Source organism: Cryobacterium sp. TMB3-10, from assembly GCF_004402305.1.
GTDB classification, from domain to species: Bacteria; Actinomycetota; Actinomycetes; order Actinomycetales; family Microbacteriaceae; genus Cryobacterium; species Cryobacterium zongtaii.
This window is the reverse complement of the sequence record NZ_SOGH01000022.1, coordinates 56,114-111,036: the sequence shown is the minus strand read 5'-3', so window position 1 is coordinate 111,036 and position 54,923 is coordinate 56,114. Positions and strand designations below refer to the sequence as shown.

The 54,923-nt window shown below is 62.1% G+C and carries 47 protein-coding genes and 1 pseudogene; 24 read left to right on the top strand and 24 right to left on the bottom strand.

All coding sequences use genetic code 11. The annotated features are described in order from the left end of the window. Positions 1–577: 577 nt before the first annotated feature. On the bottom strand, positions 578–1,378 hold the full coding sequence (locus tag E3T22_RS12720) for a CPBP family intramembrane glutamic endopeptidase (RefSeq protein ID WP_088458227.1): 801 nt from the start codon (positions 1,376–1,378) through the stop codon (positions 578–580). An 846-nt stretch (positions 1,379–2,224) separates the two neighbouring features. Further along, a complete protein-coding gene (locus E3T22_RS12715) occupies positions 2,225–3,070 on the bottom strand; it encodes a hypothetical protein (protein ID WP_134480678.1) in 846 nt (281 codons plus the stop codon). Between the two features lie 706 nt (positions 3,071–3,776). Here E3T22_RS12715 and E3T22_RS12710 point away from each other — a divergent pair. Continuing rightward, positions 3,777–4,046 carry a hypothetical protein gene (locus tag E3T22_RS12710; RefSeq protein WP_134480677.1) on the top strand — a complete coding sequence of 90 codons (270 nt, stop codon included), beginning with the start codon at positions 3,777–3,779 and terminating at the stop codon, positions 4,044–4,046. Between the two features lie 28 nt (positions 4,047–4,074). On the opposite strand, the gene E3T22_RS12705 is transcribed toward E3T22_RS12710, so the two are convergent. The 13 genes from E3T22_RS12705 to E3T22_RS12640 form a co-directional block, all read right to left on the bottom strand. Next, positions 4,075–4,707 (bottom strand): hypothetical protein, encoded by a 633-nt coding sequence (locus E3T22_RS12705; RefSeq protein ID WP_134480676.1) that lies wholly within the window; start codon positions 4,705–4,707, stop codon positions 4,075–4,077. A 15-nt stretch (positions 4,708–4,722) separates the two neighbouring features. Further along, positions 4,723–11,511 carry a PA14 domain-containing protein gene (locus E3T22_RS12700; protein WP_134480675.1) on the bottom strand — a complete coding sequence of 2,263 codons (6,789 nt, stop codon included), beginning with the start codon at positions 11,509–11,511 and terminating at the stop codon, positions 4,723–4,725. A gap of 570 nt (positions 11,512–12,081) precedes the next feature. Further along, on the bottom strand, positions 12,082–13,179 hold the full coding sequence (locus E3T22_RS12695; RefSeq protein WP_088458222.1) for a hypothetical protein: 1,098 nt from the start codon (positions 13,177–13,179) through the stop codon (positions 12,082–12,084). A gap of 315 nt (positions 13,180–13,494) precedes the next feature. Beyond that, positions 13,495–14,415 carry a nucleotidyl transferase AbiEii/AbiGii toxin family protein gene (locus E3T22_RS12690; protein ID WP_088458221.1) on the bottom strand — a complete coding sequence of 307 codons (921 nt, stop codon included), beginning with the start codon at positions 14,413–14,415 and terminating at the stop codon, positions 13,495–13,497. Next, a complete protein-coding gene (locus E3T22_RS12685) occupies positions 14,405–15,517 on the bottom strand; it encodes a type IV toxin-antitoxin system AbiEi family antitoxin domain-containing protein (protein WP_166789012.1) in 1,113 nt (370 codons plus the stop codon). The genes E3T22_RS12690 and E3T22_RS12685 overlap by 11 nt, the downstream gene beginning before the upstream one ends. Before the next feature lie 134 nt (positions 15,518–15,651). After that, entirely contained in the window at positions 15,652–16,080 is a 429-nt protein-coding gene (locus E3T22_RS12680) for a DUF4913 domain-containing protein (protein WP_088458219.1), read from the bottom strand. Further along, positions 16,077–17,879: a type IV secretory system conjugative DNA transfer family protein gene (locus E3T22_RS12675; RefSeq protein WP_240632535.1), complete on the bottom strand. Its 1,803-nt coding sequence runs from the start codon at positions 17,877–17,879 to the stop codon at positions 16,077–16,079. Before E3T22_RS12675 ends, E3T22_RS12680 begins: the two co-directional genes overlap by 4 nt. After that, a complete protein-coding gene (locus E3T22_RS19250; protein WP_240632534.1) occupies positions 17,876–19,459 on the bottom strand; it encodes an ATP/GTP-binding protein in 1,584 nt (527 codons plus the stop codon). The genes E3T22_RS12675 and E3T22_RS19250 overlap by 4 nt, the downstream gene beginning before the upstream one ends. Positions 19,460–19,599: 140 nt before the next feature. Then, a complete protein-coding gene (locus tag E3T22_RS12660; protein WP_198414958.1) occupies positions 19,600–21,102 on the bottom strand; it encodes an SCO6880 family protein in 1,503 nt (500 codons plus the stop codon). 3 nt (positions 21,103–21,105) lie between these two features. After that, entirely contained in the window at positions 21,106–22,545 is a 1,440-nt protein-coding gene (locus E3T22_RS12655; RefSeq protein WP_134480674.1) for a hypothetical protein, read from the bottom strand. Positions 22,546–22,658: 113 nt separating this feature from the next. Beyond that, on the bottom strand, positions 22,659–23,387 hold the full coding sequence (locus E3T22_RS12650; RefSeq protein ID WP_133160319.1) for a hypothetical protein: 729 nt from the start codon (positions 23,385–23,387) through the stop codon (positions 22,659–22,661). A gap of 47 nt (positions 23,388–23,434) precedes the next feature. Beyond that, positions 23,435–23,725, bottom strand: coding sequence for a hypothetical protein (locus E3T22_RS12645; protein ID WP_198414954.1), 291 nt, complete (start codon positions 23,723–23,725; stop codon positions 23,435–23,437). Positions 23,726–23,740: 15 nt separating this feature from the next. Beyond that, positions 23,741–24,340, bottom strand: a complete 600-nt coding sequence (locus tag E3T22_RS12640; protein ID WP_134480673.1) for a DUF6668 family protein — start codon at positions 24,338–24,340, stop codon at positions 23,741–23,743. A gap of 178 nt (positions 24,341–24,518) precedes the next feature. Here E3T22_RS12640 and E3T22_RS12635 point away from each other — a divergent pair, with 178 nt between their 5' ends. The 20 genes from E3T22_RS12635 to E3T22_RS12545 all read left to right on the top strand — a co-directional run bounded on the left by E3T22_RS12635 (position 24,519) and on the right by E3T22_RS12545 (position 40,355). Next, positions 24,519–24,761: a helix-turn-helix domain-containing protein gene (locus E3T22_RS12635; protein WP_088458214.1), complete on the top strand. Its 243-nt coding sequence runs from the start codon at positions 24,519–24,521 to the stop codon at positions 24,759–24,761. Between the two features lie 21 nt (positions 24,762–24,782). Further along, positions 24,783–26,132 carry an ATPase gene (locus E3T22_RS12630; RefSeq protein WP_088458213.1) on the top strand — a complete coding sequence of 450 codons (1,350 nt, stop codon included), beginning with the start codon at positions 24,783–24,785 and terminating at the stop codon, positions 26,130–26,132. Continuing rightward, the gene (locus E3T22_RS12625; RefSeq protein ID WP_134480672.1) at positions 26,129–26,623 is read left to right on the top strand and encodes a hypothetical protein; all 495 of its coding nucleotides are present in this window, start codon (positions 26,129–26,131) and stop codon (positions 26,621–26,623) included. Before E3T22_RS12630 ends, E3T22_RS12625 begins: the two co-directional genes overlap by 4 nt. Positions 26,624–26,629: 6 nt before the next feature. Then, entirely contained in the window at positions 26,630–27,742 is a 1,113-nt protein-coding gene (locus tag E3T22_RS12620; protein WP_240632532.1) for a M23 family metallopeptidase, read from the top strand. Further along, complete coding sequence (locus E3T22_RS19060; protein WP_166789014.1) at positions 27,739–28,182, top strand: hypothetical protein; 444 nt, start codon at positions 27,739–27,741, stop codon at positions 28,180–28,182. The genes E3T22_RS12620 and E3T22_RS19060 overlap by 4 nt, the downstream gene beginning before the upstream one ends. 57 nt (positions 28,183–28,239) lie before the next feature. Beyond that, entirely contained in the window at positions 28,240–28,470 is a 231-nt protein-coding gene (locus tag E3T22_RS12610; protein WP_088458210.1) for a hypothetical protein, read from the top strand. A 273-nt stretch (positions 28,471–28,743) separates the two neighbouring features. After that, positions 28,744–30,597, top strand: coding sequence for a hypothetical protein (locus E3T22_RS12605; RefSeq protein WP_241983677.1), 1,854 nt, complete (start codon positions 28,744–28,746; stop codon positions 30,595–30,597). Positions 30,598–30,838: 241 nt separating this feature from the next. Beyond that, positions 30,839–32,245: a ParB/RepB/Spo0J family partition protein gene (locus E3T22_RS12600; RefSeq protein WP_088458209.1), complete on the top strand. Its 1,407-nt coding sequence runs from the start codon at positions 30,839–30,841 to the stop codon at positions 32,243–32,245. A gap of 440 nt (positions 32,246–32,685) precedes the next feature. Next, on the top strand, positions 32,686–32,838 hold the full coding sequence (locus tag E3T22_RS19055; protein WP_166789015.1) for a hypothetical protein: 153 nt from the start codon (positions 32,686–32,688) through the stop codon (positions 32,836–32,838). 18 nt (positions 32,839–32,856) lie between these two features. After that, entirely contained in the window at positions 32,857–33,045 is a 189-nt protein-coding gene (locus tag E3T22_RS12595) for a hypothetical protein (protein WP_088458208.1), read from the top strand. Next, positions 33,045–33,980: a DUF3560 domain-containing protein gene (locus E3T22_RS12590; RefSeq protein WP_088458207.1), complete on the top strand. Its 936-nt coding sequence runs from the start codon at positions 33,045–33,047 to the stop codon at positions 33,978–33,980. The genes E3T22_RS12595 and E3T22_RS12590 overlap by 1 nt, the downstream gene beginning before the upstream one ends. 138 nt (positions 33,981–34,118) lie before the next feature. Then, a complete protein-coding gene (locus E3T22_RS12585) occupies positions 34,119–34,556 on the top strand; it encodes a hypothetical protein (protein WP_088458206.1) in 438 nt (145 codons plus the stop codon). A gap of 362 nt (positions 34,557–34,918) precedes the next feature. Then, entirely contained in the window at positions 34,919–35,338 is a 420-nt protein-coding gene (locus E3T22_RS12580; protein ID WP_166789299.1) for a DUF3846 domain-containing protein, read from the top strand. Between the two features lie 28 nt (positions 35,339–35,366). After that, positions 35,367–35,561, top strand: a complete 195-nt coding sequence (locus E3T22_RS12575) for a hypothetical protein (RefSeq protein WP_134480670.1) — start codon at positions 35,367–35,369, stop codon at positions 35,559–35,561. A gap of 374 nt (positions 35,562–35,935) precedes the next feature. Beyond that, a complete protein-coding gene (locus E3T22_RS12570; RefSeq protein WP_240632530.1) occupies positions 35,936–36,718 on the top strand; it encodes a ParA family protein in 783 nt (260 codons plus the stop codon). Then, positions 36,715–37,038 carry a hypothetical protein gene (locus E3T22_RS12565; RefSeq protein ID WP_088458203.1) on the top strand — a complete coding sequence of 108 codons (324 nt, stop codon included), beginning with the start codon at positions 36,715–36,717 and terminating at the stop codon, positions 37,036–37,038. The genes E3T22_RS12570 and E3T22_RS12565 overlap by 4 nt, the downstream gene beginning before the upstream one ends. 71 nt (positions 37,039–37,109) lie before the next feature. Continuing rightward, entirely contained in the window at positions 37,110–37,460 is a 351-nt protein-coding gene (locus E3T22_RS19690; RefSeq protein WP_088458202.1) for a glutaredoxin domain-containing protein, read from the top strand. A gap of 46 nt (positions 37,461–37,506) precedes the next feature. Beyond that, positions 37,507–37,875 carry a single-stranded DNA-binding protein gene (locus E3T22_RS12555; RefSeq protein ID WP_088458201.1) on the top strand — a complete coding sequence of 123 codons (369 nt, stop codon included), beginning with the start codon at positions 37,507–37,509 and terminating at the stop codon, positions 37,873–37,875. 366 nt (positions 37,876–38,241) lie between these two features. Beyond that, positions 38,242–39,537 (top strand): DNA cytosine methyltransferase, encoded by a 1,296-nt coding sequence (locus E3T22_RS12550; RefSeq protein ID WP_088458200.1) that lies wholly within the window; start codon positions 38,242–38,244, stop codon positions 39,535–39,537. A 2-nt stretch (positions 39,538–39,539) separates the two neighbouring features. Further along, positions 39,540–40,355 carry an endonuclease gene (locus tag E3T22_RS12545; protein ID WP_088458199.1) on the top strand — a complete coding sequence of 272 codons (816 nt, stop codon included), beginning with the start codon at positions 39,540–39,542 and terminating at the stop codon, positions 40,353–40,355. A gap of 47 nt (positions 40,356–40,402) precedes the next feature. Here E3T22_RS12545 and E3T22_RS12540 read toward each other — a convergent pair whose 3' ends face one another. The 3 genes from E3T22_RS12540 to E3T22_RS12530 all read right to left on the bottom strand — a co-directional run bounded on the left by E3T22_RS12540 (position 40,403) and on the right by E3T22_RS12530 (position 45,304). Then, entirely contained in the window at positions 40,403–40,591 is a 189-nt protein-coding gene (locus E3T22_RS12540) for a hypothetical protein (protein WP_088458198.1), read from the bottom strand. A 1,353-nt stretch (positions 40,592–41,944) separates the two neighbouring features. Beyond that, complete coding sequence (locus E3T22_RS12535) at positions 41,945–42,514, bottom strand: DUF4232 domain-containing protein (RefSeq protein WP_166789017.1); 570 nt, start codon at positions 42,512–42,514, stop codon at positions 41,945–41,947. A 522-nt stretch (positions 42,515–43,036) separates the two neighbouring features. Next, positions 43,037–45,304, bottom strand: coding sequence for a GH25 family lysozyme (locus E3T22_RS12530; protein ID WP_088458196.1), 2,268 nt, complete (start codon positions 45,302–45,304; stop codon positions 43,037–43,039). 220 nt (positions 45,305–45,524) lie between these two features. Here E3T22_RS12530 and E3T22_RS19685 point away from each other — a divergent pair, with 220 nt between their 5' ends. Next, positions 45,525–45,938, top strand: coding sequence for a leucine zipper domain-containing protein (locus tag E3T22_RS19685; RefSeq protein ID WP_088458195.1), 414 nt, complete (start codon positions 45,525–45,527; stop codon positions 45,936–45,938). A gap of 153 nt (positions 45,939–46,091) precedes the next feature. On the opposite strand, the gene E3T22_RS12520 is transcribed toward E3T22_RS19685, so the two are convergent. From E3T22_RS12520 to E3T22_RS12510, 3 genes and pseudogenes are all read right to left on the bottom strand, one after another. After that, positions 46,092–46,688, bottom strand: a complete 597-nt coding sequence (locus E3T22_RS12520; protein WP_088458194.1) for a recombinase family protein — start codon at positions 46,686–46,688, stop codon at positions 46,092–46,094. A 275-nt stretch (positions 46,689–46,963) separates the two neighbouring features. Then, positions 46,964–48,197 (bottom strand): annotated as a pseudogene (locus E3T22_RS12515) (IS256 family transposase). A gap of 211 nt (positions 48,198–48,408) precedes the next feature. Continuing rightward, positions 48,409–49,212: an aminoglycoside 6-adenylyltransferase gene (locus tag E3T22_RS12510; protein ID WP_088458193.1), complete on the bottom strand. Its 804-nt coding sequence runs from the start codon at positions 49,210–49,212 to the stop codon at positions 48,409–48,411. A 202-nt stretch (positions 49,213–49,414) separates the two neighbouring features. On the opposite strand from E3T22_RS12510, the gene E3T22_RS12505 reads away from it, so the two are divergent. Beyond that, positions 49,415–49,969 carry an AAA family ATPase gene (locus E3T22_RS12505; RefSeq protein ID WP_088458192.1) on the top strand — a complete coding sequence of 185 codons (555 nt, stop codon included), beginning with the start codon at positions 49,415–49,417 and terminating at the stop codon, positions 49,967–49,969. A gap of 222 nt (positions 49,970–50,191) precedes the next feature. Here the strand turns inward: E3T22_RS12505 and E3T22_RS12500 are convergent, their stop codons facing one another. The 3 genes from E3T22_RS12500 to E3T22_RS12490 form a co-directional block, all read right to left on the bottom strand. After that, the gene (locus E3T22_RS12500; RefSeq protein WP_088458191.1) at positions 50,192–50,824 is read right to left on the bottom strand and encodes a hypothetical protein; all 633 of its coding nucleotides are present in this window, start codon (positions 50,822–50,824) and stop codon (positions 50,192–50,194) included. Beyond that, the gene (locus tag E3T22_RS12495; RefSeq protein ID WP_198415057.1) at positions 50,814–51,284 is read right to left on the bottom strand and encodes a class F sortase; all 471 of its coding nucleotides are present in this window, start codon (positions 51,282–51,284) and stop codon (positions 50,814–50,816) included. Before E3T22_RS12495 ends, E3T22_RS12500 begins: the two co-directional genes overlap by 11 nt. 260 nt (positions 51,285–51,544) lie before the next feature. After that, positions 51,545–52,315, bottom strand: coding sequence for a hypothetical protein (locus E3T22_RS12490; RefSeq protein ID WP_088458189.1), 771 nt, complete (start codon positions 52,313–52,315; stop codon positions 51,545–51,547). Positions 52,316–54,134: 1,819 nt separating this feature from the next. Here E3T22_RS12490 and E3T22_RS12485 point away from each other — a divergent pair. Further along, positions 54,135–54,506: a hypothetical protein gene (locus E3T22_RS12485; protein ID WP_088458187.1), complete on the top strand. Its 372-nt coding sequence runs from the start codon at positions 54,135–54,137 to the stop codon at positions 54,504–54,506. Positions 54,507–54,923: the final 417 nt, after the last annotated feature.

The window sequence follows — 54,923 nt, the reverse complement described above, 5'->3', positions numbered from 1 at the left end:
CGGATTCGGTCGGTGACGTCGGTGAGTTTGAGTTCTCCCAGCAGGTCGAGCAGGGCAGACTGGTCTAGAGCCATCGTGTGGTGTCCTTTGTGAGTTCTTTGATCGGTACTCACTGACCATCCCACGGTGGCTCTTTACGTTGACGAAGCAACGCACAAGAGCCGGAAACCACACCGCTCACAGGGACGTAACCCCTAGCTCAACTCAAGTAGCCAGCAAAGCCAGCGTGATTGTGTCTGGTTGAACCAAGCCATTCCGTCACATTTTCGGTTTTCCGACGGTGCTGAGCCCGAATTGAATCGGGAGTGACTGCAGGAACTCGTCAAAGCGGCCAACTCGCCAAACGGATTGCATGTCGTTGCCGAGGACCCCGCCACAGCAGTGAGGACTGATATTCGCGGAGACTCGACAGGAGCCCTTTGACAGGTTGGCTCACCGCCACCGGCACGCTGTCCTCCTCACCGCTTGTACGTGAAGGAGGCTGAAGAGCGCCCAGGTTTCCCTCACGCCGGGAATAGTATCTGTCGAGTTTCAGAGAGGGGAGGGGGTGGCGCGTGCGTGCTGGACAGAATCGCGATCACAGGACGGTAGACCTCTGCTCGCGCCCCACACTCCACGTCCACATGGCAATCACACAGGTGGCCGTCCCGATGAAGACGAACAGGCCGGTGTCGCCCGCGAGGTACTCGTTGACGACGACGGGCTGGTCAGTAGTGATGAAGTAGGTCCCGATGACGGCGAAAGTCACGTTGTGGGCGAAGTGGGCGAGAACCGATGGCCACAGGCTGTTGGATCTGGCGCGCAGTTCACCGAACAGGAAGGCGAACGCGAGCACGCTTGCACCGAACAGTGGGAGCACCAGCGCTTGGTTGCCGGCCGAGTGGTAATAGGGCGTCAACAGAATATAGGGAAGGTGCCATGCGACCCAGACCAGGCCGACGATGAGCATCGATACTCGTCGGCCCATAAATGCGAGGCGTGGTTGAAGATAGCCACGCCAGCCGATCTCCTCGGCGAACGCCAGGATTGGACCGGTTATGCACAGCACGAGGACGGATTGAATCCAGTCGTCCGATGGCGCCCGCCAGTTCGCGATGCCCGAGGTCACCACAGCGACCATGGCCAACACGGAAATTCCTGCGGAGGCCCCGACGGCCCGTACCCAGCTCCGTAGCCCGAGGTGATTCATCCCCAGCCGCGCCCAGCCCGCCCGGCTGTATCCGTCACGGGTCGCGACGAGCATCATTACCAATACCGTGAGTAGTGGCGAGATCGCGAGCACGAGGCCCTCGGCGATGTTCGCGGTCACAAGCGACGCGCCGAGTACCAGCACGCTGAACGTCAGCGCAGCACGCTGGTCTGACAAATTTCTGAACATGCGGATCCTCGATCTTTTTGGGGGACGAGTGACAGCATGCGGTTCGGGATGATCCCACCGCGTCCGACGTCGGGCGGACTTCCCTTTCCCTGGCTCCGACTAGGGGACTACTCCGTCGCGTGTGCGCCATCCGCAGGCGACTCTTCTCGGAGGTGGCAGTGCGGATGCGTCTTGGACTTGGGGTAGTGGACACCAGCCGAACCTCGTCGTGATCAAGGATGTAGTCACCTCATCGGCAGTAACAGCATCTATGGGCGTTCCCAAACGCCAGGGCGACACTCGAATTTTAGCGCTCGACGAAGTCGTCAAAAGTCCGTGTGCTGAAGCGGTGCTGTGGTCGACTTATCGGTCAAAGCCGCGGCTTCAGTCCAACTTCTGATGGAGTCCAAATCTGCATTCAATGCAAAGATGTCGACTACTTGTTGACATAATCATTATTATCGGCGACATAAAACTGCTGATCAGAAGGAGTGCCCTGCAGAAACCGGCCGAGCGCAGCAATGTATTGCCGTACGCCCATTTTCGAAAGTGGCGATGCCGCCCGCGTGCTCAAAAAGTTTCTGGTGCTGGCCGAGCAACCAGTGGCCTGCGTCCGTCAAGGGAGGTTCGGTTGACGTCAACAGCCTGTGTCGCTTCGCTTGCAAACTTCAAGACCATGAAGGTTAGCCCTTCGGTTGCTCACAGGCCTTGCCATCATGTTGCGAGAATTTGCGCCTGTAGTTGTCCTTACCAGAGGAAACACAAAAGGTCATCGGAGGTGCGGGTGCCGGCCCCGTTTCTAGGTCGTTGGCAGCACGCTACCGACCAACGCCTGGCCTAAGGAGGCTCGTCATCGACGACGAGCCTCTAGCTCGAGAGGACGTCCAAAAGACCGACGAGGCCCGGCCGCCACGCACCCGACACCCAGAATGGAGTTGTGCCCAGAAGGTTGCGTGAGACTCCAGTGATATCGGCCGCCGCGACCTCCTCTGCTTGGCCGATCACGACCGCCTCGTGGATCGAGTTGAACTCCACCACGGCGCGTCGGGCGACGTCAGTATTTAGGGCACGTTCACGACCTCTGGGAGCGTGGCGACTCGCGAGCAAGGTGCCCAAACGACCAGACGTCTCAATCGGATCGCACGTGCCAGACGCGATCGCGTGGACTATCTCGAAGACGGCGAGGTCGCCAATGGAGAGCTGAGACGGCGATCGACTGAAATCCCAATTGGCTCGGGCCGTTCCCCAGAACGCCTTCTCGTCATGCACGTCGGTGAGCCTCCGTGTGGGCGAATAGTATTCGTGCTCGCGGATCGGTGTCGGCCACTGATCGATTGCCGAATCGAGCCGCTCCGCGACCCACCGCCCCGCGGAGCTCAGACGCCGCAGGCTCTCAGAGTCAAAGGAGGGCTGGTTGGCGATGAGCTGCGCAGAATCTGGCCACAGTTCATGAACGTTATCGAAGTCATCATTGAAAATGATCCATCTAACTTCGGCAGCGAGGTGCGAGGGGCATGATTGCCACCCGTTGATCCTGAATTCTTTGGGTGAATTCACGATGTCAATCCACATCATGTAGGCGTGCACGTACTCGTACGGCGAAAGCGAAAGGACGGGGCCTCCCTCCGTGAGGGGCACCCCTCCCCCTTCCGCCGGAAAGGGGGTGATGAACGCTGACTGGCCATCGACATTCGGGTTGAATGCAAGTTCCACGGGAGCGCTCAAATGCTCAGTCCTTACCAAGTCGGGATTAATCGTGGTACACGTGAAGGCCGCTAGGTTTGCCTTTCGCGCCGAATACTGAGTACGGCCGACCTTTATATACCTTGACCGTTCGATAATTCCTTGCGCCGTTTCGAGAAAATGCTTGGGCTTGCCGTCCGGCTCTTGTGACTCTACCGCCTCCTGCCCATGCTCTTCCTGCTACTTTTGTCGCGTCGAGAGAGGCACGAATTCCAGGGCGAGCTGCGGTGCCAGGCATCCGACCGGCTGCAAATCTGTTCGCCGAACTCACCACACCCATAACCTCCCTCGATTTCGAGATGCGGGCGCCGATTGCCAAGCCCTTGTATGCCTTATATCCAAGATAGGCGGCACGGGCTAGCCTGATAGATCCGCCAATGGCAGTCCCTATGCCTGGCACAAACATGATCGCGATAGAGGCGACGTCGACTGCTACTCCGACCGCTATCCAATCGATTTAATTTCCGTCGAGGTCGAACGCATTCACGGGGTCGTTCGGATACCCGTAGTCGTTATCTACTCCTCCCTCGACCGGATCTACCTCCAAGAAACGGCCTAGCGCTGCAACGTACTGCCTAGCATTGCCCACGGATGCTGGCACGTGGGGGACAACTCAAGAGGGGGGCTGACGGAGTTCAGAATTGCTAGTCGCTCAGACGGTGGCAACAGTCATCTGGTGCTGTGCACACGGGCTTTTCCGGCGCGCCATTTCCCGCACATTGACGACGGGTACAAGGTGGAGCACCCGGAGGCTGACGCGTACGACTTCGCGCGGCAGTGGATCGGCGGATTCAAGGGTCAGTACGATGACAGCGACTACGAAGCGGACGTTGCTGCTGTGAACATCGCCTGGCTGCTAGCGAACGGAGGCCAGGCCACTGTCGCAGGCGCCTTCCGGTCGCCGATGGACCGGCCTGAGCCTGGCTTGAACAGCTTTATCGTTTGAATGACTTGGTGGGCCGGTTCCTACACAACTAAGCGCCTTCGAACTCCTGCCATGGCCTTGAACGGTCCAAAACGATTCCGCCGGCATTGGTGGGTATAAGAACGACTTCATACCCAACAGAGTCGAGTAGACGACACAGGTCGTCGAACTCAACGAACGCTCCCCCCTCGACTCTCAGCTTGACGTTTGTATCGAGTCCCTCGCTCAGAAATGGCCACGCTTCCTTTGACGAGGGCAGCTTCATGATCGCGCGAAACGCGTCCCCGAGGGACGCTGCGGAGTTTACCCGGCCGTACCGAAATACCTCATCGGCACCCATGCCAGCTCCTTGACGAACCTCGAACAACCTGTGCAGCACACGGTTTTCAATCGCAGGCGGCGCAAGTTGAACCTCGAACTCTCGAAGAAACCGGCCTATGTCCGTTGCGTTCCTCTGGATAACGACGACCTCGGTACAGAGGCCGTGGGGGAGCTTGGCGTACTCAGGGTAGAACGTTACTTCAATAGCCAGTGCTGGTTCGTTGGATGCCGGTGATATGTCCTTCAGGTGAAAGAACCTTACGTAACTCCCCTCAGCTGTGCCCCCGGTGCAATATCCGACCGCATCGCCGCCGAGTAGTCTGCCAACAACATCAACATGCCCTTCAGTATTCGGTCCCATTTCAGTTGATCCGATCTATTTAATCCATACGTGAAAGTTGTGGGATATGCCCTTGCGGCCAAAGTTTACCTTTGGGACACCAGCCTTGGACTTGCCGATACCTCGGTACCAATTGCCATTCCTTCCGAACGTCATGGCTTGACCACTACTGGCGCGGTCCTGCTTCACCACTTTTCCGACCCACCTTCGGGAGGCCAATGTTGCTGCTCTTAGCGAGGCGGTCGTTGACCCCTTCCCAATTGCTGGCTGTCGCACGTAGCGTGACGCTCCGCGAACAATTCTTACCGCTTTCACTACATCGACGGTGAACTTCGTGGCTCGCACAGCCAGCGACGCGACTTTCAGTGCTGCCGAGATGAGGGCTCCGCCGGGAACGAACATGAGCGCAATCATCGCGATGTCAGCGACGAGCCACCAGTCGACCTTGAACTTGCCGCTGAGGTCGAACTCGTTGACAGGGTCGCTGGGGTACCCGTAGTCGTTTTCGACGCCGCCCTCGACCGGGTCAACTTCCAGGAACCGGCCCAGCGCAGGAACATACTGTCTGGCCCCCATTTCGATGGTGGCGATGCCGCCAGCGTGTTCGAAGAGCTTCTGGTGCTGGCCGAGCCACCCGTAGTCTGCGTCCGTCGCCGTCTGCGTGTTCGGGCCCGAGTCGTCCGCCGTGATCGTGCCGATGTCCCCCGTCGCCCGGTCTATCGTCTGTCCGAACGGGTCGTACAAGGCAATCGATGCGGCGCGGAGGCCGTTGCCGTCGGCCGTGACGACCGTGTCGCCGTGCACGTTCGGGTACGACCAGGTCTCGGCTCCCGTGGCGGGGAGCGACACGGTCACACCGCCCGGAAGCGAGAGCGTCCGTTCCACGACCGTGCTCGCGCTGTCGAGCAGAAGGTCGGGGCTGTCGCCATCCCCGCTGAAGGAGTACCGCACCGTCGACGCGGGACCCCCGGGCGGCGTCTGGGTGCGGGCGACGATCCGATCAGTCGCGTCCCGCGTGTACTTCACCAATGTGTCGTCCGTGAGCTTCGTCGTCAGGTGGCGATCGGCGACGTCGTAGGCGAGCGATTCGATACCCAGCGTGGTTGTGTTGCCATGCGCGTCGTATGCAAGTTCCGTAGCCGGGAGTCCGTCGGCAACGGAATTCGCACCCGCCACGGGGTTCGTGACCTGGGAGGAAAGCAACCGGTCGGCCTGGTCGTAACAGGAGACCGTGGTCGTCGTCGCACCCGCGGTCTTCGCGTCCGTAAGGGACGTGCGATTGCCGTTCAACCCAGCGTTGGCTATCGAGCCCGTCGCGCAACCGGCGACCGCGCCGAACCCATAGCTTTGTGTGTGGCCGGGGATGACCGCACGGATCAGGCGCCCGGCCGCGTCGTAGGAGTACGTCGACACGTCGATCGTTGCACCGGAGGTCAGCGTGTTGCGCAGGATCCGGCCCGACTGGGATCGCACCACGTCATCCGCCACGGACGCACCCGACACGAATGACCAGTTCAGGCCCGTCGTCGCGCCGACCGCGTTGCGGGTGATCGCCGACAGTGACGACCCGTTACCCGCGGCCTCAGGGTAGGTCACGGACGCGAGATTGCCCTTGGTCACATCGTTCGCGGTGCTGTAAACAGGGTCGGCAATCACGACGCCGTTGTGGAGGACTTTCTCGACGTTCCCGTCCGCGTCGTACTCAAAGGACTGCGTGCTCGTGGTCGTGCCGGACGTGGTCGACGTCGATGTCACCCGCCCGGCCAGGTCGTGGACACCGGTCGTGACCGTGCCCCACACGTCGGTGTATCCGATTGCACGGCCGAGGAGGTCCGTTGTTGTGGTGATCCGGGACTCGTTTGTCGAACCTTCCACGGACCCGTCTTTCACCCACGTAACGAGTGGGTTCCCGCCGGACGCGAAGTCGGAGGTCACCGTGCGGGCCAAGGCCGTGTCATTTGCCGCGAGGATTCGTGTCACGGCGCGTCCGCGGACGTCGAAGGTGGTGCAGGACCATCCCGTATCACCGCTGGACTTGCTGCCGACTATGCGTCCAAGCAGGTCGTAGACGACGCTGCCAACGATCGCGGCACCCCCTGCCGGGGCGGCCCCGGTCGTTGACCGCAGGAAACCGGATTGTGTTGTCGAGGCGGGCACCCCGCAGACGCTGCCGCCGTAGACGTCTTGCAGGGTCTCCTTGGCCCCGTAGTAGGCAGATGTCGTGCCGGCCGTCGACGCGCTCGCCCCGGAGGCAACCCCCGCCGGGAGCATCCGGGAGGTGCGGCGCAGGTACCCGGACCCGGGTGCTTCGTAGGCGGTGACAGTGCGCAGGTTCAACCCGGATGGGTCGACGATGGACGTCGTTGCCGCGCCGAGCCAGGGGGTGGCATATTCGGTTGCGGTACTCATGCTTGGCACCTGCACGTCGGTCAAACCAGCAACACCGACAGGCGCGGAGTCATCGACAGTGGAGCCGGTAGCCAACCCGTAATCAGGCGTGAGTGCTGAGCCGGGGACGGGCTGCTTGGTGCCGCCGGGTGGTGTCCAGTTCAGCACGAGAGTTGAGGGGCCAGTTTGGTTCATATACTGCACGCGAATGCGAGACTGTTGTCCGGCGGTGACGGTAACAGGCCCGTTGGGTGACCAGCGGGCGGCTCCGCCGCCCCAGGCGTCGGCTACGAGGACATCGTCGATCCATACTTGGGCGCCGTCGTCAGCGTAGGTCGCCATTGAGTAGGTGCCTGCGGCGGGGAAGGTGATAAGGCCGGTGAGACGAGCCGACCAGTAGGTCGCGTTCACGCCCGCTGTCGGCGATGCTGCATTCCAGTCCCGGTTTACCCTTCCGTCGGCAACGCCGATGCCAAGCCCATAGGCGACGGGCACCCCGGCAAGACGCTCGTTATTGTAGTACACCGCGTTGAGGCCCTTCAGGCCTTGGTCGTAGCTGGTGCTCGAGTGAGCGGGCACGATCGGGCAGGACGACAGGGGCCTACGGTCGGCCCCGAAGCAGGCAATCGGGGCAGGACCATACGTGTCGGTGAGGCGGTCCTGCTGGTTGTAGATGCTCGTCGACTTCAGTCCTTGCGCGGTTGTCGAGGACAGGGCCATGTCCTTCTCGTTCCACTCGCCTGAGCCGGTCAGTCCGCTCGCGCTGGACGAGGTGAGCTGCCGGTAGGCGCTGTCGAAGGTGACAGTCTTCGCGTGCCCGTTCGCCGGCGCGGCTTTGGGCACGGTGAGGCCTGCTATGTCTACGAAGCTGGTGCCGGCGCCGTAGGTGAAGGTTTCCATCGGTCGCGCAGACACTGTCACCCCGTCCGGGGCGGGGGACGTCACGGAGGCGGCGCGACCCTTCGAGTCGTAGTCGATCGTCGTCGATACTGGCCCGGATCCGTTGCGGGTGGCATCGGCGGCGAGCCAATCGTTCGCGAGGGAGTCGCGGACCTGGCTGAGTTTGCCTTGTACGTACGCGAAGTCGGTGATCTCTGATCCGGGGTCCTGGATGCGCACCAGATAGCCGGAGGCGTCGTAGAAGAGCTCAGTTGTGTCTGTCGCACCCGCGACATGCCCAGGGTAGATGATTCGGCAAACCATTCCCGGTGGTGCAGCGGTATACCCGGCGGGGACCCGACAGGCGGCGCCGCCGGGTCTCGCGTCTGAAGCGGAGAGCCCGACGCTGGTGGCCGTCTGGTCCGGGTAGGCGAAGCGCACCTCACGTGCGTAGGTTTGCGGGCTGGTCGCCGGGCTCGTCGCTGACAAGGGGTCAGAGATCCGGTCGATCTGGCCAGTATTCGGTCGATACGTGCTAACCGGGGCTGCGGGCTTCAGCGCATCTGTCGGGTTCGACGTCGATTCAACCCGGCCAGCGGCATTGAACACATAACTACTACCGTCCTCTTCAGAGAGAGTGACCAGTCCCGCAGCGTCCAGGGACAGCACCCCGTACTCGCCGACCGGGGACGAGTATCCACCCGCGGACTTCTTCGTGTAGGTGTGCGTGGTGCCTGTCGAGTCTGTAAGCACGACCGATCCCTCGGTCACCTGCGCGCTCGAATAGTCGCCGGCGTCTCCGGCCAAAGCTGTGGACGATGACCAACCCTGCGGGAGAGTCTCGGTAGACCGAGTGAACCATGACGGCGGAACCACGAACTCCTCGCCGGTCGGGGTGCGCGCGAGGAGCTTCATATGGGCCCCGCTGGTGACCTCGTAATAGTCCACCGAAATGGGTGTCGGAGACACGCCCATTGCTGCCGCAGTACCCCATGCGGCCGTGTTGCTCGCTCCGGATGTCCACCGGTCGAGAGTCTTCGTGCCGTTGACCGTCACGCGGGCGCCGTCGTCGGCGATGGCTCCGAAGGTGTAATTGCCTGCCGTCGGGACCGTGATGAAACCAGTCCACTGGGCCATGAACTTGTCCACCGGCAGCGCTGGCCCGGGAGACTGAACTCCCCAATCGAAGGAGATGCTACTGTCGGTGCGCACTAAGACTGGTGTGCGACCGGTGAAGTCCCAGTTCTGCGCCTGCCCGCCCGTGGGGGTCGCGTCATAGTACTTTCCGGTCAGGCCCGTCGAGCGGGTTTTCAATGAGTTGTAGCTGAACGAGAGCCCCATCGGCCCGCCGATCGTGTCCACAGTGGGAGACGAGAACCGCACACCGACGTTGCCGTTGGCTAGGTTCACCGTCGTTGGACCTGCACTCTCCGTTGGGGCCGGACCGGAGTCACCGATTCTCTGGTTCACGATCAATTTGTTCACCCATGCGGCTGCCGGCTTGTCATAGCCGTCGTCAGTGAGGACCACCCAGGTGTATGCGCCGCCATCTTGCAGAACCCCGTCGGGGACCTGCCAGGTTGTGCCGGTCTGCCAGTTCGACGAAACGACCGCACCGGTCGTGCCATCTGTGCCTGTCGCGAGCCGGAATTGGTATTTCACTGGGTCAGCATCGATATCTGTCACACCTGATGCCGTCAAAGTCGGCGTCAGAGATGTAATGACCTGCCCGTTACTTGGCGTGGCTGTGCCTTGCGGCGGGGTTGCGGCCGGTGTGTTTGTCAGGATCGAGAATGGACCTGCGGACCGCACGGTGGACGTTCCCAGGTGGCCGTCGTAGCCGTCCCAAATTGAGACCTTCCAGTAATACCTCTTCCCAGGCAGCAGCGAGTTCACTGGAACGGTGTAGCTGGGCCCGACGCCCTGCGCTCCGCTGTCAAGAACCGTCGACACCTCCGGATTCGGATTCTCACTGAACTTGAACCGGTAATTCACGCCGCCGCCGCCCGGGTCCGAGCCGGTCATCGTCAGTGTTGGCGTGACACTGCTGCGCCCGCCATTCGTCGGTGTCGGCGCAAGAGTCCCGGTAACCTGCGGAAAATCCTTCCAATCGATCAAAAGCTCTGTAGCCAAAGTTTTATAGGAATAGGCGGGCACCTCGTCCCCGCGAAGGACGAGGTAGTTGCCGCTGGATTGATCGCGCACCCACTGCGCGACCCGGTTCGCCAGCCCCGACTCGGCAGCGTACCCGTCAAAGGCGATCCCCCAAGAACTGAGAGGCTCGCCTACTCCGTTGTAGTTGAACGCGGTCGCGTGATGCACGGAACCCCAGAAGCCTTCCTGTGTGCCTCCGCCGTCGTACCGTCCGTACAACGCCGCCCCGAGGACCTGCTTTCCGAACAGCTGCTCGTAGTTGTAGTGCAGCACCGTTCGCCAATATCGGTCGGTGTTGTTCTCCCTGGTGTTCCCGATCCGGATGACACCGTTCAGGTTTGACCCATCTGATTTGTACGCGTGCACATCGTTCTGCACAATATTTGTCGTCGGGTCGACGGAGACTGGATACTCCCGGTCCGGGTCGGCCAACCACTCTCGGTCTGGTTGCAATGTGAACGCCCAGTCCGAGCCCCGCTTCACCAGGGTCGAGTCCACGACCTTCTCGGCCGGCTCCCGCACGTTCTTCACCCCGGATGAGTCCCACATTAATGGGGTCGGTATCACCAGCTTCACAGCCCCGGCCGCATCCAGGAACAGGATCTCGCCCGCTTCCGTCTTCTCGAGCTCCAGCCCCGGCGCCGAAATTAGCCAGGTCCACGAGTCCTCCGATGCCACCGGCAGGTCCTGCAACACAAGGGTCTCCTTAACCCCATCCGCATTGACCTCATATGCCAGGTCCACTCCTTCGAACACGTTTGGATACAAAACTTCATTCAGCGGCAACCGTTTTTGCGAGGACGCCTGAAGTTCCAACGAGCTGTCCGCCGCGTCCTCCAAAGTGAATCCGACCTCGTATTTGCCGGAACTGACCGTGAGAGCATCCGTTTCACTCGCCGTGTCCGCGAACTGCGGATCCAGAGGGTGATTCTCCACCTCGGCGACGCCCTCGTTGACTGGACCGACAGTCGTCTCGACTGGGGTCCACTTCCCATCTTCGGCTTTCACGTTCAGTGGAACCGGCGACAGCCGAGTCGTCTTCGACCCGTCCTCGTTGAGATACACCTGCTGGAACTCGCCACGCGAGACGACCTCGGAGGTGTCCTCGTCAAATCGGGACACATCAACGGGCTCGTCAAGCTCGGCCACCGGAGCAGGTGCCACTTCCGCTTTCATCGGCTCCGTCACCGCCGCTTCAAATCCCGACTCCTTCGTCGGGTCCGTTGTCGCCACGTCCTCCAAGGCAGGCGAAACCAATGGGGCCAGCACGGCCGGATCCAGACTTTGCGCCTGAGAGGCCTCCGCCTCGGCCGGTTCAACGGGTTGAAGAAACCCGCCGACCAAAGCCAGAGCCAGGACAATCCCCAATTGCAAACGAAAAGCAGACTGCATCGGCTTCAGCACGAAGTCCCCCAAAACACGGCGGGGCGACTACACGACGACCTCCGCACAGGAAACTCACGCAAACCTGCTAGGTGAAAGTTATAGGACCCTTGAATGGGGGTCTGCCCCCAGTTCGGGGGGTCGCGGAGTATGGCACAGAAGACGTCGCAGCGTTGCCGTGCGTGGGCGAGGAAGCTTGGGCGTGGCGTTGACCCTAGCAATGATTTGCTCGGGATCTCCTCGGCGCCCGACCTTGGCGATTTTGCTCCCGGTGGAGGCCCAGTTCACGTTCGCCGGGTCGTCGTAAACAGAGACACCTCCGCCGATGACACCGGGCGCCAGCGAGGCGAGCTATCCCGTAAACGTAGTGGAACCTGCGCCCCGAGACGGTGCGAGCAGCCCCGCTCGATCGAGCCCTTGAGAATAGGTCCAACATTGCTGGGGTGCGTGCCGACGAGATCACCCAGTTCAGTGCTGCCTATGCGTCCTCGACGAGCTGCGTATGAATCAGCAATTGACTCGCGACAATTACGGTTGTGGTGGAGTCGGTGGCCAAGCGCACGGTTGCTCCGGTCAGCGCAATGGCACCGATTAAGCGAGTGCCAATAGCGTGGCTAACTTTCGCTTGAGCCAGTTTGCAGATGGTTCGTCCGCAAGGCTCAAGAGCAGCGTGTCACGACGAGCGGAATCCGTGGCCTGCTGGTCAACTAGCCGTTTGTGCGCTGAGGCGGCGGCCAAACCGTTGACACTCCTGTTGAGCAGCCACTGGCCTTGCTGCTTGCGAGGAAAGAGCAGGACAAAGAGGCAACCCCCGCCAATCAAAAGGCTTCCAAACCCAGCCCAGAGCCCATGGTTGACGAACATCACGTTTACGATGAGCCCCGCGATGATGAGGTAGACGCCCAGTGCCGGAGCCCATGTCATGAATTGGGACTTCGTCGTATCGGTATATGTAGCGACAAGGATCAACCAACCGAACGAGAGAACAACCAGACTGGCTGCGAAACCCAATATCAACACGATGATGAAAATATCCAAAGATTTTTCGGTTCTCAGCGACACCGCAACACCTGCTGCTGTCAGTGCGATCGCGATCGCACTGGTCAGTATGGCAACCCACCACGGCCGCAACGAACGCTCTCCTAGAGTGCTCATCCGCTCCTTTCGGAGGAGCATTGCGGCGTCCAGTTCTGTGAGCTGTTCATCGTCGCTAAAAGCGACGTAACGCCCTATAAAAAGAGCGAGGAAGCCAATTAAGACCGTCGCTGGGATCAGCGCGAGAAACAAGGCCCAGTGAGGCGACGTGGCTGCGTAGATCCCGACGTATACCGCAATCAGAACGCCTGCCGTTCCCAGCAAAAGACCGGTCCCCCCGAGAACTCGTCGAAGCCTGTCCGCCTCGACGGCGTCAGAGTGGCCGTTGCCAGCCAGAGCGGCAGCGAGAAAACCGAGTAGCGCGGCGATGATTACCGGAATTATCCACCCGAGATGCTCGGCAAGAGTCTTGCCGCCCTGAACGAGCGTGACCAAGGCGTTCTGCTGATCAAGATTCAATTTAATCAGCACCGGCAAGCCGAGCCCAATCACCATGAGCGTTACGGCGGGCGCGATGGCAAACAGCGCGGTTTGCCGGTAGCTAAGCGGCTCAACCAAAAACCTTTTCGCTGGAGCGGATTGTTGGTTGGTCATTCGCCAATCAAAGCAGACCAAGCGTCAGGCCGGTGTTGCCGAGGCCTCAAGATCACGAATCAGGCGGAGCTCAGATCATGGTTATCTGTTTGATACGTCGGACATTCGCTGGCACCGCAGGACAATACCGATGGCCCCCGAAGGCAATACCCCGCGGCCCCCAATCCCGCGAATACTCACCCAAGCACCACAGACGCGCTCGTCGGGCGGATACTGTCTCACTAGGTCGAAATTTCCCAGCACGTTGCTGGGGAATTATCGCCAGCCTGAGGTGGTGGACGTTTGGGCACGATTCCAGACGACAGGTCCCGATCGCTATGTGCGGGCGACCCACTCCTGTTGGGTGGGATCCCAGCACCCTTCTTCAATCTCGCCACTAAGAGCAGGACGCAGTATCCTATTGACCAGCTCAATTGCATCGTCTGGATTGAGGAGATCGCTGAGGACTGCCACGTTCTTTGCTCCGTTGGGATACGGGTCAGTCATCGATCGGGGCACCGCGAGCGTCATGAATGCGGGCAAATGCCGGTGAGCCGATTCTGTGAAGACGCTGCTGCGGAGTTGACGGGCATCGATCCGCACTGTTCGGGCGAGGATGGCCAAGTCAATGAGGTCTTTCGATCGGGTCGAGGGAAGGCCCCCATAGATCGACATCGTGGCGCAGGCTTTATCCGCGATCTGGTCCTCAACGGCGATCGCTTGATAGGCATAGACAGTACCGAGGCGGGGCAGGTCGAGCCGGAACGCTGGGACGATCTTCTCCAGCGGCGCTGTCGGCGTGCGCTTGTGGATGGCCAGGTCGACCTTGATCGGGTTCCGGGTGCCTACACCTCGGACGGTGACGCTGTACGTGACCTCAGCAGCCTGCAGACCCGGCTGGTTGGGCCCGCCCGTATCGCGGTGATGAAGATATCGGAACTCGAGATGATCGCCTAGATCAACACCGGCGGACGCCGTGAGCTGGGTGATGGCCTCATCGATGCTCATCGCTGCTGTTTCGAGGTCGACGTCGGTTGTTCTCCGGGCTCCGGGCAGACGCGCGAGCATGCTCGTTCCGCCTTTCAGTGCGAACGGGCAATCGTCCACGGAGAAAACCCGGCAGAGAAAGCGGTCGAAGATGGCCAGATCCTGGAGGCTCTGGATCGAGGTCCCCAGTCCAGCGTGGTGCGCGGAGCGTGCCTTCTCTTTGAGAGCGGCGAGCATCGCCCGTCCGTCTGGGTAGGGGTCAGTTGCCATCGATCTGTTCCTCTGCACTGGACGGTGCCCCGTCAGCGTGTGCCTCTGTAGCACCCGGACGCTTGGGTGCGCTGACGCTAGATGTAGGCACCGCGGGTATCGTGATTGTTGGGTTCACAGCCCCACGGAACGTCCTGGCGGGAACTGAGATTTTGGGCATTGTGATACCAGACATCTGGGCCGCGATGCCCTTGGAAATCTGCTCCATCTGTTCGCGATGGTGTTCCAGAAATGGGGACAGAACGACGTCCGCGATTTCGGAAGCGAGGCGGCTCTGCGCTTGGATCATCGGTGCGATCATCTGTTCGAGCTGTTCACTGAACTGAGTGCTCCCTTGCAGGTTGAACTGAAGTCTCTCAGCGATGACCCTGAGCTGTTCCGCTACTTCCCGCGTGATGACCTGCTCGAGGGCGGCACCGACAGCAGGGCGCTGAATGAGCGCACGAGCTGCGGCGACATCGTCGATGCCGGCACTCCGGCGTATTTGTTCGAGAAGCGCTGTGCCGTCCCGTCGAGGATGCCCGTACTTTGTCGCGTACGGCGCCAGGAGGAGACTCAGATGATACAGGTCGACGGCGCGCTCTCCTCGGGTTGCGTCGGCCAGAACATCCCCAACCAGGGAGAGATCCCCCACCTCATCGACAAGATCAGCGACGGTGCGCTCAATGCTCGTCACCGGGAGGCCCTCGATTACGACGACGTCTCGCGGTTCCAGCTGGCGCCGTGAGTATGCGATGTCTGGTCGTTGGGTCTGGCGACGCTCGTTGGTGATCATCCGATACGGGGCTGGCTCGATATCGCCAGCCTCATGCACCGAGGCCGCAGCCGCACCGCCGATCACAACGTGCGGGTTCTCGAGCCGTTCCCAGGCCAGCAGTTCCGGAACAGTCGACATCCAGGCGGCATGGAGATCATCCAGCGGCGCCACCGGAACGCCGCCGAGCCGGTACACGCCGTGAGCGAGACGCTCCAGACGTCCATCCCGCTCCCGATGCGAGAGATTAGCTCGACTAACCCCGCGAGCCCTCGCCTGCGCGGCCGTGAACAGACCCCACTGGCCCGAGGCCAGTTCCTCCAAGATCGGCTCAACAATCACGCTCATACTTGAAAAGTATACATTATCTACACTTTCAAAGCGCGTCGGGTGTCTGGGCGGTCGCCGAGAGCTTTGCGTGGTAGCCGGAACCATCGGATATGGCCCACGCATCTCGATCGTGATCACAAAGAGTATTTTGTTCAGACTCGTACGTCGGGGAACATGCCAGCCGGCGGCGGCGCGTAGGGCAACGGCTCCCCCGGTTTGTTCTGATCTTCTGAGTCTGCGAAGGGCCCGTCAGCGCTCATCAGAATTGGCATGTGGTGGTCCAGGTGGTCGCGCCACCAGGTGCTCGATCCGGTGGCCCCGTCGAGCCGCAAATGTTCCCAAGAACGCCACAGCGCCTCGAGGCGGGCGATGGCTTCGGGTGACCTCCACCATTCCGCTGCCCAGCGCCTTGAGGCACGGTTTGACGGGCCCACCACCCGCCGGTAGGTCTGGCTCAGCTGTTCGCGCACGAACTCGTCGACGGACCCGAAGACCAGGGTGGGCGCCGGGGCTTCTTCCCCCGACTTGTCGTCGGAGACGGCATCGAGGTCGTCGTCCAGGTCGTCGAATGCGCCGCTCATCCTGGGTACCCAAATCTCTTATCGTCTCGATGCGGATATGCCGACGTCTCCGACGCCGGCAGAGGCGACGTGCTGCTAGGGTCATGGGCGGCAATCGAGGCCCGTACAGCTTCGGCTTGCTTGCCTGCCATCCACGGCACAGTGGCCACCAATGTGGCCGGGGCACCGGACGCAAAGACGACGGCGCGGCCGCGAGGCAGCGAGGTGAGCTCTGAGACCTCGAAGGTGTGCTCTCGGCGGTGGGCTAGCGACGTCGACCGCTGTCCCTTGCCCACTGACACGGACGATGTTCGGAGGGTGAAATCACCGATGAGCTGGGATAGTTCACCGAGGAATTCCGTTTCGGCTACGCCGCCGCCGTAGACCTTGATGTTTGAGGCTGACCAGAGCTTGCGCATTCCCTCGCGGCCCCAGACTTCGACGCCTTGTGACCAGGACTGCAGGATCGTCATGAGGACGATGCCGCGTGAACCGTAGTGCGAGTACAGGTCAGGCAAGTTGCGCCAGCGGCAGACGTTCGCGGCCTCATCGAGAACACCGAGCATCGGAACAACCAGGCGACCGCCGGGCTGGGTCGTGGCCAGCTCCTCAGCGGCCTCAACCGTGATCGCGGTCAACGCTGTCACAAGCGGGCCGGCACTGCCTTGACCTTCCTTGGAGAGACTGTAGAGAGTGTCTTGGCTGCGCACGAACGCGTCGGGGTCAAACTGCGGCCGCCGATCCGCTTGGGCGTTGCCGCCCAGCGGCGTCACCCAGCGGGCAATGCCGCTGATCTTCAAGCAGTCGACCATTTGCGCCGCGGTGCCGTACACGCTGTCGCGTCGTTTCGGCTCGCCATTCACTTCGCCGGCCACGGCGTCGGCCATGCCGTCGTATCCGTGATCTTCCAGGATCCGCACCGGTTCCTGATCGCCCGGCTTAGTCGTCCAAGTGAACACCTGAGTGATTGGCTTCTGGCCAAGGGCCGCGGCCAGGAGAAAACCCGCGAGAAGGTTCTCGCCGGCCCGGTTGAAGTACGACGAGTTTTCACTACCGCCGCCGCTCATCGTCGACGACGAAAAATGCGCGGCCATCTTCGCGGCACGCACATCGTCGGTCACATACGAGAGTGGGTTCCACCACCAGCGGGGTTCCTCACGGGCGATGGCTTGCGGGTCAAACGCCCACACCTTCGACCCGTTGGCCGATCGCACATCACGAGTCGCATCGAGGACGTCGCGCTTGTTCGACGTCGTGAGGACCGCACCAGGTGCGCTCAGAATCGCCGGGATCGCTCGGCTGGTCGACTTACCCGTACGAGGCCCCCAGATATCTACGTGCATGTCCTCAGGAGAGCCATAAAGCCACTGACGTCCCGCCACAGTGACTCCGATGGGAACACCTAACCAGTCCGTCACTCCGAGCCGCTGCGCCGTGGCGCGCGCGCCCTTCGTTGTGAGCGCCGCCAGGTCTTTCCCTCGACCCATGTAGCGAGCTGCGCTGTCGACTCGGCTGCGCTTGGACCGCCCCCGGTTCACCTGGACGGCCACGAGGATCACCAGGACCAACACGACCACAGCTGCGATGACAACGATCCACGTCGCGGCCAGGGGCCACGCGTACGTCCCTTTGAGCGTGCCGAAGACAATCTCGAAAGGATCGCTCGGAAGATCCGGGTTCACCCCGGCGATTTTCGACCCGAAAACCATCGCGCCCCAAATGCCGCCGACGAGCACGACGGCCAGGCCGATGAACACCCAAATGAGAACGCCGTCGCTGCCTCCGGCGTTCTGCTTGCGACGATCCGTTGCCTGGCTCACACCGTCACCTCGCGATCGACAACGCCTGTCCGAGACACGTCGTGCCAAAGCTGGTTGGTGTCGTTGGAGTGCAACTCTGCCTGCGTCAGTTCCACATTCAGAGGGATGCCGGGTCGGCCACCGACCTTGATCAGGAACTTGCCGCGCCCGGGCGGGTCGGTTTCCTTCCCGCTCACCGGATCCCACGCGGGCGGATCCTGCCAGCCCTGCAGCATGCTCTGCTCGGCCGCGCTCATGGTGATCGCGCTGTTGAGCAACGGCATTTCTGAGGCCGGGAGGCCGCCGCAAATGACCATCCCGGAACGCTCGACAAAGCCCTTGGCTTTCATCCGGTCTTCTTCATTACTCAGTGACATGAGGTCGCTCATGGTGTGAGAAATCATGGCCATGCCCACGCCCCGCGCCCGGTTCAGCCGCGTCAGAGCGTCCACCCGGTCGACCATGCCACGGCCGGCGCGCAGCGCCCGCCACAGCTCGTCGAGGATGACGAAGTAGTGTCGGCGCGGTTCTAGCTCGGCGTCGGCCAGGGCCGTCGCCACGTTGACCGTGCCGAAGCCCGCCGACCAGCACGCCAGCAGCACTGCGGCCTGCAGGTCCATCTCCGAGTCATCGATGCTTGACACGTCATAGACCACCGGGCGGTCACGCTTCATCCGTACAGTGGTCTGCTGGGAGAACAATTCACCCAAGCGACCGCCGGAGACGAGGCCTATGAGGGACGCTTCCAGGTTCTCCGTAATTTCCTGATAGCGGCCCATATCGCCACGGTCCAGGGCTACGGAACGTAGTTCAACAGGTGCCTTCCGGATCAGTTCGAGAAGATCGCTGAGGACCGGAATCCCGTCGTGATGCGCGTCCAGGTATTTGAGCGCCGCGTCGATAATCGTCTCTTCACGGTCAGTCGGCGGCTCTCGGCGCATGATCGTAAGCAGAGCGGACACCATCGTGAGGCGACGCCCGTGGGCGTCCTGCAGAACCTGTGTCGCAAGGCGCTCATTGCGCGTGATGTTCTCGGCGTGGACGGGCATCGAACCGACGAGCTGCGCGGAGCGCTCTCGGATCACCTGTGCAGCAATCTTGTCGTCGGGTACATCGGCGGCGCGGAGCTGGGCTAGCTCGGCTTCCTCTTCTGCGATCGCTTTGCGTTCGCGGTTGGCGGCATCGCGGAGCAGCTGCGCGGCCTCGCCGGCTTCGCCGGGATCCAGAATATTCAGGTACCCGCGGCCGCGGCCGAGGGTAATGACCTGCCCCTTCATCTCCTTGACGAGGTCCACGTAGTCGGGCTTCAAATCCCCGAGGATGAGGGGCTGCACGCCATAGCCGGCCAGCCCCGTCGCCATCCGGCGGATGAGCGTGGACTTGCCTAGGCCGGGCTTGCCGAGCACGAAGGCCGAAGGGTTTGAAATCAGGTTGGCACGCTGGAACCAGCTAATTGGATCACAGCAGACGGTGCCGCGATTGATCAGGTGCCGGCCGAGCGGCACACCGATCATCGGGGCACCCGTGCCTACGCCGAACGGCCAGAGGCCGCAGACCTGAACGGTGGTTCCGCGCCACTCAGGTGCGGGAGAAATCACCATCGTTTCGCCCCCTCCGCGTCCCGGCCACCCGCGAGCGGGCGGGCGGCGCGTGATGGGCTTGGCAGCCGCGGTCGCTGCGGCCTTTGCAGCCGCGCGGCCTGCTCCACTGAGGGGCGACGCGGGCTTTGTGAACCAGCTCATTAGATGTTCCCGCGCAGTTCGGCAGGCAGTTTCAGGTGCTTCGGCAGGACCAAGCCCAGCGGCAATGCGGCCGCGAACGCGGAATCCTGGCCGCCGGTGACGACGCGCAACCGGAGCCGCGCCGTCGACGACATGTTGTCCATCGCAGCGCGGGCGTCCGCGAGACGCTCAACGTCCATGACGGTCGCCGTGGCGAGCATGCCGAAGTTGACCAGTCCAGCGCCAGATGCCTCTTCCGCAGCGGTCGCCAGGGCTGCGCGGGTTCCCACGACTGCCCGGGCGGAGGGCCGATCGTTGGCTGACTCATTGAAGCTTGCCGCCCGCACGTCCGCCTGCACGATCGCAGCGGCCCGGCCGGCGTCGATGGGCCGGTAGAGCCAGGTGACTCGCTTGCGGGCAATGTCACGGTGAGGGGCGAGGAACCTGGTCAAGATGTTGGCCTGAACAATGCCGCGCGGAGCCTCCGTCATCTGCCACGTCACCGACACGGCACTGTCGTGCCGGTAGGAGTCCCAGTTGGACTGGTGACCGGACGGGCCAACATCGGGCCAACGCAGACCGGTGCTTTCGCCGTCCGCGTGTGCGTCGTCGATCAGCGTGGCCACTTCGGGGTCGTACGCAATTCGGATGACCTCGCAGAGTTCCTGCGCCGAGAGAGGGCGAGCTGCACCGGCCCCGGTGGCTGAGAGTCCCTGTGTGAGCCCGGGCAGGCGTGCTGCAAGCTCGCGCGCCATCTCATCGGCGTCACGACGTCGACCGTTCGCACGAGCGGCGGCACTGAACGTCACCGACACATACGCCCGAACGGACGCTGAACCGGACGGATACGTGGCCACAACCTCGTTGAGCATCGCCCGGGCGTACGCAGGTGCTTCCGGATCGATGTTGGTGGTGACCTCGCCGCGCAGCCTCGTGCCGGTGTCGGGAGCTGTCTCAATCGTCACCGCAGCGGCAACGATGCCAGCCTCGTCTCCGAGGTTGGCGAGCCAGTGTCCCCAGTCGGCCACCCAGCCGTCGACCTGTTCTTGATCGACGAGGGCGGCGCCGTCAGGCTCCGTCCCGATGATTACCGTGTAGTCGCCCGACGACGGAACGGACAGAAGGGCAAAGGGACGCTGGTAGGAGTCCAGGTGTTCGCTCAACCGCGATTGGGCCGCGAGTCCGGGGAGCTGGTTCGTACCCCATTTTGTGCGCCCCAGCGGGCCAGAACGGTACACGTTGGCTCCCGAGTTTCGGGCGCGCATGAAATTGAAGCGGTTGGTAGCCCGGACAATCACGCTCTGGCCGTGCTTGTCCTTGACTGCCACCGTGGACAGTGCGGCGACCATGACGAGAAAAACGCCGATCGCGTTCGTCAGGGTCGACGCCATCACGGTCATAATCGTGGCGATGAGCCCCAGGAGCAGCACACCCGTGCTGATCGATCCGAGGCCCAGTAGGCCCGGCGACGTTGGCTGACGCCAGTTACCGTACGTGCGGATAGTCGAGTTAGACAATGTGATCCCCTAGTTCCCCGTTGGGCCGCCACCGGCGGCATCCTCAGTCGCGCTCTTGGCTGCCGCAGCAGCTTTCTTGCCTGTCTCGCCGGCCTTCTGAGCGGCGGCCAAACCGATCCCCACTGGGCCGGCTGCGGCCGCTGCACCGCCACCTGCTGCAGCTGCGCCGCCGCCTGCGCCGCCCGTGGATGCGGCTTTGCCGGCCGCAGCGCCGCCGCCTGTTGGGCCGCCACCGCCGCCGCCACCCGTCGAGGATGGCGCAGGGGAAGGTGAGGCAGTTTTCTTAGAACCAGAGGCGTCATCCCCACCGCCACCACCGCCGCCGCTTGCGCTGGAACCGGTGCTCGAGCTGAGCTTCTTCATGGCTCCCGACGCGACCTCGCCGATCGCACCGGCTCCGGCTGCCGCCAGCGCCATCGCCGCACCCCCGCCACCACCAGTTTGGGAAACCATCGGCGCGACGAACTTCATCAGAGCTGGGAGGGCTACAAGTGCCATCGCCATCAGCGCAAGGCCGGTCAACATTTTGACCAGGCCGGTGCTGTCTTCCACGAAGAGGTTGCTGCCTGTGAGCTTGAACGCGGCCGCATAAACAATCGCGGCGGCCGGCTTGTAGAGGATGAAAGCGACGATCCACCCAATGGACTTTTTGAACCAGGCTCGGCCGGTTTCGGTGTTGGTGAAGGCCGCAGTGATCGGGAGGATTCCTGCCAGGATGACGAGCATGCCGCCCCGGATGACCATGAGGAAGACCTGCACGTAGCTCATCAGAATGGTTATGGTGCCGAGGATCAACATCGCAATGAGGCCGATTCCGCTCGACGAAGCGACGCCCAGTGTTGCCGTTATGTTCGCCTTGAAGTCCCCGTCAGCGGCGCCGTCGAGGATCCAGACGGAGAAGCCGTCCGCCGCAGCGACGGCAAGACCGACTGCCGTCAGGCCCGCCGAAGATACGACAACGAGAGTGAGCAAGGACTGCAGCAGTTCCTTGCCTGGCTGCATGCGCTGAGTCCAAGCCATTCTTAGACCGGCAACGATGACGGACAGGACCGCGAAGCCAGCGACGTACCACCAGAGGGAGTCTTGGAGATAGGCTACCGGACCGCTACCGCCAGACGTGCCTATGGCAGGGATGAGTCCGGCCACGATTGCGCTGGCAGCTGAGATAAGCATGACCGCGACGAGAACTATCCCGAGTCGACCCATGTGTGCGCTGCCCTCACCTCGACGGTGGTTCAACGCCAGCATCGCGCCTGCAGCGATAACGGACATGATGCAGATTGCCAGTGAGATCCACACGACGTATCCGAGGATGGTCGCAAACCCCTCGGAACCTGTAGCGGCTGAGGCCGAATTGCCGACCGTTGTCACCTCCCCCTCGCTCTGCGTCAGGTTAGGAGTGGGAATCATTACCCAAACCGTGGCCATGGCCTGTACGGCGGTGCCCACGGTTTCCACGATGCTGTCAACGAGGTTCTGCAGCTGGTCGTTGGCGAAGTCAGCGATAGCACCTCCGACGGCCTCTTTGCCCCCGCAAACGACGTCCCACCCGTTGCACATTCTTACGCGCCTGACCAGGGTGTGTAGCCACCAAGTCCATTGAGGGCGGCTGGAGCAATAGGCATGCTGCCGTCATCGGCTACAACGATCTTCCAGTCCCCCGCTGACCACACGAGTTTGATTGGCAAGCTCACCATCTGGCCGTCGTTGTAGTTCAGCGCTAGGTCAACTGTTGCGGCCTTCTCGTCAAAGGAGTTGATAGCAAACCCGGCGACCTGGGCGCGATCGCTGGACGCGCCGCTGTCGGCGCCCTCAGTCATCGCGATCAGTGCGTCACGTCCCGGGCCAGGTGCAACGAGAGCGCTCATCTTGTCGTACATGGTGGCATCGGTGCCGAGGGCGACGTAGTTGGCAGCCGCAAAGAGCGCACCCTCTGCTGTGTGTGCGTAGCAGCTACGGAAACCGGACGAGTCGGTCACGCCCGGCCCAGAACCTTCCGGGTCCGAGGGCGCCGCTACCGTTCCAACGAGAGTCCAAGTGGTATCGGGTGCGTCGGTGAGCGACGCAGTTGTTTCGTAACCCTCCAAGCCACACGAGCTTGGATCGCTGTCAACGGGAACCGCCGTCGTCGACGGGAGGGGGGAGGCTGTCGGTGCTGTCTCGTCTTTGCCTCCAAGGAGGTTGCTGACGAGAACGATCACCGCGAGAAGCGCGATGACTGCGACGATCACCATAGAAAGGACAAATCGTCGGCTGCGAAATGGGTTCTGCTGTTCTGACTGGTCGGACATAAGTCCCCCCTCTTATTGCTGTGTTGGTTGGGTGGTGCCGGCTGCTGTCAGCTGACGAAGAAGCCGACGAGTGAGGCGGCGGCAGAGATGACGATCACACCGGCCATCGCCGTTCCGAGCGACCCGAGGGCTGCTCCACCCTCACCGCGGCGGCTCTCGATGGCGAGCTTCGCGCCGATGATCATGACGCCGATGATGGCCACGCCCAGGGCGATCCACTTGACCCAGCCCATGACTTCCTGGAACTTTTCAGCTCCGGGGGGCGTGCCATCTCCCGGCTCGGGAATGGCGGCGACGACGTTGGTCAGCGTTTCAACTGCGATGTGCAGAACAGACATGGTGAGTCCTTTCGGTTAGGCGGTTGGTGCGATCAGGGCGGTGACCGAGGCGGCCAACGCACGGACTTCTTTGGGTGAGGAGTCGAGGTCGAACGGCTCTCCGAGCCGCCATTCCTCAACCCAGGGGACTTGCCAAACTTGCGGGACCCCGCCGGAGACGACCTGTGCCAGGTCGCGGAGGGGCTTGGGAAGCTTGCCGCGTGAGTCAGCGACGATGACGAGGCCCAGCAGACGGACCATCGGGAGCGAGCCAGACGCCCACTCTGTTGCGGCACGTTGTGCAGCAGCCAGCCCGTTCGCGTTGGACCGGGCGACCAGGATCACGTTGGACAGTGATCCGTCGTTTGCTGTTGGCCAGGCATGCCCGGCCGAGCGCGAGCCGGCGACAGTGGCCGCCAGAGTGCTTTCGCCCGCGCCCCCGTGAACGCCGAGCCACCAGAGAGTCGCGGGGCGGTTCACGTCGCGGCGTGGCAGGCGGTCGGCCATGTCTGGTGCAGGCACACCAGGCTGCGGCGTCTGTGGTCGCGGAAGCTCACGGGACTCTTCAACTACCGGGATGAGGGTGTCTTCGGGCTCGATTGGTTCTGTGAGCCAGGGGTGCTGGGTATCCGACACGGGTTCTCCTTCGCTATCGCGGGTTCAAGTATGACGAATTCCTGTGACGTTCCCACGCGATAATTAGTCTCACGTACCCGGCCCCCCTCTTTGAACGGAAGCGAACCTATGACCCCTATAGTAGCTCGTGAATATCGATACAGTTCCATACGTGTCGTTAAAGATCTAGACTGCCGATATGAATCAGCATGGAGCTTTTGACGTGACCGCACTTGACGACATGTTTGCGGACCTGCCAAAGACGCTCTCCCCAGAACAAGCGGCCGAATTGTTCGGCGTGACAGTCATCACGATCCGAAACCTCATCACCAAAGACAGTGACGACCCCTTGCCGGCCATCAAGATAGGCAAGGTTTGGGTCATCCTTCGCGATGACTTCAAAGCATGGCTGCTCCGCCGTAGCAACAACATCACCGACTAACCCAAAATCGAAAGGCCGACTATGGCTCAGCACGATCCAGACCAGCCCACCATCTACGCGACTGTTCGGGGCGACCTGACTGGCGTCCTCGACGTCGACGGCGTGAAGCACGACGTCACCGGGACGGACGATGCCGATGTGCGCACCCAGATCTTCTCTCAGGTGACGGGCCGCGCCCGCATGGCTGGACGTCCCGTGCTGTTGGTCACCGATGACGCGCTGGGCCAGGGTCGGCTGAACGTTCACCCTGACGGCAAGGTGGAGGCCGTGGGCGATTTCGTCTACAACGAAAAAGACGACACCACGCCCTCGCGGATCGTCACTGCACCACCCGCCGCCCAGAGCAAGGTTAAGGACGCGCCAGCAGTCGCACCCGCCGCGATGATCAGCCCGCCGCCGGCCACGACCAGGGCGGCAATCAAGGACGCAGCCGAGCCCGTCGTCACCAGTGAGCGCCGCGCTGCACGAGCATCCTTCCTCGTTCAGGAAACCCCGCAGGAGCCCGCGTCGAGAGGCTGGCGCGGAATGCTCAGCCGGGCCGGAATCCAGGTCGCCCCATCCGCTGAGGAAATGGCCGAACGTGCCGACGTGCACGCGGTTAGTCAGCACTGGGCAGGCCCGCGAACTATCTCCATCGTGAACGGCAAAGGCGGGGCCAACAAGACGCCCTCGACCGCGATCCTGGCGGCCGTGTTCGCCCGCTACGGCGGATCCGGGGTACTCGCATGGGATAACAACGAGACGCGCGGCACGCTCGGCTGGCGCACGGAACAAGGCGGCCACGACGCCACCGTGCAGGACTTGCTGCCCCAGACCAACCGCCTACTCTCGCCCGGCGCGCAATCGTCGGATCTGGCGCACTACGTGCACCACCAGACCGGCGACAAGTACGACGTGCTTCGCTCCAACCCCATCGTCTTGTCAGCCGAACAGAAGATCACCCGCGCAGAGTTCGACTCACTCCACCAGGTCGCCAGCAAATACTTCCGGCTCGTGTTCGTTGACTCCGGCAACGACGAGAGCGCCGAACGCTGGCAGCAGATGATCGAGCGGACAAACCAGCTCGTCATCGCCACGACCGCCCTCGACGAATCCGCCGAGGCCGGCGCCCTCCTGCTCGAAGCACTCGCGCAGCGCGACGAGCGTTCCGCGCAGCTCGCAGCCAACGCCGTCGTCATCGTCTCTCAGTCCGAAAAAACGGCCAGCGGCGCCCAGGCGATCGCGGACGGCTTCGCCGTTCTCGCCCGCCGCGCTGTCACCATCCCGTATGACGACGCGCTGCACGGCGGAAAGCTCCGCTACGACGCTCTGGCTCCCGCTACGAAGCGCGCATGGCTCGCAGCTGCAGCAGCCGTCGCAGAGGGCCTGTGAGGGCTGTAACGGCCATTCTGGCCGTCACGGTAACCGTCGCGGGACTCTCTGCCTGCTCCACGCAGGCCGACGTCACACCGGCGTCCACCTCGAGCGCGATTCCAACAGAGTCGGCACCAGTTGACGACCTGCACGACGGAATCGAGATTGCCACGCCGGCGCCGGCTGACGAGACGAGCGTTGCTGCCGCGGTGACCGTCGCAGAGAAACTAATGACTGCGTTCGCTCGCCCAGGCGTCGATGAAACGACGTGGATCAATGGCCTGTATCCATACCTCACCCAGGAAGCAGGCACGGCATACGCCGGTACCAACCCCGCCAAGGTGCCCGTGAACGAAGTCACGGGCGCAGGATCCGTCGTTGACGGAGCCACCGAATACGCGCTGCTCGTGAGCGTCCCGACGAACATCGGGCCCTACGTCGTTTCACTCACTCGCCAGGCTCCGACCGACGCGTGGCTGGCCGACCGACTCACACCCCCAGCCAGGTAGACAACCGTGGGGGAAAAGAACGGCTCTGGGGGCGCAATCGTCTTGTTGCTAGTACCCGTCCTAGTAATCGGCGGGATTTTCGGGATCTTTCTGATTCTCATGGGAGGTGGCAGTAGCGCCGCGGCCGCGTGCGGCGGCGGCACTGCCTCAACCGTCGACGTCTCCAAGGTCCCTTCGGGACCGATAGCCGGCTTCGACCACGACCAGCTTGTGGTCGCCGCGGGGATCATGAACGCGGCAAAGCAGCTCGGCCTAAACGCGCGGGCGCAGCAGCTCGGCGTCATGACGGCTATGGGTGAATCCAGCCTCCAATCGCTCACGTACGGTGACAACGCGATTAACCCAGACGGATCAATTGCCGATTCAATCGGTCCCTTCCAGCAGCAAAGCAGCTGGGGAACCACCGAAGAGCGTCTCGACCCGTTCACATCTGCCACCAAGTTCTATGAGCGACTTCCGGGCGTAGCGAACTGGGAATCGATTGAACCGACGCTCGCCGCACATGCCGTCCAGGGAAACGCCGATCCCTACTTCTACACAACGTATTGGGACGGTGCTGGACAGATCACCGCGGCCCTCAATGGCGACACCAGCCAAGAGGGAGCGGCCGCTGCGCCGGCATCGGGAGGCTGCGCTGACGGCCCCGTAGGGTTCCCGCTCACAAAGCCGTTCAACATGAGCGATAACTATGGCCCCCGGCCAGGTCGTGTCGCAGGTGCCAGCACTTACCACCCCGCAGACGACCTCTCAGGCGCTTGCGGGACGCCGGTCTACGCGATCGCCCCCGGCACGGTCACTCTTTCCGATCGGCTTACCCTCTCGGTCAAGAGCCCGGAGGGCTACATCGTCTCCTACCTCCACAGTCACGTGACGGATCGAGCCGTAGCGGTGGGTGACCAGGTGGCCATCGGTCAGCAAATCACGGCGATCGGAAATGAAGCACCTAGTACCGGTTGCCACCTTGATATCAGGGTCAGCGCCTTTGGAACTACCAACGCAGATGTTGCAGCACTCGCAAATGACTCGCTTGCTCCTAACTGGGTAGATCCCGAACAGTTCTATGCGCTGTTTGGCCAGACCTTGTGCGACGACACCTGTTCACGGAACTACGACGAATGAGCTTCATCCCTGCCTACCCCCGGATCGACGCGACGATCCGCGAGAACCTGACCGGCGAACTCACGATCAACGGAACCTCTCTCCCGCTGGTCGCCGTCGACCTGGCCCGGCTCCGTGCGGGCGTGATCGCCCGCTGCACGGCGACCGCCCGCCAGGTGCACCGGCCCGTCCGAGTCCACGTCATCGACGTAGCCGGCACCTACGCTCTGGCCATCCACCCGGACGCGTACGTGCAGATCCTCGACGCCTCCGGCAACACGGCTGACCTCGCCGCGGGCGCAGCGCGGCCGGTCAACAGCTCGCCCTGCCGCAGCTGTGGCATTAGCAGCCCGCTGTCCGCCACCGCTTGCCCGGCGTGCCAACTCAGCGACCCTCACGATGTGCAGGCCGCCCCAGCATCAGCGCGCGTTTGTGGACCGGCACGAAATGAGGGCGAATAAATGCGACACGCCCACACCGTTGGCGCGTTAACCATGGGGCTAGGGTTCAATTGATCTATGGCTACTCGACGTCGCGCACGCGGCACACTGAAAGACCCGATTTCCATCGGGTACGAGGTTGAGCGTGCGTCAAAAGAGCGGTTCGACTCGATCGCGGAGAGCGCAGGAGTTTCTTCTGCCGTGTTCTTTGAGCGCTTGGTTGCTCAGATCGAGGTTGACGAAAGTACGAACCTGCCCGTGTGGTGGCCCAAGCAGACCAACGAGGAGCTGCCCATCGACTCCGATTAACGCATAAGGCCCGTCGTTTTCACGACGGGCCTTGAAGCATTGGTGCTCAAACCCTCTCAGCTGCCAGGCACGAGGTTCGAGCTCTTCCAGTAAAGATCCGGTTGAACCGGGCCTTTGAAGTACCACCAACCGGAGGAAGGTGATGACCTGATAGTACCTGATAGCGCTGTTTTCGACCGCAAAACGCGCCAAGATATTTCCGGCGTGTCCTCCAAAACGTGGACAGCCTGGGATTTGACGCGACGAATCAGCCCCCGCGACCAGGTGCGCGTGATGAAACGGGACGCCTACGGCCGTCTCGACGAGAACGCCTATCCCAGCGTGCAACGCGTCGGGCCGCACTCCCCCACGACGCCGTGGGCGATGAACCTGGCCGACGAACGCGGATTCTTCCGGGTCCTCTGCTTCGACTTCGACGGCAAGATCAAGGGCGAGGTCGACGTCGACCTCATGGAACAGGCTCACGACGAGTGCGACGCACTCTCCCGCATCCTCGACAGCCTGTCGATCGCGCACGTCGTCTGCCAGTCCTCCGGCACCGGCGGCCGGCACATCTGGATTGCCCTCCGCGAGGGCGCGGCGGCCGGGCGCATGGTCACCCTCTCCGGCGCAGCACACGCCAACTTCGGCACCCTCGACCACGGCATGCTCAACAACCCGCGTACCGGCGCCGCCCGCCCGCCCCTGTCGCCGCACCGCGACGGCAGCAGCTCCACCGTGCTCTGGGGCGACCTCGACGCCCTCACCGCCGCCACAACGACGCTCGACGACCTCGACGCCCTCACCGCGGCTCTCGACACGCGCAAGCCGGCGCTGCGCGTAGCCGGCAGCGCCCCGGCCGGTCCGGTGAACGAGCACCACAGGGCGCACCGCACCCTCAGCCGCGCAGGCACCGCCCACATGGCCACGATCGGCGGCGGCAGCAACCCCAGCTGGACCGGGTTTGCGTGCCTGCTCTCCGCAGCCAACGCCGGATGGACGCTAGGCGACGTCGCGCACGCAGCGAAGAGCGCGCCGGGCATGGAGCACTACCGCACCAAGAACAACGGCCGAGGCAGCCGCCACAACCGAACCACGGGCGAAGCCCGCGCCCGACTGGAACGCCAGTGGGCCAAGGCCCTGCAGTTCGCGGCCGTACAACGCCCGCTGCCGGCTTCCCGTGAGCCCGCCGACCTCACGGAGCTGAACGCCCTCGTCACCGACGTAGACGTGCTCCTGAGCCGCCTGACGGCTTCCCCCGGCCGGTGGGGTCGCACCGAGAAGGCAATCTCGCAGCGCACAATCCTGCTCTCCCTGGCCTACCTGACCCTGCAGACCGGGAAACGGGTCGTAGCGGCCTCCACCCGCGACCTGGCACTCATGGGAGGGCTCGGCCGCACCACGGCCGCAGACGCCCTCACAGCCCTCGCACGGGATGGATTCATCGAACGAGTGACGCCCTGCGATGACGGCAACGCCGCCGAATGGCGCCTACTCCGCGAGTTTTCCACAACCCCCGGTACAGTCCGGCCACAACTACTCAATAACCCCCGCCCCCCCTCCGAACTCTTTAACCTCAGGGCCGCGTTGGTCACTGAGCTCGAGAACCAACTCACCGACCAGCGCCACGACCTGTTCACCCGTGCTGGCCTTGGACACCTCGCCGGGAAGGTCTACGCACTCCTACGCCAGATCCCCGCACTGACCGTTGAAACCGCTGCTCGTCTACTGGGTGTCTCGACTAGGCACACCGCTACCATCCTCAGCCGGCTCCGCCGTCACAAGCTCATCGTCAAACACTCCGAGGGCTGGGCCAGGTCCAAGAGGGATCTTCGGGACCATGCAGCTCGCACCGAGGGAGTAGCCGGCGCCCTGGCTGATCGAACCGAACGGTATCGAGCCGAACGTGAAGTGTGGGCATGGTGGCACGCAGAAATTGACCGGATGACCACAGCGCCTCGAGCCCGCATGCGCCGACTCCACGTCACGAGCCGCACTCTCGAATTCACCGACAGCCGGCCAGGTGAACGCAGCTGGCCGCTCTACCCCCGCGACCGCGACGGCCGGGGTGATCACCGCATGGCCCGCTATTGGGCCGTCAACGGAATGTTGGCCCCTGGTTCGCTCTGGTGGTCGAGCGCTGCCTAATCGGCAGAGAAACCACCTCCGGTGAGCCCTGTGGGCCTGGGACCGCTGCGCGGCCGCCTTGTTTCTTTTTTTCGTCTGTCTGGCCGGTCATCGTAGTTCGCTCCGTGCCTTCGTTTCGGGCTTTCGCGGCATATCCTCGCTGCGCTGCGGTATTCCACGACCCTGCACTACAGCACTCCCGCTCTCAATCGATTTCTCTTGCCAGACAGGCCAAAAAAACAGTTGATGGAGAGAGAACCCAATGACTAACACCACCGTAAATGTCGGCACCATCGAGCACATTGACCCGAATCTGATCGTTGTAGAAGCCAACGTGCGCACCGAAGCTCAGCTCGGCCGCGAGTTCGTGGCCAGCATCAAGGCAAACGGCGTCCTGACGCCGATCCTCGCCCGGCGAGACGACCAGGGCAACATCATCGTGCGAGCAGGTCAGCGCCGCACCCTCGCCGCTCGTGAGGCCGGACTAGCCACCATCCCCGCTTACATCGTTGCCGCCGACGAAACGACCGTCGAGCGCATCGTGCAGCAGATGGCCGAGAACGATCACCGCGAGGCCGTCACCGACGCCGACCGGGTTGCCGCATTCCAGCAGTTGGCTTTCGAGGGACTGACCCCCGCCGTGATCGCCAAGCGACTGGGCAGCAAGCCCGCCACAGTCAAGGCCGGAATCGCTGTCGCAGAGAACGCCGTCGCGGCATCCGCCATCGTCAGCCACTCACTCACCCTCGACCAGGCTGCCGCGCTGATCGAGTTCGAGGGCGACGACGAAACCGTGTCCGTACTCATCGACATTGCCACCACCAGCCCCGAGCAGTTCGACCACGCAGCGCAGCGCGCACGCGACGACAAGCGGGTAGCGACGATGAAGGCAGACGCGGCCGCCGACCTGATCGCGCGCGGCTTCGAGGTTCTGGACCGCGACCGTGGATCCTACGAAACCGACTACACGAGCATCACCTACCTGACCACCGCAGACGGCGAATCAGTCACCGCCGAGCACATCGCTACCAGCGAAGGCCGCGCCGCCTACGTGTACGCGTACAGCAACAGCGACACGGCCACCGTGCGCTACTTCCTGAAAGACCCCAAGACTGCCGGATTCCGCAAGTCCAGCGGCAGCGGGGCCACCAGCGGCCCGATGACCGAAGAGCAGAAGCACGAACGTAAGACCCTGATCGCCAACAACAAGGCGTGGGCCAGCGCTGAGGTCGTGCGCCGCGAATGGCTGGCAGAGTTCCTGAGCCGTAAGACGCTCCCGAAGGATGCCACCCAGGCCATCACCGTGGGCCTGACCGTGCACCACAGCATGGTCGGCAAAGCCATCCAGAACGGAAACGTGCTCGCGCACACTCTGCTCGGCATGAAGCGGGCGAACTACGGGGATGCCGACAAGCTCGCTGCACTGGTGGAAAAGACCCCCACCAAGGCGCAGCACGTCAGCCTCGCAATCGTCCTGGCCGGTATCGAGGACAGCACCAGCAAGGAAACATGGCGATACCCGAACGCCACTAGCGCCCGATACTTCGAGCAGCTGGCAGCATGGGGCTACGGCCTCAGCGACGTTGAGCAAATCGTGATCGACACCGTTGCGGAGAAGGCCGCGACCAAGGCAGTCGAAGCCGTAGCCGCTAAGGGCACTCAGGAGTAGCTTCTTCCCCGACCCGGCGCGACAGTACCCGAAACTGTCGCGCCGGGTTCTTCCGTCCCCGGCACCGGCACGGAGGCCGGAACCTGCACCCAGGCACACGCCCCTGACGGGCCGTGACAGAACAGCGGCGCGGCCGCTGTACCCATCCCCCAATTTGAGCCGTTGCGCGGCCGGGGGATATCAGAGTGATATCACTCTGAAACCACGACGGCGATGCCGTCGCAAGCAATTTGGAGCCGCTGCGCGGCACTGTCCCAAGGGCCTTTTTGTCCTTTCTGGCGTTTCACCGTAGCTCCCTCCCGTGCCTCCGTGCCCAAATTCTCGGACGCGCCCTGCGGGCTTATTTCGCCCGAGAATCCGTGCACTACGCACTCCCGGTCGCTATCGATTTCTCTTGCCAGATAGGGCAAAAAAACAGTTGTTCAAGAGGGAGAGAACCCATGGCTGAGTCAGATTACCCGTACGAGAACACCTATCCCCGGGAGCGCTACGCCGGTGGGTGCGCCTGCAGCGGTTGCCGGTCCGAAGGTGCCGCAGACACTCAGCCGGGCGAAACCTGCACCGCCAGCCGCTACGCCGACAGCTTCGCCTAGACCGAGGGAAAAAGACTCATGCTCACCACTCAGCTTCCGCCCCTGACTCCCGGAGTGCTCGGGGCCGAAAGCCTGCTCAGCAGCGCCGACATGTCGACCTACTGGAACAGCCAGAGCTACCCCAACCCCCGCAGCCGGTTCGTCATCGTCATGACCCCGAACGGCTCCCGCGTCAACGCCAGTGCAACCCCGAGAGGAACCCGCTAATGCTCACCATCACCCACACCCACGAAGCCGGAACGATGATCGACGGGACCAGCCGAGGCGACGGAACCGCCGAAGTCCTCAAGTCCACCGGATGGCGCTGGGGTCGCAGCATCAGCGCATGGTTCGTCCCCCAGTCCCGCGACCGCCTGCCCAAGCTGCACACCATCACCCGCACCAAGACGGCGCTTGAAGCCGCCGGGTTCGAGGTCACAACCGAAATCGACAGCAGCCACCGCGCAACCGCCGACGTCGAGGCCGGAAAGATCGAGCGCCAGGCCGACCGGGTCGACGCCCTGGCCGCGAAGGCAGAGCGCAAGACCGGCGCGGAAGATGCTGCCTACGACAAGGCCCGCGCGGCGCTGGACCGGCTGCCCGAGGGAGGCGAGCCGATCAAGGTTGGCCACCACTCCGAAGGCCGCCACCGTAACGCGATCGCCAAAGCAGATACCGCCATGCGTAAATCAGTCGAAGCCAGCGCAGAGGCCACCGTCGCCCAGGCCCGCGCCGACGCGGCCACCCACACCACAGACGCCCGTTACAACCCGGTCACCGTGGCCAACCGCATCGAAACGTTGGGCGCTGAGCTCCGCAAGCTCGAACGCCGCATAACCGCGCAGTGCTACGGCGACACACGCGGCTACATCGACGCCACCGCCGAGCAGATCCAGGCCCGGGCGACACGCCTCGCCCCGCACATCGACGAGAAGCGCGACCAGATCGCCTACTGGGAAGCCGTACGCGCCGCCCAGGTCGCCAGCGGCACGGCCACCGGCTACGACCGCTCCACCGTCAAGAAGGGCGACCGGGTGAAGATCCGCGGCCAGTGGCGCGACGTCGTGCGCGCCAACCTCAAAACGGTCAGCGTCACCACCGGCTACACCTGGACCGACACCGCCCCGTACGCCGAGATTCAGCAGCTCGTGCGGCCCGAGTAGTCCCGCCCCAGCGGCCGGCCCACCCAGGGCCGGCCGTGAGGGGACACCCCCTCACACTCCCCCACCAAGTACAGCCGGCCCAGCCCGGCACCCACCTTCGAGAACGGTCCCGACACAGGGACGACAAGAGATCCGGCCATGATCATCACCTACCAACGTCCCGCCACGCTCGAGGCGCACCAGCTCGACCAGGACGTCCCCGACGCCGACCTCAGTCCCACCGGGGCGAGATATGGAACGACGACCGTCGACGTTGTCGGGATCCAGTGGAGCTGCAGCAGAGCACCCCACCCCGGCCAGGACGAACACCGCGCCGGTATCACTCCCCAAGGCGACGGCCCGAGTGGCGCCGTTGCGATCGCGTGGACGTACCAATACGCCACCGACGCGCAGCACGGCGACGTCGACCAGGCTGCCCCCACCCAGAGCATCACCGTCACCCTGTCTTTTCCCGATCGAGCTGCACGCGGCATCAACGCGGCCGCGCTGATCCGCAGCATGGTCGACGCCGGACTAGGCCACTTCTGGGAAGGCGACCAAGACGACGTAACCGCCAGGTCAACTGCCACCACCTGACCGCCGGGCCGACCCTCACGAGGTCGGCCGTGAGGGGGACGGCGCCCCCTCACACTCCCCCAGGTGAATCCGGCACGGAGGCCGGATCCACGCGGAGCCGGCTGCGCCGGCCTGACCCTGACAGAACTTTTCTTCCCTTGGTGGCCGATCATCGTAGTTCGCTCCGTGCCTGCGTCACCCACAATCTGGAGCGCGGTCGCAAGCTCCCTTATTTCGCACCAGATTGCGTGCACTACGGCACTCCCGCTCTCAATCGATTTCTCTTGCCACCAAGGGCAGAGAAACGGTGGACGACAACACAACCACTGCCCATGAGAGCCCGGGACCCCGCTTATCTCACCATCCTTGGAGAGGGAAACACCATGACCACCACCATCCGCAGCGTCAAGATCGACCCGACCGAAACCATCACCACGCTCGACCTGGACAGCGCGAAGGGTGACAACGACATCGCGGCCGCCATCGGCTGCCGTATGTTCGCCGTCGTCGACGTGGCCGACAGCATCGACCTTTTCGTCGATGATGAGGGACTCATCAACGGGTCGACCCTGAACCTGCCCGCAACCGTGCTCGCCCATCGGCTCGGCAACCCGACCGTGATCTTTGGAACCGCCATCGCAGTCGGCACCAACCCCGAAGGCCAAACCGTAGGGCTCAGCGATAGCCAGTTCGCGCGGGTCCAGAAGGCTTTCGCCCAAAAGCCCGGCCCGGGAAGCGTCGACACGCTCATTGAGAACCTGTCGCCGTTCCCCACCATCGTCAGCATGCTCCGCAACATCTAGCAGCACGGGAGGAAGAGCAATGGTCACTATGAGCATCGAAACAATCCAGACGCGAGTCACCAAAGTCGACGACAACAGTTGGAGCCGTACCCGTCAGCTCGCCAAGCGTGGCGAGGATCTGCACAGCCACGCACAAGCCGGATACACGCTGGCGCACACAGCAACGATCGCCAGCGCCGGATACGTGACCTTCGTCGACACCCTCACCCGCGTAAACGACTAACGACCCGGAGGGGCGGCCAGGGCCGCCCCTCCCCCAGCCGGAAGGCAACACCATGACCGAACGATTCTGCGCATGCGCCGACCACCAGAGCTTGCACCGCATGGACGACTTCGACCGCGCCCTAGCAATCGCCAAGAGCTGCCCCCAGTGCCTTGTCGAGGCCGACTAGCCAGGACCAACTGCCGGCTGGCCCTCGCGGGCCGGCCGGTGAGGGGCGACCCCCTCACACTCCCCCGTAGGCGCGATAGCGAAGTGTTGCCCGTTCTTCGAGTCGAATAATTAATGCATGAAAGACAGAAAGACAGAAAGACAGAAAGACAGAAAGATAGAAAGACAGAATGCAGGAATGATTGACAGAAGGAATGCAAGCAGGAATGATTGAAAGCATGCAAACATTAATGGTCTACAGCGAATCGGGCGGCGTCTCGAAAACGACTACCGCCGTATCGATCGCAATGACCGCCGCCGACCAAGGCCGGCGGACGGTCCTGGTTGATCTTGACCCCCGTGCGGCAGCGACCAAATGGCTCGACGTCGCACCCTCCGGTGAAGGCCTCCACGTCGGCGCGATTCTCGGAGACGAAGACCCGCAAGGATGGGGCGAGGACTTGGCCGTGCAGTCCACCTGGTCAAAGAATCTCCGCGTGATTCCTTCCGCTCGCAACGTCTCCAACCGTGAGGCTGATCGAGCAGACCACGCCGAATTGAGACTACGAACGGCACTTGTCGGTATCTCCGCTGACCTGGTGGTTATCGACTGCCCCAACAGGCAGGGCGGCCCGCTCATCCTGTCAGCGTTGAATGCTGCCGACTCGATTGTTTATGCCGCCACGGCCTCCAGTGACGGCGTGGACGGCGTTGCAGGCGCACGGCGCACTGTCGAACAGTTCCGCCTCAGCAGGGAGCGCATCGGCGCACCCATCACGCTCTCAGAGGCCGGGATCGTCTGCGGCAGGGTCCAAGAGACAATCCCTTCCCGACCAGCCGTTGCCAGCACGGACGAGCTGCGCGACACCGGAATGCTTCTCATGCCCCTAGTGCCCGAAAGGGCAATCATTCAAGAAGTTCGCCTCACGGGGGAGTGGTACGGCAACTACAGGAAGGGCGCGCCCGTCGTGGCCGCCTACACCAAGATCGTGAACCAGGTGATTCGATGAGCGACCAGCAGCAAGATCGACCAGACCTCAGCCGCCGCCGCAAGCCGCAGGCGGCACCCGACGAACGCGTAGACCCGGTGGACTACCGCCAGAGCGCACCGACCCCCCAGGCCGCCCCTGTGGCCTTTCAGGCCCCCGTGGCTACGGCCGGCGCCGCACCGCGTCGCGGCCGCCCACGCCGCGAGGCCACGGTGCCGTTCAGTACCCGGCTGGCCCCCGATGTTCTCGAACTCATCGACGCAGCTTCGGCCGCGGAAGACGGCGCAACGATCCGTAGCGTTGTCGAGGCCGCCATACGCGAGAAGTACCAAACAAAATAGCCATTCAAGACGGTCACCGGCACGGAGGCCGGCACCGAGGGGAGCCGCTGTGCGGCACTGTAGAGCCTGTGATGGTTGCGTCTGTCTGGCCGTTCACCGTAGTTTGCTGCGTGCCTCTCGTTCCAGGCTTTCGCGGCATATCCTCACTCGCTGCGCCCGTTCCAGTGTTTCCACGACCCTGCACTGCGGCGTTCCCGCTCTCAATCGATTCCCTCTGCCAGACAGGCACGAAAAATTGTTGGTGGGGGAGGGGCGGAGTTATGAGTGAGTCAGTGGTCGTCTATACGTTGCCAGAGTGCCAGCCGTGTCGGATGACGAAGATGAAGCTTGACCAGGTGGGCGTCAGTTACACAGTCGTCGAGATGGAGTCCACCAGCTGGTCCGGGTTCCGGCCCGAAATCATCACCGCATTAGCCATCTAGTTCAGAACCGCACACAACCGCACAATCAACCGAAGAAACAGAGCACATGTCAACTCAGCGCACGATCATTGGGAACCTCGCCGCCGACGTCGACGTAGTGAAGGCCGGCAGTCTCAACATCACGAAGTTTAGAGTCATCGAGAACACGGGGGAGTATCGCGCCGGAAGGTACATGGAGCACGTGGACCCGACGACGCATTTCGTAGAAGCCAAGTTCGAGCTAGGCGAGAACGCAGCGGCGACGTTCCACAAGGGCGACGCGGTGATCGTCGTCGGTCGCGAGCACACCAACAGCTGGGGCGCCGAAGGATCCAAGACCTTTGGTCGAGTCATCGACGCCGACTACATCGGCGCCGACCTCAGTCGCGCCGTTGCGCAGATCCGCCGCAACAGGAAGCCAGACGACCAGGCGTAATCGACTCCGCGGCCGACGCCCCATCCAGGGGCGAGGGCTTCGCGCCGGTGACACGCACCATCGCAACGAACGCGCTGAAAGCGCTGACGAGCGTGATCGTCGAGCGGCACGCGCCACGACGAATAACGAAGCATAGCCACGCCCCATGAGCAACGCCCCTGGCCGTTCACTCTCCCGGCCGGGGGCGTTTTCACTGCCAGCGGGCTACACCGAAGACGCATTCAACAGTGCCAGCAGCCTCGAAACCTCAACCGCGTCTGACACTGGTTCAGGCGAGGAATCCCCACTGCCGGTGTGAGGCAGGCGACACGCGGCGCGGAGTCCTCGATTCGGCGAACATCGATCGACGAAGATAGTCTTTGACCCATGTTGATTGACGTTCGCCGGCCACTCGCAGTGGATCTCTTTGCAGGAGCCGGAGGCCTCTCGCTTGGCCTTGAACAGGCCGGGTACGAAATCGCGGCCGCCGTCGAGTACGATCCCATTCACGCCGCGGTACACGAGTTCAACTTCCCGCAAGGCAAGACGTTCTGCGCCGACGTGTCTAAGATATCTGGGGCTCAGATCCGCGAGGAATCCGAGATAGGTGACCGGGAGATCCATCTCGTAGCAGGCGGGCCGCCTTGCCAAGGCATCTCCATGATCGGTCGCCGCGCCATCGACGACCCCCGGAACTTGCTTCTGAAAGAGTTTGTTCGCGTTGTCCTCGAGCTGAAACCGCGCTACTTCCTGATGGAGAACGTGGCCGGACTCATGATCGGCGGGCATCGTCAGCTCATTGATGAGGTCGTGGAAACGGTTGAGGCCAGCGGCAACTACCGAGTCGTAACTCCGATTACGGTACTTCAGGCCGCGGAGTACGGCGCACCCCAGTCGCGGCGACGAGTCTTCCTCTTAGGAGCGCGTAACGACATCGAACTTCCTGAGTACCCCAAAGCGACTCACACCCCGCGCACCATCAAAGGGGACGTACCGAAAAGCTCGACGCTGCCACTCGGGCCGAGCGTGCTGGACGCACTGGGGGACCTCCCTGACGCCGACCTCTTCGACGAGCTGCTGCACGACGACAACATCGAATCTGTCGAATACGGAGCAGCAAGCCAGTACGCCTCCAGGCTGCGCGGCTCCAAGTCGGACCCCACTGATTTCTCCCGCCCTCGTCCGCGCATAGCCGACGAACTGACCTCATCCGCCCGTACCGTGCACACCAAAAAGTCAATCGACAGGTTCCGTGCCGCCGAGCCGGGCACGACTGAAAAAGTGAGTAGATTCTTGCGACTTCACCCCGACGGCCTCTGCAACACCCTTCGAGCTGGAACCGCATCGGACCGTGGAGCGTACACGGCGCCGCGGCCGATCCACCCGGTGCACTCGCGCGTCATAACTGTGCGAGAAGCGGCGCGCTTGCACGGCTACCCAGATTGGTTCAGGTTCCACGTCACAAAGTGGAACGGCTTCCGCCAAATTGGGAACTCTGTTCCTGCTCGACTAGGGCGTGCAGTTGGCGCCGCGATCCTCGCTGCTGACTGCGTGACGCCGACGAAGGGGAAGCCGGTCAAGCTCGGCTCGACCGACCTGCTGTATATGACTTCAGGCCAGGCCCATGAGCATTTTAAACTCACCGAACGAGTGATCCCGCAGCGTGATCGCAAGGTCGGCTGAGCGTGGCCGCGAAGGAACCACCCCGTTACGAGCAGATCCTCAACTGGGTTTTCAAACATCACTATCTCAAAGGCGATGTTCGCGTCGAGTGGGACAGGGAAGATCTCGACGTGGGTGCCGAGGCGCTGGGGCTGAAACGTGTCAAGAATTTGGGTGACATCCCCTACACATATCGCTTCAGGAAGGACATGCCCTCTGCAATCAACGCCACGGCTCTGAAGGGCATGGAATGGATCATCCGCGGCTCGGGAGATGGAAAGTACAGGTTCGACGCGATCCCCGCACAGATTCCGATCACGCCAAATCCGTCTCTGAGCGTGACGAAGATCCCCGACGCGACTCCGGAAATCATCGCTGCAGCAGCACTAAGTGACGAACAGGCGCTGCTGGCGAAGGTCCGCTATAACCGCCTCATCGATATCTTTCTGGGCGTGGCGTCGTACTCCTTGCAGAACCACCTTCGGACGAACGTCGCCGATATCGGACAGGTCGAAGTAGACGAGATCTACGCCGCCGTCGACCGGTATGGACGCCAGTTCATCCTGCCAGTACAGGCCAAAGGGGGATCGGACAGGCTCGGGATTACTCAAGTCGAGCAGGACATGGCGGCCTGCGCCGTGAAGTGGCCAGAAATGATTTGCCGCAACATCTCGGTGCAGTTCGCAGGTGACGGACTCATCGCGCTTTTCGACCTGACAGTGCAAGACGACCGAGTCGTCATCCGGCGAGAGGCTCACTACAAGCTCGTCTCGGCGAGTGATATCACCGCCGTAGACCTCCGGATCTACGACCTCGCTGCTGGTTACGAGGATGTGTAGGACCCCGTGTTTGATTCTCCGAGGTTCTTTATAGTGATGGACCTTTTCTAGTCCGTCTCGTACCCTGCCGGCAGATTGCCGAACCAGCCCGCTGCGAGCCGGTAGGCAATGAACCGGTGTTCGGGGTCAGCGTCCTCACGACGGATGTGCAGCTGCTGGCCATCCGGCTCAGTGACCACGACTCGGGAGCCGGGTTCACTGGGGTCGGCTGCGATCATGTACGGCTGATTCTCCATTCCACAAACGCTAGCGCTGATTCCTTTTGTCAGGTTCCGTGAAGCAGGAACCGGTGCGATTGCCAAGGAGTGTCGAGGCCCAAAGTTGTTGTTGTCGCTCACACCATTTACTCAGGTCTGGGACGCTTGCTGTTCAGGTGCGTCGAACTGCTCAACGAGCTCGTCTCGAAAACGGACATGGCTGCTGTCGCTTTCCGCCGCTTGAAGTCGCCCGTGGGATGCGACGTTGACACCCGCAATTCCAGGGCCGACCAAGCGCCACCAGCCGAGTGGAGACATGCTCAACGCTAAGGTTTGATCCAAGTCGCGTTGCGGATCCGCAGAATGGACGGCCGCCGATGGGTCGAAACGCTGGGCGAGCTTTCGGCGGAAGTGTGCGCACACGATTACCCGCTCGCCTTGCCAGGGTCCTCCAGTTTCGTGTGCAGATGAGGCTGGAGCTTCGGGCACCGAGCGACTCGGGCTTCGGGCACCGAGCGACTGGGGCTCCGGAGCGATCCGATCAGCAGCGTCCGGGAGCATGGTCTGGTCAAGGACGACGCTCGCTCGGCGATCATCGACCGATCCCCCCGAACCTCGGACGCTCGATATTCGGCCGAAATCGAGTTCCAAGGTGGACGATCTTGGCACGTCCGTTATGCCCACGGCTGAGGGGCCGCAGACGGCGACTGCATTCAATGTCGGTATCCATGGCCGGCCACGGCGGACAAAGATTAGGAGTCCCTCCTGATCGCCCACGGCAGCGAAGTGTTCAGACGTGGGGCCCAAGGGCTCAAGGCCAAAAGCTTCGCAGGCCTGTCCAGAAGTCTCAACCACATCAGCGACGGGCAGACCTACCTCACTCACGCAAAGAAGGTCGGAGCTGGAGAACGGCCCGTCGGTGGCATTTGCCAACGCCTTCCGAGCGATCAGCTCAAGGATAACGTCGTCAGGACCCTTGAAGTAGATCGACTCAGACTGCCATGGGGCAGGTTGGCTATATGTGTCAGCGCCCGATTTCTTGAGGGGCTGCACCCTTTCTGACAACCATCGGTGGGCTGCATGCACCTGGTTTTGCGGGATGGTGAAGGCTAGATGCATCGCGCCTTCTATGACTCGTCGGGGTACTAAGTTGATCACAGTGGTGCCGACCATCACTTGCGGAGGCACGCTCGATTCGGAGGCAGGCAATCCCAAAGTGTCACGGTAGAACCTCAAGGCCCCGATGGGATCTTGGCTGGGCAGATACACGCTTCGAATGCGCATGTCAACTGCCCACGACTACGTAGACGGTGGCGACGGGCCAGCCGCCTCGACGTGGATAAAGGGGGAGATTCCATCGATCCCCGAGGTCATCTCGGATCCATTGCCCAATTAGGAGATGACGTTGTCCTTCGTCGGCGCGATGCTGAACGTCAACCACCCCGCGGTGTCTTGGTCGCAAATTGCGAGATCCTTCACATCGGCCAGGACTTCCTGGCCGGTCTGAGGAATTCGAATCCGGATTGCATCCGCGCCTACGAGGTTGCAACTCGGGAAGTGGGCGCGGCCCCTGAAACCAATCAGCACGTAGGCTGCGCCCCCGGGTTCCACGGAGACTACCTGGTCCGGGATGTCGTTGAGTTGTGAAGCAGGTCCCCCCACGGTTTGACCGGACGAGTCGACCAAGGCAGCGTCCGGATACCCCGACAATTGGCAGCCCGTAGAGGCAGTGTTGGTCAGTTTTATGTAGAAGAGGCCGTCGTTCTCCGGATCCTCCGGATTGAAGATTTCCCTTGTCGACGTGAAATCGCAGCCCGCTGCGGGGACATCGGGCGTTGGTGAGGCGATTGCCGTGGGCGTCTCGCTTGATGTCGGCGACGCTGGGGAAGCTGAGTTCGTGGCGGCGGGCGCCGCGTTCGCGCAAGCCGTGAGTCCGACTGCCGCCAAAAGTAGAGTGGTCATCCCCATAATTTGGATTACCCCACGAGGTCGAACGTGCATTTAGTGCCCCCCATATTCGTCGTCGTTGTAGGTGCAGTATACGTTGGGCCGACGGGGCAGAAGCGGGCCCACCGGTGTGACGGCATGGGTGTCTGGTAGTGGCAGTCATTTTGGTTTATCCTTGCTTTTTCTCGTCTAGGCGCTTGCGCGGGCCAGGAGTGTTCGTGCCGTCGCGTTGCTGCCGCCACAGACGAAAGATTGGTGTGCTGATAATTTCGGCGATGATCTTGGTCAGAAGTGCTCCGATCAGGACGCCACCGTTCACGGTCGCGTAGACCCATCCCGGAATCACCCGGTCGACGCCGGGTTGAGCCAGCGTCGCCTGGACGCTTAGGAGAATTGCGTTTGCAGTGGGGATGAGAGCCCCCAGTACCCCTGCGATGTTCCGCCAAGACGCCGGCCGTTTGTTCTGTTGGGAAGAGCCCCGGGGCCCTTTCGAACCCCGGGGCGCTGTGGCGGACATGTTGTGTCGCTCTTGGTGGACTAACGAATCAGGTTCGAAAGTGCCGCGTACGTGCGTGGGCCGGGGATCCCGTCGAGGGGGCCAACGTAGCCGCCCACAGTTGCGAGCAACTGCAGCGTGGCGTATGTGTTTGTGCCCGGTACTCCATCGATGAGCCCCGTGTAGGAGCAGCCGGCGAAGATTGCCTGCAGAGCCTTCCATGAGAAGCTTCCAAGAGACCCGTCAGCTGGACCGGTGTATCCACCGATTCCCGCCATACGCTGGAGGGCGATGTAGGTATTCGTACCCGGCGCACCATCGATGGGACCTGTGTAGCCGAACCCCTGCAGAACGGTTTGGACGCCCTTCCACGAGTTCGTGCCCATCACGCCATCGATCACGCCCGTATAGCCGCCCTTCTGGGCCAGTCGCTGCAGCGCAGCGTAGGTTTTGCTGCCCGGGGCGCCATCACATGGGCCGGTGTAGCTGTAGCCGGTGAGTACGGTCTGCACACCCTTCCAGGAATTGACTCCGAGAGCACCATCCACGGCTCCGGTGTAGCCGCCGGCTTTGGCGATGCGCTGCAGGGTTTTCCCGTCAGCAGTCGAAATTGCACCGACGCCTCCTGCGACCGCGCTGAGGTAGCCTTCGAGGCCTATGTACGTGTTGGTGCCGGGCGCACCGTCGATGGGACCTGTGTATCCGTAGTCCTTCGCGAGCATCTGCAGGCCCTTGTAAGTGTTAGTCCCCGGGGCGCCGTCGATCGGGCCGTCGTAGTATCCACGGCTGTGGAGAAGGGTCTGAACCCCCTTCCAAGAGTTCGTGCCCATGACTCCGTCGACCGGGCCGGTGTAGCCGCCCTGCTTGGCAATCTTCTGCAGCGTTACTGCCTGAGCACTATTGATTGAACTCGGGGGTGTAGCCGGAGTGACCGCGCCGGTGGGCGGAATGGTTTCGCCATACGGCGGGGTCGCCCATCCGGTGAAAGCGCTGAGTTTTGCCATGTTGACATCCGTTTGGATGCCCCCGAGATAGCTCATTCCGTACTGGTGGATTGCCCAGTCCGGATAGTTCGGGTACTGAGGACTTCCGGCGGCATGATCGGGGTCGGCAATCCACAGCTTGGACCCCGTGGCTTGTGTGGTCGCCCAAGTCCTTGAGGCCGCGATGCTCCGCGTCGTGTAATGGAAAGCTGCCTTACCCGTAGCCGTCCTTACTGCGTTTACGAAAGCAGCAACGCGCGCGTCGTCCCAGACGACGCCGGAGTCGACGCCTTCATTGTCCAGCGCGAGAAGGTCACCGTCCCGGTAGTCATAGAGATGGTCCAGGAAGTACTTCGCGTCAGCCGCAGCCGTTCCAGTCCCGGCCACCCAGTAGTGACCCACGATCATGCCGGCGGTGCGTGCCGCATCCACGTTCTGGTGATACAAAGAATCCACGAAGATGGAAACATTCGACCCGCCGAGTCGCACGATCGCGAATTGAAATCCGGCATTTTTCACACCGGGGAAGTTCAGGCCGGTCTGATAGCGTGCCACGTCGATCCCGTACACTCCACGCTGCGTCGAGGGAATCGGAGTGCTTCCGGTGTGGTTGGTGACCCAGACTGCGACGCCTGCGTATGTCGCGGGACCTGGGGCGCCATCCAACGGACCCTTATAGCCACCCTCCTGCGCAAGCTTCTGCAGAGCCACGTACGTGTTCTGACCCGGGTTTCCGTCGATCGGGCCGGAGTAGCTGTAGCTGCGTAGAACAGACTGGACGCCTTTCCAGGTCGCGACACCGGGGATACCGTCGATTGGACCGGTATAACCCCCGATATGGGCGAGTCTCTGCAGGGTTTTTCCGTCTTCGGTTGCCACTGGTGCGACGGGCGGCTGGGGGCTGCTTCCCGCGTCGGAAAGTCTCTGACCAATTGAGTTATCGGTCCAACCGAGGTAATCCATTCCCGTTCGATTGTTGTAGAGCGGGATAGAGATAGTACCGGTGTGGTGGGTCCAATCGACCGTCATCGTTACGCTGCTCGCCATCATCACTCGTGAGCCCCCACCATCGAGGTCAAGTGCGACGTGCCCGTCACCGCCGCAGCAGTTCCACCAGTGGAAGGCGCCTCGCGGCGCACTGCTGTAGTTGGGGTTCACCTGCCCGCTGCTTCCACGGGCGTCGGAGGCGGAGGGGGCCGAGTCCATGAGCGTGGCATCCGAGATGAATGCCTGGCACAAGCCGGCCCAATCTCGGATGGAGCCGTTGTACCCGTTAACGGCCAGGCTTTGGCCGTTCGCTTCTGCTTGTGAAACTGTGATTGCCATTTGTTTGACTCGCTATTCTCTAAGAACCCCGACTCGCGATCGAGGCTCGCTTCGTTTTGAACAAGCCACAACGTATGTGGATATTTGCCAACGAAACCGACTCTTGCGGTTGCCTCAAAAACCTTGGTTTGGCCGAACAGATTGCCGACAATCGTGCTCCGCTGAACGCTGACAAGCGTGCTTGGGACATCGCTGACGTGTCCTTGGGGGGAACGTTTTCATGCTCGATGATTCAGAATTTTGGCTGTCCGTCTTCGGCGCAGTTGAGCGGCACGAGGGGACTCTGTCTTCGATTTGCACGCGATTCGGGATATCCCGACAGACCTATTACGTCTATCACCGACGCTTCGAGACTGAAGGAATGAAGGGCTTGAAACGTCGTTCGACTCGACCGCACAGCACGCCAGCGCGCATTCCGGAGGAGATCGAAATGGAGATAGTCCGCATCCGTGAGGAGAATCCTTGGTTAGGTGCTCGGGCGATCAGAACCGAAATGGAGTACGCCGACTCGTCACGTTCGTGGCCGCTGCCAGCGGTGTCCACAATCGCGCGTGTTCTCAAACGAAACGGATTCGACCACATTCAATATGCGGAGCCAGCCCTAAGAGGCGACGAGACGGAACGATGCCCGTGAGGGCGACGACTGCGGCGTCGGTTGTTACCGAATCACTACACGTAAGTGGCGCTTTGTCAGTGGGTTCAACTGTTGCTTCCGCGGGTTCGGCAGTTACGACCGGCTTGGCGGGGGCGCTTGGCCCTGGGGCGATCGCCCTCGTGCACAATTTCGCTAACTTGCGGCGATTTCGCTGGTAGTGAGGGCCTGCTGATGGCGGTAAAGAGTTGCTCGGCTCCAACCCACGAGGCGAGCTGCGTCTTCAGCGGTGCGCCCTTTCGCCCGGGCGTCGGTTGCAATCGCGAGTTTATCGGCGATCACGACCGGGTCTGAGAGCGGCCGGCCGAAGCGGGTGCCCGATTGGCGGGCTGCCGCGATGCCCGCGGTGACGCGTTCCACGATGAGTTCGCGTTCGTATTCGGCGAGGGTGGCCAGCATGTTCAGCATGAGCCGGCCGGTGGTGGTGGCCGGGTCGATGCCGTCCGAGATGGAGCGCACATTCACGCCGAGCTCCCGCAGCAGAGTGACTGTGTTCAGAACATCAATCAAAGAGCGTCCCAGGCGGTCTACCCGCCACACCACGACAGTGTCGCCTGGCTCGGCATGCTCGAGCAGCTTCCTCATCCCCGGCCGCTTGATCACGGTCTTACTCCCGGACGTAATGTCGGCGAACACGTCGCGCTTTTGCACCCCGTCGGCGACCAGCGCATCGTGCTGGAGTTGAGCGTCCTGGCTCGAAGTGCTGATGCGGGTGTAGCCAAGCAATCTCATACGCTCATTCTGCCTCGAAAAGCCCTATCCAGAGTCGTGAGACACAAACATCGGTGAGACGACTTTCCGAGACGCTCGGGCGCCACGAAATTGCGGGGGAGTGATGTGGTTTCTCGTACTCGTCTGCACGAATCTTCACATTCGTCTGCACGTCGCCACATGGTGCACAAATCGGATCATGCGAGTCACTAGTTCTGTTGCGCCGTCTCGTATCCAGGGTCACGTCCCGCTGAGTGGTGGAGTTTCTCAACACCGTGCGGGTCAGTTGTTCCAGCTTAGGCGGCGGCGAGTTCTGGGAGGATCACCGCCCCGTCGATGATCTCGATGGGGTTGTTCATGACGGCCAGCTCGAGCATGGATGCTTCGGAGAAGTAGCGTCTTTCGCCGGCTTCCCACTCGTCGTGCTGCTCGATCAAGACCGACCCGGCCAGGCGCAGCAGGGCCGCGGCGTTGGGGAACACGCCGACGATGTCGGTGCGTCGTTTGATCTCTTTGTTCACGCGTTCCAACGGGTTGGTGGACCAGATCTGGCGCCAGTGCCGCCTGGGGAACGCGGCGAAGGCGAGCAGGTCGGGTTGCGCGTCGACGAGCATCGTCGCGACCTTCGGGTGCGAGCGGCCGAGCATCGTGGTGACCTCGCGGAACTGCTTCTCGATGTGCTCCCGGTCGGGTTGGGCGAAGATGGTGCGGATGATCGAGGCGACCATCTCCTGCGATCCCTTCGGCACCACGGCCAAAACGTTGCGCATGAAGTGCACCCGGCAGCGTTGCCAGCCGGCGCCCTGGAACACGGTCCCGATGGCCTTCTTCAGCCCGGTGTGAGCGTCAGACATGACGAGCTTGACCCCGTCGAGGCCGCGGGTCTTCAACGACCGCAAGAAGCTGGTCCAGAAGCCCTCATTCTCGCTGTTACCAACGTCGAAGCCAAGCACTTCCCGGCGGCCGTCGGCGGCCACGCCGACCGCGACGACGATCGCCTGGGACACGATCCGGTGCCCGACCCGGGCCTTGCAGTAGGTCGCGTCAAGGAACACGTAGGGGAAGTCCTGGGCGGCGAGGGTGCGGTCACGAAACTCGGCCACCTCGGCGTCCAGTCCCGCGCAGATCCGGGATACCTCCGACTTGGAGATCCCGGTGTCAGCGCCGAGCGCCTTGACCAGGTCGTCGACTTTCCGGGTCGAGACACCGTGGACGTAGGCCTCCATCACGACCGCGAACAACGCCTGGTCCACCCGCCGGCACCGCTCCAGCAGGGCCGGGAAGAACGAGCCGGCGCGCAGCTTCGGGATCTTCAGCGGCGGTGGTGCTGAGGGTGCGAGACCGCGTCCCGTTGCGGTGGGTGGTGCGGTCGCTGGAGCGCTCGAACGGGGCGGCGCCGATGAACGCGCTCGCTTCGGCATCGATGAGTTCTTGGTAGAGGGTTTCGGTTGCGACGCGGATTCGGTCGGTGACGTCGGTGAGTTTGAGTTCTCCCAGCAGGTCGAGCAGGGCAGACTGGTCTAGAGCCATCGTGTGGTGTCCTTTGTGAGTTCTTTGATCGGTACGCACTGACCATCCCACGGTGGCTCTTTACGTTGACGAAGCAACGCACAAGAGCCGGAAACCACACCACTTACTGGGACGTAACCGAGCTGGGCGCCGAGGCGCCGGGTTGCCCGCGAGAAGATACCCAATCGCGTCCGAACACTGTTTGAGTTTCGTCAGAGGCGGGGACCTGGGGTCACCAAGTCATTTGTAGTTCGCGATTCAAAAGCTCTTTGGTGGCTTGTTCAAGCTCTGTCGGCCATGGTGCTTCGCACGTCTCGGACAGCTTGCGGGCCCTGCCTAGATATGCGCTTGCAATGCACTGTTGCGCATTTCTGAGGCTGAGCTCGCTGAGCCCAAAGGCCGGAATGGACGTCAGGCAGTGCATTTGTTCGACGCTCAGATGGCCGCCAATTCGCTTACTGATCATGTCGCTTCTAATCCCGTTCTCGGCGAGCAGCAAGTTGATTAGGAGGCGGTCGCGGAGCATCGAGGTGGCCTGCGATTGGGCGATGAGATCGCCCCGCCAAACCGACGCGACAGACTGGCCGAGGAAATACAGGAAGATCTGGACGTCCTGTGCGGGAAAGAACGGCTGACCGGGGCTGCTCGGTGCGAGTTCCGCGCTCTGGACCTGGTTGTCGCGGTCAAGGAGAACGCGGCGCGTTGCACCGAGCGGGAATTCACTTTGCGAGGAGTGAACATTCAGGTCGATATGAATCCAGTCGGAAGTGAGGCAGATGAAGGCTCCCGTCACACCCGGGATAGCGTCCGAGAGCACCAGGTGCATTTGGGACTCCAGCCAGCCAGTGGCGGCGAAGCTCTCCGGGTCCAGCACTGCCAGGTGGAGATCTAGATCGCTCCAGTCATCTGCTATTCCCCGTGCAAGCGAGCCTTCTAGCCAGACTGATCGGATGCGTTCGTCATCGGCACTACTTGTCAGCAGCGTTCGAAGTGTTGGCCTGAGCCGAGCCGGCACGTCCGCCAGTGTGGAATCCATAATCGGATTATTTCATCCGGATGATGGCCTCGGAATCTGGGATCAAGCAAACACGCCGAGAGCTCTCACGATGCGTTCTTGGATTGCTTCGTTCGATTAGTGATGAGAGCCGCCGTCTCGTAACGCATGGGATACGGTGCAGCGGGATTATGAGACATCGCGTGACGGCTTGGACAGCGATTAGCGTCGATAGTCTGGTCGTATGGGCCAAGTCGCGGTGTTTGTGAACGGTATTCCGGGGGCCGGCAAATCGACACTTGCGAAGGCCCTGGGCCCGGAACTAGGTTTCTCGGTCATTTCCAGGGACGCAATAAAAGAGGCACTTGCAGACCTCGTCACAGTAGACATGCCTACACAACGAATTGGGGCCCTAGCTGCGGATGCAATGTGGTCAATGGTCGGGATGATCGATGGCCCAACACTTGTCGAATCATTCTGGGCGACCGGTAGGGATGAAGAGTTTTTCAAGCGTGGCTTGCGAGCGTCTCAGGTTGAGCAGGGAATCGAACTGTGGTGCGAGGTGCCTCGGGAGCTTGCACGATCTCGATATATAGAACGCACCCGGCACAGAGTTCACACCGACATGGCTCGGCTTGATGAATGGGAACGCATGGTGAGGGTGGCGCATCCGATTTCAGATTTTCCGACACTGCAGGTGGACACCACGAGCGCCGTGGATGTGCCCCAATTGGCTGTCACCATTAGACGGATGCTGAACTTGCCGATGCGTGAGGCCCGTAGCCTTCATATCGACTAACGACTCGACTGCGTAACTCGAGTATCGACGTCGCCATCCCCTAAACGAGGTGTATTCGGCGTCGCGCAACCCATGGGATATGAGGCACAAGGGTTAAGAGTCACATCCCTATGGACGACGAGGATGAAAGTCGAACGGGGCGAACCCGCTGCGTGCGCTGGACACCGTAGTGGTGCCATTGGCCGCGGCCACATCGCGCGGGGCTGATGCAACGCGGCCGGATTAGTGTTCGGTCCAGCAGGCGAGGATGGTAGTAGCTATTTCATAGGAGAATGCGGTGCGGGTTATGCCATGCGGCCCGATCATATCCGTCAGCTTTCTGGCGTCAACTTGTAATGTCATGTTGTCTTTGAGGAAGACGACCACGCCGTCTGCGGTTTCGTACGCGGGGAATCCGAGATTCGCGAGTCCTTCAATGGGTTGGACTGAGGCAAGGTTTCCTTGCATCGTGTCGAAGTAGCTACGGGCAGACGCTGCGTCCGAGGATTCCTGCACCGAGATCACGAATTCTCCATCAGTCAGATGGTAAATGCAGGTGTATTGACGATTGATCCAGCTGTCGACGGAGTGTGGCGGTTCGGCGAGGGCCAGCGCACGTGTGATGTTGTCGCGTGTTTCGGTGCCACAAATCATCTGTGATGCTGCGGACGGCACTGCCGCCGCGCTGCCTGCCGAGCTCGACTGCGGAATCGGGGAGGCCGAGGTGCCTGGCATTGACATTCCGGGTGCCATTGCGTTCTCGGCACCGGAGGAGGTAGCGGCGCAGCCAGCTAGCAAAGCTGTGGAGGCCACCACGATCGCAAGCAGCAGCCAGTCGCTTCTATCGATACGCGTCTTCGTTCTGCTACGCCGCATGGTCGGACACCAAGCTGGCGTAGACAACTACGTTGTCTGGGTACGTACGAGTGGTTTCGTTGAACTCGCCACCGCAGGTGATCAGCCGTAGTCCCGCGTGGTCGGTGTTGCCGTAAACGGCGAACTGCGGAAAGCTATCCTTCGGATATTCTTCCACTCCATCGACCACGAATACAGCCACTGTTGCATCGGCTCGTGTAACCAAAATCTCATCGCCGGGACGCATATCGCCGAGTCGGTAGAACACCGCGCGCCCCTGCACTCTGGAGTCGACGTGACCCAAGATGATCGAGGGTCCGATCGTGCCGGGGGTGGGCGAACCGGTGTACCAGCCGGCAGGAGAAGCTTCGTCCAACGACGGCGTCTGCACCGTGCCGTCCGGATTCAGTCCCAATTGCATCAGGACAGAGTCCACGTCAATTGCGGGGATGTTGATCTGGGTGGGCTCGGAGGCGGTCATGATCGGGCCAACAACCGGGTCAACCTGCGGAGCCGGTGGCACGGGGATGGGCTCCGGTGAGGGCGTAACGGAGACGGGCTTCTGAGCGGGGGGCGCCACGGCAGCCGAGGCTGGTGGTCGTGGAGGAGGGGGGTTGCCCCATAGGGCGAAACCGGTCGCCGTGCAGCCGACGGCGACGCACAGAACCGCCGCCGCGGTAGCCAGACGGCTACCGCGACGACGCTTTTCAGCCGGAATAGTCACCGGGGATCGAACCGATCTCAGCCGCGTGCGGCGAGACGTCGACGAACCACAAGCGCGCCACCTGCCGCGGTCAGGAACCCGGCACCGAGGGCGAGAAGGCCAATGTCAGCACCGCTTGAAGTGCTGCCACCGCCGGTTTCCACGCCACCATTAGGCATATTCGATTGCGACGCACTCAGGGCGCCGCACAAAGCCGGTGACGTAGCCGCCAGGGGCAGACTCGGAACCAAATCGCTTGGCGCGTCCTGTGCTGCTTGAGACAACGTGGCCGGGTCGAGACCGTGGACCACCACGACTGCCGTGCCTGCCTCTAGTGAAGCCGCGGTGGCAGCATCCAACGTGAAGGTGCGGTTGTAAGTGAAGCTTGCACCCATCCCGGCAACCGTCAGATCAGTTCCGGCCGCCGGACTCGTGTCACCGCTGGTGGACAACGTCGTACCAATCTCTCCGTAGGACGGTTGACCTTCGGTCGTGCTGATCACACCATCTCCGTCGGTGTCAGCTGCCGTGGTAGGGCATACCCCCTGCGCTCCGATGTGGATGTGCTGCACGTGCGGATACGGCTTACCGTCGAAGGTCTCGGCCAGTCCGCTGACGGTCTCGGTAACCGTTGCTTGGTCACCGGAAACCTGGATGGAAATCGTACCGCTGCCATTACTTCCGTTAATCGAATCGAGCGTTCCCTGGTAGGACGCGTCGCCTGTGGCCGCAACGGCGGGGCCACTCGTCAATACGGCCACGCCCAAAGCCAACGCTGGCACAAACAAAAGTGCTGCTTTCTTATTCATCAAAATCCCTTACTAGGAGGTAGTTTCGAAAACATACTCGGAGTGAAAAAATGAACGGGTATTCTGCCGCTGATCCTTTGCGCGAACAGCCTCTTTGTCAAGAGCTACTGGGCGTTCGTCAGCCGACCCGCTAGTCTGCAAGCCCTGCATGCACAGCTCCTTTCGCTGATTCGGCGGCAATGAAGTCAGTTGCATGGTTTGAATCCATCAACGGACCGTCCGCGAACCGTCGCAACTCTCGGACACTCCTCGACGCCTGCTGTCTTGAAACCCTAAGGATGCGAGGCATGTCCGGATACGAGACACGTCCCCCGCCGCGCGTCGCCTGAAAAGGCGATCTCCCGACGTCTCGTATCCCATGGCTTGTGAGGCAGTTGGGTTAGGAGACACCCGACCCTTCCATGACGTCCGTCTGTCAGGCTGCTACTCCGGTTGAGGATCCGGAACCTGCGCTCTGGGGTGTGTGGTGTGTGGTGGCCGTCCCCGGGCTCATTCGGAGGGGGCATAGTGTGTACGGTATGACTGGCGAGGACTCCTTGAGCTTTGTCCACACAACAGTGGAGGCCTTGTCGCGGAGGAGGGCAACCACCGTGCCGGCGAGTCAAATCGCCATAAACGGTGTGCTACTTGATCGGCTCCTGGTGTCGCTGAACTTAGATGACGGCGCAGCGCCACCTGACACGCTCGACATGATGTGCGCGCCCCTTCAGATGGACCTTTCAGTCGAGCATCGTGTGGCGTTCCTTAAGGCACTGCGGGGTGACAGGTGGTCCACCGACGACCTTCAACCCGGTCGGGTCCCAGTCGCCTTTTGTGCGGTTTGCGGGAACTCAAGCTGCGGACACATTTGGTCCGTAGCTCTGACGATGTCACCTTCCACCGTCGTGTGAAAGGGTGTTGGGTGGGAAATTGAGACGTCCAAGAGATTGGCTCCGCCGAGACGGCAATTCTTGAGGCGGACAGTCACGCAGGAGTTCGTTGGCTGGGTGCTCGCCCCTTTCATCCCCGAAGTCACTTTCATGTTCGCTCGGGAGAGTACGAAGGGGCGATCCTGCGCGAGATCGAATACCAAACGAAGGACTCCTCGAACCACTAGGTAAGCGAGGCATCATTCTCGGTGCAGCGAGACCTGAACGAGCAGGGCCGCCGTGTCGAAACACACGTAGGACCATTTTCGTATCCTCGGTCTCGGGGACAGCTCGTCACAGTGTCTCTGAACGGTCGCCCGAGATGAAAGGACGCGCCCGCCTGATAGACGAACGCCTAGTTGCTCACGATCTGGGTTCTCGCCACGCACGGCTGGGCACTCCCTTGTTCCGTCGTCGGCGGCATATGCGGCCGCACCTACGTCTCGCAACCGATGGGATATGAGGCACCTTGATTGCGAGACCAACCACACCGATCAGACGTAATTGCCGCCCTTGCCTCCACGTACCCTAATGCGACGATCTAGGACAAGGCTCGCCCAGACCAGACCTACGAGGACGACACAGTTGACGGCCATAGGAATCGGAAACGTCATCGTATACAGGAGCACTATGGAGAGAGCGCCTGTTAACGATTGAACTATGCGTTGGGCCTTCTCCAAGGATGAAAGCTTGGCTGCGTCTTGGTCGTTTCCCGGGTGTTCGGGCATCTACGCTCCTCTGGGCTAAACGCTTGCGGGATACGGACGAAAGATTCATTGTGGCCTTGATCCTATACACCGGGTGGCACATGCAAGCCGGCGCCATTCACACCGTGCAGTGTCTCGTATCCCTAGGGATATGCGACGTCTCACCCACGCTCCGATCGTGAAGGCCGCGACTAGGATGCACGAGTGACTGACCACGAAATCAAGAGGCGCAGGCGTGTCCTCGATGGACCCGACGCTGTACGGGTGGGCGCAGCGCTTACCGGAGGGGGTTTTGTCGCAGTTGCCCTCTGGCCGTACATCTTGACATTTCCGAGTTCTGAAGATGTCTACTCGCAGTGCATTGGGCTCACAGCCGGTCACCTCACACACATCAACCGGTCAACCTTCCCCACACAGATCTTCTGCGAGACCGAGGACAACCCATTCGCAAGCGCGCTCTACCCTTTTTGGGCATCTGTGGGAATGAGCTCCCTGTTCGCACTCCTGGTCTTTGCCGGGTTCTACGGCGTCTGGATGATGGCGCGCCGCGACCGGCGCTTAGACGGTAGGACGTGAGCTGACCGATCGCGAGACAGCCAAAAGCTGTGAGCGTCGAGGCGTACGGTCGCAACCATCAAAATCCGTCTCGAAACCCTACGGATGCGAGACTGGTCTGGATACGAGACAAGTCACCTGCTGCTCATGGCGTGCACAGGAGCGATCTGGTGTGTCTCGTATCCCGTGGGATACGAGGCAGCTTGATTGCGAGACGCCTCACACACCTGACGGTGCGCGGTGGGGTTAGATCTGGCCGTGCCCGGGTCTCCTCACGGGGAGACGGACATCAAGCTCGCCGCTCAGTCCTCCCCGTGAGCCAGAGCGAGAACGGCTTGTCGTACGGGTAGCAGTGGTGCTTTGAAGGTGTGGCCCAAGAGGCGGAACTGTCGATTGCGTCGGCTGAGACTTCCCGGCCGCGTTGGACGGGCGGGCACG

What these genes read in the sequence shown, in the direction of transcription:
- E3T22_RS12720 (WP_088458227.1), bottom strand. Translation starts at nt 1,378, where the DNA reads ATGTTCAGAAATTTGTCAGACCAGCGTGCTGCGCTGACGTTCAGCGTG.
- E3T22_RS12705 (WP_134480676.1), bottom strand. Translation starts at nt 4,707, where the DNA reads ATGGGACCGAATACTGAAGGGCATGTTGATGTTGTTGGCAGACTACTC.
- E3T22_RS12695 (WP_088458222.1), bottom strand. Translation starts at nt 13,179, where the DNA reads ATGACCAACCAACAATCCGCTCCAGCGAAAAGGTTTTTGGTTGAGCCG.
- E3T22_RS12690 (WP_088458221.1), bottom strand. Translation starts at nt 14,415, where the DNA reads ATGGCAACTGACCCCTACCCAGACGGACGGGCGATGCTCGCCGCTCTC.
- E3T22_RS12685 (WP_166789012.1), bottom strand. Translation starts at nt 15,517, where the DNA reads ATGAGCGTGATTGTTGAGCCGATCTTGGAGGAACTGGCCTCGGGCCAG.
- E3T22_RS12680 (WP_088458219.1), bottom strand. Translation starts at nt 16,080, where the DNA reads ATGAGCGGCGCATTCGACGACCTGGACGACGACCTCGATGCCGTCTCC.
- E3T22_RS19250 (WP_240632534.1), bottom strand. Translation starts at nt 19,459, where the DNA reads ATGGTGATTTCTCCCGCACCTGAGTGGCGCGGAACCACCGTTCAGGTC.
- E3T22_RS12650 (WP_133160319.1), bottom strand. Translation starts at nt 23,387, where the DNA reads ATGTCCGACCAGTCAGAACAGCAGAACCCATTTCGCAGCCGACGATTT.
- E3T22_RS12645 (WP_198414954.1), bottom strand. Translation starts at nt 23,725, where the DNA reads ATGTCTGTTCTGCACATCGCAGTTGAAACGCTGACCAACGTCGTCGCC.
- E3T22_RS12635 (WP_088458214.1), top strand. Translation starts at nt 24,519, where the DNA reads ATGAATCAGCATGGAGCTTTTGACGTGACCGCACTTGACGACATGTTT.
- E3T22_RS12630 (WP_088458213.1), top strand. Translation starts at nt 24,783, where the DNA reads ATGGCTCAGCACGATCCAGACCAGCCCACCATCTACGCGACTGTTCGG.
- E3T22_RS19060 (WP_166789014.1), top strand. Translation starts at nt 27,739, where the DNA reads ATGAGCTTCATCCCTGCCTACCCCCGGATCGACGCGACGATCCGCGAG.
- E3T22_RS12610 (WP_088458210.1), top strand. Translation starts at nt 28,240, where the DNA reads ATGGCTACTCGACGTCGCGCACGCGGCACACTGAAAGACCCGATTTCC.
- E3T22_RS12605 (WP_241983677.1), top strand. Translation starts at nt 28,744, where the DNA reads ATGAAACGGGACGCCTACGGCCGTCTCGACGAGAACGCCTATCCCAGC.
- E3T22_RS12600 (WP_088458209.1), top strand. Translation starts at nt 30,839, where the DNA reads ATGACTAACACCACCGTAAATGTCGGCACCATCGAGCACATTGACCCG.
- E3T22_RS19055 (WP_166789015.1), top strand. Translation starts at nt 32,686, where the DNA reads ATGGCTGAGTCAGATTACCCGTACGAGAACACCTATCCCCGGGAGCGC.
- E3T22_RS12595 (WP_088458208.1), top strand. Translation starts at nt 32,857, where the DNA reads ATGCTCACCACTCAGCTTCCGCCCCTGACTCCCGGAGTGCTCGGGGCC.
- E3T22_RS12590 (WP_088458207.1), top strand. Translation starts at nt 33,045, where the DNA reads ATGCTCACCATCACCCACACCCACGAAGCCGGAACGATGATCGACGGG.
- E3T22_RS12585 (WP_088458206.1), top strand. Translation starts at nt 34,119, where the DNA reads ATGATCATCACCTACCAACGTCCCGCCACGCTCGAGGCGCACCAGCTC.
- E3T22_RS12580 (WP_166789299.1), top strand. Translation starts at nt 34,919, where the DNA reads ATGACCACCACCATCCGCAGCGTCAAGATCGACCCGACCGAAACCATC.
- E3T22_RS12575 (WP_134480670.1), top strand. Translation starts at nt 35,367, where the DNA reads ATGAGCATCGAAACAATCCAGACGCGAGTCACCAAAGTCGACGACAAC.
- E3T22_RS12570 (WP_240632530.1), top strand. Translation starts at nt 35,936, where the DNA reads ATGATTGAAAGCATGCAAACATTAATGGTCTACAGCGAATCGGGCGGC.
- E3T22_RS12565 (WP_088458203.1), top strand. Translation starts at nt 36,715, where the DNA reads ATGAGCGACCAGCAGCAAGATCGACCAGACCTCAGCCGCCGCCGCAAG.
- E3T22_RS19690 (WP_088458202.1), top strand. Translation starts at nt 37,110, where the DNA reads ATGGTTGCGTCTGTCTGGCCGTTCACCGTAGTTTGCTGCGTGCCTCTC.
- E3T22_RS12555 (WP_088458201.1), top strand. Translation starts at nt 37,507, where the DNA reads ATGTCAACTCAGCGCACGATCATTGGGAACCTCGCCGCCGACGTCGAC.
- E3T22_RS12550 (WP_088458200.1), top strand. Translation starts at nt 38,242, where the DNA reads ATGTTGATTGACGTTCGCCGGCCACTCGCAGTGGATCTCTTTGCAGGA.
- E3T22_RS12540 (WP_088458198.1), bottom strand. Translation starts at nt 40,591, where the DNA reads ATGGAGAATCAGCCGTACATGATCGCAGCCGACCCCAGTGAACCCGGC.
- E3T22_RS12535 (WP_166789017.1), bottom strand. Translation starts at nt 42,514, where the DNA reads ATGACCACTCTACTTTTGGCGGCAGTCGGACTCACGGCTTGCGCGAAC.
- E3T22_RS12530 (WP_088458196.1), bottom strand. Translation starts at nt 45,304, where the DNA reads ATGGCAATCACAGTTTCACAAGCAGAAGCGAACGGCCAAAGCCTGGCC.
- E3T22_RS19685 (WP_088458195.1), top strand. Translation starts at nt 45,525, where the DNA reads ATGCTCGATGATTCAGAATTTTGGCTGTCCGTCTTCGGCGCAGTTGAG.
- E3T22_RS12520 (WP_088458194.1), bottom strand. Translation starts at nt 46,688, where the DNA reads ATGAGATTGCTTGGCTACACCCGCATCAGCACTTCGAGCCAGGACGCT.
- E3T22_RS12510 (WP_088458193.1), bottom strand. Translation starts at nt 49,212, where the DNA reads ATGGATTCCACACTGGCGGACGTGCCGGCTCGGCTCAGGCCAACACTT.
- E3T22_RS12505 (WP_088458192.1), top strand. Translation starts at nt 49,415, where the DNA reads ATGGGCCAAGTCGCGGTGTTTGTGAACGGTATTCCGGGGGCCGGCAAA.
- E3T22_RS12500 (WP_088458191.1), bottom strand. Translation starts at nt 50,824, where the DNA reads ATGCGGCGTAGCAGAACGAAGACGCGTATCGATAGAAGCGACTGGCTG.
- E3T22_RS12495 (WP_198415057.1), bottom strand. Translation starts at nt 51,284, where the DNA reads ATGACCGCCTCCGAGCCCACCCAGATCAACATCCCCGCAATTGACGTG.
- E3T22_RS12490 (WP_088458189.1), bottom strand. Translation starts at nt 52,315, where the DNA reads ATGAATAAGAAAGCAGCACTTTTGTTTGTGCCAGCGTTGGCTTTGGGC.